Source organism: Dyadobacter luteus (genome assembly GCF_003383615.1).
Taxonomy (GTDB): Bacteria; Bacteroidota; Bacteroidia; order Cytophagales; family Spirosomataceae; genus Dyadobacter; species Dyadobacter luteus.
In genome coordinates this window covers 403,700-461,370 of sequence record NZ_QNUL01000001.1, presented here as the reverse complement: position 1 = coordinate 461,370, position 57,671 = coordinate 403,700, and the positions used below count along the sequence as shown (strand labels likewise).

The following is a 57,671-nucleotide window of genomic DNA, read 5'->3' as shown; positions in this document are numbered from 1 at the left end:
TCGATGGGAACTTATGACCTTTCTGTGAACCGTGCGTTGAATGTTTCGTTTATCAACTGTACCCAGACCAACGATATCAATGACAGCAAGTACTGGGGCATTCTTGGTTCGAACTTTTGCAAAAATATACTGTATGACAATTGTACATTATCCAGGTTTGATGCCCATCAGGGTGTTGCCAATGCAACAATCCGTAATTCAACGTTAGGTCACATGGGTATCAATGCTATTGGTAGCGGCATACTGATGATCGAAAATTCGACCATTCGGGGCAGGAGCATTGTGAATTTGCGCTCAGATTACGGGAGTACCTGGCAGGGAGAGGTGATCATTCGTAATTGCGTCTTCGTACCTGCCGATGGGAAACCAATGAGTGCATCCCTGATCAGCGGCTCTTACTCGGGTCAACATGACTTCGGTTATACCTGCTACATGCCGGAACGGATTACGATTGAAAACCTGGAGATTGATGACGCTTCACATCCCGATAATTACAAGGGACCCACCATCTTCAGTAACTTCAATCCGGAAATGAAAGACAATTCGTATCAGGAAAAATTCCCTTATGTAAAAACGAAACAGGTGATTCTTAAAAACGTGACTACTGCCAGCGGAAAGCCTGTAAGAGTAAGTGATAATACATTTATGTTCGGGGCTGTGAAAATCAAGGCTGATTGACAAGATACGCGAATCAGCCGGATTTTTCATTTTTTTTGTAAAATATCAAGTTTAAGTATAGGGATTTTGCTTTTTGTTTGTCTGACCTACATGTCACATTACTTAACGAAAAGCAATTTCTATGAAAAAACTATTCCGGACCATGGCCCTGTTCATCGTGTTGACAGGTGCTTTGCATTTTATCGCCAACGCACAGAGCTACAACTGGCGCCCTGTGAAAATGGGAGGGGGAGGCAACGTGACGAGTATCAAAGCGCATCCCAAAGTCCCTAACCTTTATTTCATTACAACTGACGTAGGTACACCTTACCGCTGGAACCACGCTGCCCAAAAATGGGAAGACCTGATGTGGTATGATAAAATCCCGACAACCTACTGGAACTGGGAAGTGGCCGCCAGGTGCGGAGATCTTGCCTTCGATCCGAATGACGCAACAGGAAACATTCTGTATGCAACGATTCAGACAGGTAAGGGGGCTAATCCTGGTGGTGGAACCGGGGTTGGCACGGTGATGAAGTCGATAGATAGGGGTGCAACCTGGACTGACTGCCAGCTTCCTATAACCGTACTCCCCAACAGCGACCAGACTTTCACTGACCGTCTGGTGGTTGATCCAAACAACAGCAATGTGGTATATGTGACAACACGTGCCAACGGAACATACAAAAGTACAGCAGCTGGGGCTGTCGGTTCATGGATCAAGGTCAATACTTCATTACCTGACGATCTGCCAGGTAGATTTATCGTTTTTGATAAAAGTGGTGGAGTACTTGGCGGTGTGACCAAAAATATTTTTCTCGGAAGCCGTGATGGCGTTTTTCGTAGTACAGATGGCGGTAATACATTTGTGTTGATGCCGGGAAGTCCGATTCGCCCGCGCCGGGCAAGTATTAGTAATGACGGAACGCTGTTTGTAACGCAAACACTTCGCGACTGGAATATAAAAGAGGAAGGTACTACTGTAAATAAATGGAATGGAAACAGCTGGATTGACATAACTCCTGCCAGCGGCAAGCAGTATAGCAGTGTTGGAGTTAATCCTGTTAACAGTAACGAAGTTATCATTGCAACGGCAGGGACATGGAATCATGATGTAGCTTACCGTAGTACAAATGGCGGAAATAGCGGCAGCTGGACGCCAATGGTACCAGCAACACGGGATGTTACAGAGGCACCTCATTCAAGTGGAAATGGAGCAAACGGCAACATCGGACATGATATCAACGGCTTTGTTTGGGATCCTTTCAACGAAGGTCAGGTGTGGTTCTCGGACATGCTCGACGTTGGGCAAACTACGAATGTCTGGGCAAGCCGCGTAACCTGGAAATTGCGCAATAACGGTTTGGAAGAAATAGTAGTAGCAGGACCGCTGGTAGCGCCTCCCTTCGGACCAAACTATCTGGTATCAACCACCGGCGATGTGGGCGGTTTTGACCACAAGACATTGGATATGCCACCTGCGAAGGGAATATCCAGCTTTTTTATCACCAATACCGGCTGTAATACCTCCGGCGGAGCTATCCAATATTCCGACCCGAATTTTATAGCCCGTGTCGGTAGTGATGGCTGGAATGGATCGGGTATAGGTGGTTACTCAACTGACGGAGGGACATCCTACACCAAGTTTGCATCATTGCCTGGAACGAGAGGCCGCATCGCGGTTTCTGCTACAAGCAGGAAAATGGTTTGGGTAACGCAGGGAGGCCTCACTTATCAATCCTCGAATTTAGGAACTACCTGGACACCTGCCAGCGGAGTACCCAATGCTGTTCTAAAACCTGGGGACATCTATCAAATCTGGGCAGGAATGAATCCGCTTGCAGCAGATAAGGTAAATGGTGATATGTTCTATATCTACGCTGCGGGGAAAATGTATGTCAGTACAAATGGTGGTGTAAGTTTCGCAGCTACGGCTGCTTCCAATTTGCCAAATGTGGGAAATGTAGCTCAAATGAACATAGAAACAACTCCAGGGAAAGAAGGTGATCTTTGGATTGCATTTGCAGCTAACAGTTCGCAGTATTCTAATGATGCAGGTCTGTATCATTCTACTGATGCAGGTCAGTCTTTCACAAAAGTGAACCCTACCGGTATCACAAAAGTGAAATGGGTTGCTGTTGGAAAAGCGGATACAACGGCTTCTTCCAATCCTGTTATCTATGTCACTTCGGAGAGCACGCCTATTAACGGAGTGACGCACGGAGTTTTCCGTTCCGACGACAATGGGGCTAGCTGGACAACTATCGCAAATCCTGTTCCGGGTATTGTGAGTAACATCGCTGCGGATCTGCACGGCAGAGTTTATCTTGGGATCGCCGGAAACGGAATCTTCGTTGGCGAACCTTCGGGTGGACCGGTTGTTTCTGTTGCAGTAACTCCTGCCGCGGACTCCGTGATAGTAGGTTTAACCAAACAACTGAAAGCAACACTTACTCCTGCCTATCCGTCCAACACTGCAGTAAGCTGGAGCTCTTCGGACGACAACATTGCCACAGTCAGCTCAACGGGATTGGTTACCGGTGTCAGTGCCGGTATCGCAAATATCACGGTAACTACACAAGATGGAGGCAAAACTGCCCAGAGCAGCATCAAAGTTACACCGGTAATCCATGTCACAAGCGTATTACTGGACTCAACCATCACCATTGGATTAAGTACAAGCAGAAATCTGACGGCAATCGTTCTGCCTGCCAATGCGCTTAACAAAAATGTGAGCTGGGCTTCGTCCGATACCACAGTGGCCAGGATCAATTCCAGCGGACTCGTGACCGGATTAAAACTGGGCACCACCACCATAACCGTAACCACGGAAGACGGAGCCAAAACGGCAACCGGTGTTTTGACGGTTGGAACTACAGTGATTGCAAACAACTGCGGCGGACCAACCATCGGTAATTTTGTAGCGGACAATCCGCAATCTTATAACATGTGGACCTCAACTGTTACCAATGCGATAGATATCAGCGGGGTAGTAAGACCTGCGCCAGCAGGCGCGTACAAAACGCAGCGTAACACTGGAGAACGGATGACCTACCTTTACGAAAATCTCATTCCCAACTCTAAGTATGTGGTACGCCTGCATTTTGCAGAGCTTTCAACGGTCATCACGGCTGGAAAAAGGAAATTTAACGTAACAGCAAACACGGTTGCCGATACTTTGCTTAAAAACTTTGACATTTTCACACAGGCAGGTGGGAGATACAAAGGAATCGTGCGCGAGTTTGAAGTGAAATCCACAGCGCAAGGACAGATTTCATTGGTTTTCAGGCCGATTGCAAACCTGAACTATCCTGCAATCAATGCCATTGAAATAGGTGTTACTCCACTTACTTCCGTCGCTGTAAATCCTTCCACTGCTATTGTGGGTGTGGGCGATACAACAAGACTGGCATCTGTAGTTTCACCGGCAAACGCCACCAATCAAAGAGTGACCTGGACTTCTTCCAACACTTCCGTTGTAAGTGTTGATGCCAACGGGCTGCTTAGAGGAATATCTCCTGGTTCTGTGGTAATTACTGCTACGACTGACGAAAGTAAGAAAACAGCTACATCAACTGTTACGGCAGCCAATATTGTTGTTACAGGTGTGAGTATTCCTGCAATCAGCGCTGTCGGGGTAAATAATTCAATAACTCTTGCAGCGACTGTACAACCGGCGAATGCGACAAATAAAGCAGTCGTTTGGTCTAGTTCGGATGCAGGTATCGTTTCAGTAAATCAAAGTGGTGTGGTTACAGGCGTTTCGCCAGGCAATGCAACCATTACGGTTACTACGCAGGACGGAGCAAAAACGGCAAGCAGTGCGATCACTTCTTCCAATGTTCTGCTGACCTCACTGGTTCTTAATAAAACAGCCGCTACCGTTGGTGTAGGTGACACTACTTCAATTAAAGCTACGGTCGCTCCGGCCATAGCAAGCAACAAAACGGTAATTTGGAGCTCATCCGATCCGTCTATTGCAACGGTAAGCAATAATGGATTGGTTACTGCGGTGGCTATCGGAACAGCCACCATCACAGCCACAGCGCAGGATGCAAGTGGCATTTCCTCATCTTCGGCAATAACTGTTGTAAGTGCGGGAGCGTGCGGCATTATGACCAACAATGGCTTTGAAAGCGGCTTTGTAAACTGGCTAAGAAACCCGAACGCGGCAGCGGCAAAAATAGGTACGTCTGCCAAAAGTGGATTAAAAAGTGCTGTAATCACTGCTGAACAGGGAGCAATTAATTATGGTAAAACAATCAACGTAACAGCCGGTTCGGAAATCAATTTTGAGGTTTGGGCAAAAGTTGAAGGAACGCCAAATCCTGCAAATGCCTCACAACTGATCTTCCCATGGTGGGCTGGAATCGGTCTGGATTTTTATGATGCACAGGGAGCCAAAGTTGATGCTGCAAAAATAGAATTACAGGTTTATCCTTCTACCCCAGGCGCTAACGGAACGGTATATTCTAAATATGCAGGAACCCGGACCGTACCCGCAAATGCTGTCAGGATTGGTATATGGGCTTCTAAGGCTGGTCCTTCCGGTCAGTTCGTATTAGATGATTTTTGCTTAACTATTGCTCCCCCACCTCAAACAGCACAAACGATTGCAATGGATACTATATCACCGAAAATTGTTGGTGCTGCTGGTTTTGATGCAGGTGCAGTAGCAAGCTCCGGTTTGCCTGTTAGCTATGCAAGCTCGGATACTACGGTGGCAATCATTTCTGATGGAAAAATTCAGGTTGTCGCGCCAGGATCTGCGGTGATAACCGCCTCTCAAATTGGCAACGAAACATACAGCGCTGCTCCTTCGTTGAGCCGTACGCTTTTTGTGTCATCCGGATTGAAGGTACTCTACAAAGACGGCGACAATGGTCAGGTAGACAATAACAATATCAAACCCTTCCTGACTATTTCAAATGAAAGTCCGGTCGCAGTTCCTTATAGCGAACTTACTGCACGCTACTGGATTACGGCGGAGAATTATGCGGGCATTAATAAATGGATTGACTACGCTGAAATGGGCAATAACAAGGTTTCCATGAATTACGTTGAGCTTGAAAAACCTCGTCAGGGTGCTTTGGGATATGTTGAATATCAGTTTAACTCGTCGGCAGGCAACTTGAATGCTGGTGGGAATTCTGGAGTAATACAGTCGCGGTTTGCTAATTTGAACTGGGAGAATCTTGCAGAAACGGATGACTATTCATTCAAAAACGGTTCGACTTTTGCAGAAAATAAGCATATAACTTTATACCGAAATGGTCAGCTGTGGTGGGGTACAGAACCTGATTCTATAACGGCAGTTGCAGATGTGAAGGTCTCTTCCGAGAATAAAAACACAAATTCGGCACCTTCTTCACTGAGCACCTGGCTAAAAATTGAGAACAAAGGAAATGTGCCGCTTGACTATGCTGATCTGTCTGTCCGTTACTGGTTTACTGCCGATGGGACAGCGAACCTGAATTACTGGATCGATTTTGCGAAGCTGGGAACTGCTAATATTTCAGGACAGTTTACATCCGGTCAGCAAAAAGCTGACGCCGATACGTACTTCGAAATAAAACCGGCAGCATCTCTTGGTAAACTCTATCCGCTGAGTAGCACTGGCAATATTCAGTACAGGATTGCCAAGTCGGACTGGTCAGTTTTTAATGAAGCGAACGACTACTCCTTCAAAGCAGCTGGCAACTTTGCTGAGAATAGCAAGATTACTGTTTACTACAAAGGCACGCTGGTATACGGCCAAGAGCCAGCCGGACAATCGGTGTCGCGAATGTATTTCCCGGTAGAAAATGGTGCTTCGTCCGGCATGACAGCTACAGTACTTGGTAATCCGGTACAGGGAGAGCATGCTGAAGTAGTGATTAAAGGAGCAACAGCCCCGGTGATTAACATTATCGTAACAGATAAAAATGGGCGTGCGTTATACCGTAAGTCAATTGAGAAGCCATCAGAGATTGAACAGCATTCTTTACCAGTTGGGAAAGGTTCAGGACTTTATCTGATTCGTGTAGAATCTGGCAGGGAAACATCTGTGATCAAGGTTATTAAACCGTAATAAATTCGTTTCTATCAGAGTGTTTTGTCCGGATCAACGTGAGTTGATCCGGATTTTTATTTGGTCGAAAGGGCGATTATCTCTGAATTTTTAAATTGAATTATTTACTGAAAAAAATTTATTATTTATAGTATAGGGATGCTACTTAACAACTTGTCTTTGTATTAAATTAAAAATGGTTTAATGAAACGCTATGACATTTGACTCTACCCAAAAACTTCCGTTACAATCACCTGAGATGGGGGATCTGTCTGCCCAGGATATACAGCCGGTGATGCTTAACGACGAATTTCTGATCAGAGAAACTTTCAGTCAAGATTCCCAAAAGGGTTGCGAACTGCTATTCCGAAAATACTACAGCAATTTATGCAACCATGCGATACGATTTGTGCATTCGCAGGAAGTGGCTGAGGATATTGTATCGGAGGTATTTGCTGCATTTTGGCAGAGCCGTACTTTCGAAATCATTACAACATCCTATCGAGCATATCTTTATAAAGCGGTTAGAAACCGGTCCTATAATTATGTCAAATGGGATCTGAACCGTACCTCGCCAATGGAAACGGTAACAACACCGTTCGCCACGCATGCGCTCAATCCCTGTGAAGCATTGCAGTACAATGAGCTTTCCCAACAGATTGAACGAATTGTACAGCAGCTGCCACCTCAGTGCAAAAGAGCATATCTGCTGAAACGTGTAGAAGGCAAAACACTCGAAGAAATAGCCTCGGAACTGCAGGTTACAACTAAAGCTGTGGAAGCGTTAATTACGCGTGCAATAAGCAGGCTCCGGGCAGGACTGAAAGACAGTTGGTTTATCTGCCTGATGCTCTATCTACAGTAATATTTTGAGTTAGTGCATGGGGTTATTGATACACTAATTGTCTGTATCCTGTATGTAAAGCTGCATAATGGTAGCCCTCAATGGCAGTTTTGCAATGATTTAGAGAAGGTAAAAGAAGCCTGTATAAGCTAAAAAATATAAAATGAAAGATTCCCTGTTTAAAGATGTTCTGTTCGATTTTTTTGATGGACGAACCACATCGATTCAGCGCAAGCTAATAGAAGACTGGCTGGCTGATCCGCAAAATGAAGAGCTCTACTACCAATATCTTGATGAGTGGGAGAGTCGCCACCCACAGTTTGCTCCGAAGTTGGACAACGCTCTGTCGGAATACATCGCTTTGGTTACAAATGGAAGTGCCACTACAAACACTCCATTATCAAATGTGCCAGCGGAGGTCGTGAGTTTATGGAGGCGCCCGTGGCTCTACGGCGCGACTGCTGCATGTTTTTTGATGGTGGCAGGATTCGTTTTCAGAGACGAGCTGATGTACAAATCATTAACATCAGGAAATGGACAGACGTCTTCTTACCAGCTTTCGGATGGAACCGACGTGGTATTAAATGCGAATTCGGTGCTCCGTGTGCCAAGGATGGGGTTCGGCGAGGGCAACCGGGAAGTGATGCTTGAAGGAGAGGCCGAATTTAAAGTCGTGCATACTGCACAGGACAGCCGGTTTGTAGTTAAGATGGAGAAAAATTACAGTATAGAAGTGCTCGGTACTGAGTTTGTCGCATTCTCCCGAAAACGGGGAACGAAGGTTTTCCTTACAAAAGGAAAGGTGAAACTAAGCCTTCCGCAAGGAAAACAGCTTTATATGAAGCCAGGTAATTTGTTTTCGACGGCGGATAACGGAACCTTCACGCTTACTTCACCGGCTACACCCGCCTCAATTGTCGCATGGAAGCAGGACATGTTTTATTTCGACAACACACTGCTTTCGGAGGCCGTCGAACAAATCAATGAACGCTTCAAAGTGAATGTGCGTATACTGGATCCCGTTCTTGGTAAACATCGTATAGGAGGTATTTATAAAGCGAAGCAGGCAGAAGACCTGCTGGCCATATTATCCGAGTTGCTTCATTTGGAAGTGATCAAACATAATGAATTCATTGAATTGAGAAAATCAGAAATAAACCCAGACCATGAGTAGCAGATTTCTACAAAAAACCCGTATCGTGCTGACCATGCTATCGGTCCAGCAGCTTTGTGTGGCGCAAGGTATTTCCTTGGCAAGCAGCCATACTGTTCCTGTGCAAACCCAGCATACGGAAACCCGCCACAGAGCCAAAAATCTTAAAGACCTTTTGGTCGACCTGGGTAAGCAACATCAGGTGAGTATCCTGTTTGAAGAAGAAACAGTTAAGAATATCACAGTTACCGGCGCCGACTTCCGGCAGGAAGGAAATAAGCTGGAAAAGCAGCTGGGCGATCTTCTCAGACCCTTCAACCTGCGTTTCAAAAAAGCTGGTAAGGAAGCTTATGTAATCGTATCAAAATTTGAGAAACGAGCTGAGCCAACAATCGCTACGTTGGAAAGTGCCAGTCTGTCACAGGGCTTACCCGGTGAATCCTCAGGCAGGCCCGAAATTTCGCTTTTGAGGAGCACAAAAAGCACTCCTGATGATTTAAATATCAAGGGTAAGGTTACAGATGAACGCGGAGATGGTCTTCCTGGTGTGAGCGTTGTGCTGAAAGGCTCTCAACGTGGTGTAAGCACCGACATTTCCGGTAACTACGAGATCACAGGAGCAAGTGCGGATGCAGTGCTGATCTTTTCGTTTGTAGGTTACATCCCTAAAGAGGAGATTGTGGGTAACCGCACATTTGTGGATGTTTCTCTTGCGGTTGATACAAAAGCATTGGAAGAAGTAGTAGTGATTGGCTATGGAACTGCCAAAAAGAAAGACCTGACGGGTTCGGTTGCGGTAGTAGGGCGCAAGGAGTTCGGAGATGTATCTGCTACTTCCGCTCAGCAGCTTCTGCAAGGAAAAATAGCTGGCGTACAGATTGTTAATACGAGTGGACTACCAGGTGCAAACGCTAAAATTATTATTCGTGGTGTAGGCTCTCTAACCAACTCAGATCCACTTTATGTAATCGATGGTATTCAGGGAGGTGATATAAATTCGGTGAGTCCTTATGATATTCAGGATATTACCGTGCTCAAAGATGCGGCATCGGTAGCCATTTACGGCGCATCAGCAGCTAACGGGGTTGTTTTGATTACAACCAAAAAAGGGAAAGCAGGGACACCAAGGGTAACCTACAACGGTTATGTAGGTGTATCTCAGCCCTGGAAAAAACTAGATATGCTTGACGCTGCGCAATACGTACAGCTTGTAAAGGATATCAACGAGACTCAGGGGAACAAAATGCCAGATAAGCTCAATACACCCGATGTACTGGTAACACGTACTGACTGGCAGAAGGAGATATTCAGAAATGCTAAAATTACTGAGCATCATGTAAACGTTACAGGAGGAAGCGAGAAAGCAACATATAACTTTTCGGCAGGATACACCAGCCAGGATGGTATTATGAAAGATATCGGCTATCAGCGTATCAACCTGAGAGCGCAGCTGGAAGAGCAGATTGGCAAAAGAATAAGACTCGGGCAAACGATTAATTTTAAATACAACCGAACTACAGGCAACGCGGCCAGTTTTGTGGAGGCACTCAGAATGCCCCCATATGCACCAACCATGGATCCGACGAATTTGGGTGGATATAGCAGAGTAACTACAATTCTGGATCAGAATGACGCCTTGAATCCGCTACCGGGTATTTACCTGAGCGAAAAACTATCCAGAGGGTTTTCTAATCTTTTTCAGCTCTGGGGTGAAGTTGATATTTTCAACGGACTTAAATTCAGGACCCAGGCTAACATCGGCTTGTCAAACAGCAACAGTTATAATTACACAGGAGAATACTTAAACGGCAATCTCAAAACCGATCGTAAAATTGACGAGAGCTACTCTTTCAGTGTTTCACCCATCGTCGAAAATATTCTGACTTACTCGAAAACACTGGGGCAGCATGATTTTTCCGTGATGGTTGGTAATACATACAACGAAGGTAACCGAAGCAGGGGCGTCAATCTGACGGGTTCCGGCTTCACAAATGACCTGATCAAACAAATCGGTGTTTCCAAATCTAACAGTATCACAAGCGCCAGTTCAAGTGTCTATGCTTCTCGCTCCTATTTTGGAAGAGTTACCTATGGCTTCCATGACCGGTATCTGATCAATGCATCAATACGCCAGGATATTAACCCGGCATTTGGTCAGGCCTACCGGAAAGGAAATTTCCCTTCTGTGGGAGTCGCATGGAAGCTGATCAACGAAGATTTTATGAAAAGTGTGACGGCTGTTTCTGATTTGAAACTACGGGCCAGCTGGGGTATCACAGGCAATGCAAATATCGGGCTGTTTCTGACAGACCCAACGGTTTACCGAGGTTACGGAAACAATAATATTGTCTATTCTTTTGGTGAGAGCAAAGCATTTCAGCAGGGAGCGACTGTTACCCGTGTTCCCAACCCGTTCCTGAAATGGGAAGAAACAACGCAGATTGATTTTGGCCTGGACTTAGGTTTGCTACGAAATAAACTTCAGGTGAGCGTCGATTATTACAAACGTGACAGTAAGGATTTACTATTGGATGTAAAGCTCCCGATTTCTACAGGTCTGGGTGATGTTTACAACGATGCAAGTATGGTTCAGAATGCAGCAAATGCAGTAAATAAAGGTTTTGAAGCTGCTGTTTCTTACACAGGTCAGGCGGGTGATTTCAGCTACAGTGTTTCTGCTAACACAGGTTACAACAAAAACAATGTGGTTTCCATGGGTAGCGGCTCACCTATTGTGAGTGGTGCAACCAACGGTGGTATCAACATGACCAAAACGGATGTGGGTGCAGCAATTGGTTCATTTTACGGATTTAAGGTTGATCACGTTGTAGCCAGTGCAGCTGATGTAGCCCGCTACAACGAGCAGGCCGTAGCCAAAGGTTTCAAATCCTATCAGGATGGATTGAAAGCAGGTGATATTGTTTATCAGGATTTGAATGGGGACGGACAAATCACAGATGCAGACCAGACATTTCTGGGATCAGCAATACCGGTATGGACCTACGGAGGTTCGGTGAACCTGGCCTATAAAGCATGGGATATGTCCATGGGGCTAGCGGGGATAGGTGATGTGAAAGTATATAATGCACTTCGTTACTGGACCGAAGGAACTACACGTCCTTTCAACTCATCCACGGCAGTTTTGGAAGCCTGGAAAAAAGACGGAGATGTAACAGATATGCCAAGATCCGGCCAGAACACACCTTCCAATCTTCGCGCTTCTGATCGTTTTCTTGAAAATGGTTCTTTCATGCGTCTTCGTAACCTGACAGTTGGTTTCTCGTTGCCCAAAACGTTGCTGAATGCTGGCAGTACAAAGATCTTTTCGAGCTTCCGTGTGTATGCAACAGCTATGAATCTTCTTACCGTGACCAACTACAAAGGGTATGATCCTGAAGTGAGTGCCAGCGTTAATGATGCCAAGTCCTTCATTTTTACAAAAGGGGTAGACACCGGTCAATATCCACAGCCAAGAACATTCCTTTTGGGCGTTCAGGTTGGTTTTTAATTTCTTCTATTCAAATATTCAGGCATTATGAAAAAGCATATATTTTCACTCGGAACAATAGCTTGCCTAGCCGTAGCCGGTTGTGACAATTCTCTGGAAAACGTTAAAAACCAATCCAGCTATAATGACGACACCTACTTTACCACACCAGCTACCATTTCGGAAGCGGTCACAGCCACTTATGGACTTATGCTCTACAAGGGCCTGTATTCCAGAGATTTTTATTATCTGATGGATCTTACAGGTAATGAAGCTGAAGCAGATGCACCTCTTTTGGGGGACGTACTGCAGTTGCACGATTATAGCTATGCTGCCAATCACGCTCAGATCAATGACCTGTGGTCTACAGCATATAAGGTCACATTCCGGGCGAATCTGGTGATTGATAAAGCGTCGAAAGTTATACCTGCTTCCGATGCAGAAAAAATCAAGCTGGCGCAGTATACTTCTGAAGCCTATTTTCTGAAAGCGTATGCCGAGTTTTTACTTGTAACGCTATGGGGAAGAGTGCCCATTCGTAAAGATTATGATGGCAACAGTGAGTTTTATCTCACTAGGGCAAATACAGAAGATGTCTGGAAACAGGTAGAGTCTGATCTGAACAATGCCATCGCTGGTTTGCCGGCAGTGTACACAAGCGGAGCTGACCTGGGTCGTGTTACCAAAGGAGCTGCGATTGCGCTACTTGGGAAATCGTATCTGTACCAGAAGAAGTACGCTGAGGCTGCTTCTCAGTTTGAACTACTTACCAAAGCACCATTTGCCTACGATCTGGTCCAAAATCTGGATGAATTGTTTACCAAATCGCCTGTAAAAAATGCTGAAACAGTATTCGATATTCCGCATAAATCCTGGGGTGGCTGGGCAGAGGGAAGTCCTTACTACATGTTCGGATCTCAGGAAGGTTCCGGAAGCGGAAAAAATACGCTGACTGGCCGGGCGATGGAGTATGGCTGGAACGATTGGCGGAATGTATTTATATCCGATGCCGCAGTAAATGCTTTTACTTACAAGGACGAAGCAGGGAAGGATTATGTAGATCCCAGAGCAAAAAATACCTTTTACGGAGATAAAGCCAGTGGGGGAGATGTTACCTTTTGCGATAACTGTGCTGGAGGAGCAAAACCTTATCCTTTTGCGGAAAACGGAAATGGGTACCGTTGGAGAAAGTACCAGCCTTACGAGTACAAAGAAAAAGCAGAACTACCGCAATCGGATATCAATTCTCAGGTGATCCGTTATGCCGACGTATTGCTGATGTACGCAGAGTCGCAGATCAATTCAGGTAAAGTTGCAGAAGCGCTGCCCTTGATCAATAAGGTACGGACGCGTTCAGGCGCATTTGCTTACACCACGCTTGGAAGCAAAGATGAGGCTTTGAAGAAACTGATGCTTGAAAGGCAGCTCGAATTGGCAGGTGAACAGGTGCGCTGGTTTGATCTGATCAGGTGGGGCGTTGCCAAACAGACCCTGAATGCTGAAAAGAAAGCGAAGTATCCTAACTCAAGTCAATCTTTTTTCCAGGATAAACATGTGTTGTTCCCTATTCCATTAGCAGAAAAAAATACCAATCCGCTGGTGGCCAAAGATGTGGCAGGCGACTGGAATTAACTCTTTAAATTCCGTATTGTAAGCTCAGACTTATCCCGGAAACCAGGGGTAAGTCTGATTGTTTTATCAGGAAGGCAGATCAGACGACCAGCGTTCGAAACTGTACGGTCATTGTACGCTTTCGGACACCGGGTTTAAGCGATATCTTTTGGAAACCAGTAAATTAGCTGCGTTCGGCCAGTAAGGGCATAATTTTCTTGTAGTGATCTTTTTATTTTGATCAGAAATCTCTTCTGTATGGTAAAGTCTAGCCAGAAAAGAGGTTTTATTCCTAAACCAAAAGCGTGTTATGTTTAAAAACTACATGAAAGTAGCACTTCGCAGTCTTCTCAAAAACAAAGTATTCAGTAGCATTAACATTGTGGGGCTCAGTCTGGGTCTTACAGCCGTAATGCTCATTTTGCTGTTTGTTCAGGACGAAGTGTCTTTTGACCGTTTTCATCAGAAGGGCGATCGTTTGTACCGCCTCACAGCAACTTACACTTCTCCGGAGGGCAATCAGCGCAATATGGGTATTACCGGAACACCGCATGGTCCTTCATTCGCTGCGGAGATACCAGGAATCGAAACTTTCTGCCGTTTGAAAGGCTGGGATATGCTTGTAAAGAAAGGCACAGACGCAATTAATGAGGAGGTGTTGTATGTAGATTCTTCCTTTTTTAGCTGCTTTAGTTTTCCATTAATTGAAGGTAATCCTGATAAAGCACTTACCGGGGCCTATTCAGCGGTGATTTCTGAGGATATGGCCAGCCGCCATTTCGGTACGTCCGATGTGCTGGGTAAAACGATCGAAGTGGACCTTGACGGGAAATTCGAACTTTTTACCATTACCGGCGTGGCCCAAACACCACCGACGAACTCTTCTGTACGGTTTGATGTATTGATACCTTTTAACAGATCCTTACCAACCGACGCAGCAGATAGGGAAAAGTCAGAGAGAGAGTGGCTGAGCTATCATTTGAATACACTTTTGTTACTGAGGGGGAATGCCGATCCTGCTCAGGTGCAGGCGCAATTCCAAGAGGTATTTCGTAAACACGCCGGAGCAGAATTCGACCGCAAGCAAAAGGAACGTAATTCTTCCGATAGACTTAGCTTCGGTATTCAGCCTTATACCTCCATACATCTGGATCCTGCTTACAGCATGGGTAACGGTGTGAATGACGGCTCAAATGCGACTTATTCGTATATACTTTTAGGAATTGCGGGTTTGATATTGTTTATAGCCTGCGTTAATTTTATAAATCTGACACTGGCCAGATCACTGCGCCGCAGCAAGGAAATAGGCGTTCGTAAAGTGACAGGTAGCTCACGCCGGGAGCTGATATTCCAGTTTCTGACTGAATCATTTTTCCTTAGTCTTTTGGCATTTCTGCCTGCTCTGGTATTGGTGAATCTTCTTTTACCCGAATTCTCTTCAATTACGGGAAAGGCACTTGATGTCAGTTATTTGCTGACTTTATCGAACATAACCTTGTTTGCGGGCCTGCTTTTGGTTGTTTCCCTTCTTGCGGGCGCGTATCCAGCTTTTGTATTGTCAGGGTTTCGCCCGGTAGAGACCCTGTACGGGAAATTCAGATTAGCCGGCAGAAATCTGGTCGGAAAATCGCTGATCGTTCTGCAGTTTTCGATTGCTGTATTTTTGCTGGTAGGTACATTTGTGTTTCAGAGTCAGTTTAATTTTATCGCCGATACGGATCCCGGTTACACCACCGACAGGGTACTCAGGCTCGAAGTGCCACAGGAACGACCGGGCTTGGCCAACCAGCTTAGAAATACCATAGCAGGAATTTCCGGTGTAGAGCAGGTATCTCTTCGTTCGTCGGGTTGGCGCGCCTCCTCAGATTTCTTTATAGATAATGAGCGTCCGAAAGAAGGAGTTTATTTTGAGCAGATTGATGCTAAACATCTGCCATTGCTGAAAGTGCCGGTGGTGAAAGGGCGCAACTTTATGGAAGGTAACTCTTCCGACCTGAAAAGTGGTATTCTTGTGAATGAATCTTTCGTGAAGGAATATATAAAAGCAGGTAATGACGCAGTCGGACAAACAATTGAGAAGGAAAAAGAACAGGTGAGAGTACCGTTTACTATTATTGGTGTTGTTAAAGATTATCAGTTGGGTTCATTTAAAGAAAAAATCCGGCCGATGATGTGGTACATGGGTACTGCGGAGGATATGGGTTGGATGTATGTAAAGCTGAAACCAGGTGCTTCTTCCACCATAGCTCAGATTGGCCGGGAGTTTCACAAGTCTGTTCCTTACTTTCCTTTCAATTACGAATTTCTGGAAGATGAACGTCTCAGCGCTTATGGTGATGACAAGCGCTGGAAGCAGGTAGTAACCTATGCTGCTGTGATGTCAGTTTTAATTTCGGCATTAGGATTATTCGGGCTGGCGACGCTTTCTATGGAGCAACGCACAAAAGAAATAGGTATCAGAAAAGTACTCGGGGCAAGCATTCTGCAAATATCAGGGGTGATGTCAATGGATTATCTGAAGCTGATCATCATTGCTTTTGCGGTTGCTATGCCTTTGGGGTACTATGTGAGTCAACAGTGGCTCGAAGGTTTTGTATACCGTGTCAATTTGGGATCGTGGATTTTCCTTGCCTCCGGAGGGCTCGTTTTGCTCATCGCGCTGTTGACAGTGGCCTCGCAAGCTGTTCGCGCGGCATGGGCAGATCCGGTGGAAAGTCTAAAGAACGAATAGAAATGTGATAATTGCCTGGCATGAGATTTTCAAGTGGATGGCAGTTAATTCACTTAAACAGGAAGTGTAATGAAAAAGCATCATGAAAATGAGAGACGGGGGATAGATAGTGTAGACGAGGTGTACAGTACCGATAGGGATGGAACCTATTCTCAAATGGGTGAGGAAGAGTCAGGTGCGCTACCCAACGATCCTGCCGAAAACGCGAAGAAAACTTCTCCCGAAGAGGATGCAGGTGAACCTGAAAATACGAAGTTATCAGCCGGCAATTCCAAACCTCAGAAGGAATCAGACGCTTAGGTAAATTCGGAGCGCTATTGTGTAAACCAGCACATAGCGCTCCTTTGCTTTTGAATATAGATTAGATCGACTATCTTTTCGCCAACAAGTTTATTTAATCCATCACACTTCGTATGAGCAGTTACCTGACCAGCGTGATCAAGCAGTTTGAATACTATAAAATGCTTGGCGAGAAGTCTTTCGCGCAGTTGCCTGATGAAGGACTTTTTTTACAGTTTGGAGAAGACAACAACAGCATAGCAATTATTGTAAGGCATTTATCCGGCAACATGCTGTCCCGGTTTACTGATTTCCTGACGACGGATGGCGAGAAACCCTGGCGTAACCGGGATGAGGAGTTTGAGCCGTGGACTGGTAGTCGTGAGGACCTATATGGTCTTTGGAATAAGGGGTGGAACTGCCTTCTTACGACACTTGCAGGGTTGCAGGAGACAGATTTGGAAAAGATCGTATACATCAGAAATGAAGGACATACTGTAACTGAAGCGATCAACAGACAACTTGCTCATTATGCATATCACGTAGGTCAGATCGTGTTTGCCGCTAAACTAATCCGGGGGCAAGACTGGCAAAGTTTATCTATTCCAAGGAACGGATCAGGTCTATATAATGAAAAGAAATTTAATACTGATCAGTCTGTCAGGCACTTTACGGATGAGTGGCTGGAGAAGGGTGTAAAGGATGAATAAATTTCGTGTAACCGAAAATATTGGTATTGTGAATGAGTCTGTTACACTTAGGTGATACAGACTTTTTTTTGTAGATATTTCTCTGCTTTTGTGATATTCCTTAAACCTCTGCGAATAATTGGGTATAAGAACAAAGGTATTACAGTTGTATTTTTCGTTACAGCTTTCTGGCTTTTAAGTATAGGCGCTTTATGATAATTAGTAACCCTTGGTTATTTGAAAGTTACTTAGTATTTTAGAAGGTATATTGATTCAATCTAAAATCTGTTCAACTTTAAAACAGGAATTATGAAGTCAACTATCTATATCTCATTGTTTATGGTTGTATTTCTGTTACTGTCTACTACAGGCTTTGGTCAGCGTAAATTTGCTTTATCTGCGACTGTTGCTCCGTCGTACACCAGGGGTAGTACAGCCTTGAACCTTTCACGTGGAGATGATCTTTTCCGCAGTAGCAGTACTGTTATACTTAACTCGGATGTTGCTGTAACAGGGTATTGGGCAGGTTTGAACGGAACCTATTCATTTACTCCTAAGTGGTCTGCATCAGCAGGTTTGTGGTTTAGTCATAGTCTTTCTAAAGCAGGCAATGTCAGAGTGCGCTCTCATGAGTTTTCTATTCCCGTGTTGATCAATTACAGGGTATTGAAGCACAAGATATCTCCGTATATTTCTGCAGGTCTATCCTATAATTTTGATGCGGCAACTCGTATAAGCATCTCCGATTATAGTATAGTAGAAACCAAGTCTCCAATCACTGCGACAGTATCACCAACCCTCGCTGCAGGTGTTATATTTGATCTGAGTCCGCAGATATCTCTTATAGCCCAGCCAACGGCAATCTTCTTTTCAGCTCCCGAGAACCTTACTGTAAGTGATTATTTACTCGGTTTTCAGGCACAATTCATGTTTAGATTATAGATCAGATTTTAATCAGCTGTCGTCATTACATCAGTTATACATAGCGAAAAACGGCATAGGTAATGGGTAAATCATTGATAGGCAAGTTGATAATGCATCTTTTAACTCCTGCCAGCCGGATTGATATCCGGTGAAATTGTGCAACTATTGAGCTGTAAATTCGGGCAGGGCTATTAAATACTGAATCATCAAAGTTTTTTTACTTAAAAGTGAGAGAATCATGAAAACAATCATCCCTACTTCACTGATGTTCACCAGTTTTTTGTTTATAGCTACTTTGGCGCATGCACAAAACAAGTTTGCAATATCTGCTACAGCAGCTCCATTTTACGGACATAGCAGAGCGTGGGGAACTCTTGTGTTGCCTGCTGAGGACGGCAGCGGAACACTTGTTTCGCAGGATTGGAGTTCTGAGGCGTCTACGCTGGGCTATTCAGTTGGTCTGAATGGTCGGTATTCAATTAATCCGAAGTGGTCTTTGGCAACAGGTTTCTGGTTTAACCAAAGCAGACCCAAGGACGGGAACTACAAGGGGCGAAGTAATAACTTTGCCATTCCCCTCTTCGTAAATTTCCAGAGTTCCGAAAGGAAGTTGTCTCCGTATTTTTCTGCAGGTACCTTATGGAATTTCAGAACAACCAGTCGTGTCAACGTTCCTGATGTTGGCACCGTCATTTTTAAATCTGATCGTGGGACGAGAAGAATTGCTCCATCTGTAGGCGCAGGTATGATTTATAATTTTGATTCAAGATTATCCCTTGTAGCCCAGCCAACATTCACCTATTTTATTCCTCCTGCAGATATCAATATAAGGTCGTATCAAATTGGTTTGCAAATGCAGGTGATGCTAAGGTTGTAGAAATTTCCGAAATAGGTCTTTACAGAACCAGATGACAAAATAATTCTTGAACCCGCCATAACTGGCTACATTTCTTCTCTCATACGTAAAAACTTCAGCTCCTTATTTGATTGCTTTTTTAGTGGAGTGTTGTTAAGAATGGAGGCTGCCACGGACTCGTCGTTTCATGGTGTATCTTTTCGAATTGTTCCTAAAGGCGTATGTTGTTGGCGGATTCTAATATTGTAAATTTCCTTTCCATTTATCAAAATTAGAATCGTTTTTGTAAAGCGGCCTGGTTTCAATTACGATTTGTTGAGCTGCAAATATTCAATAACCTTTCCGTCATTCTGTTCCACAATAAATCTCTTTCCGGTGCTAACCTGGCTGTAGGGAACGATGACTTTTACAATGTCATTTTGAATGAGCTCCCAAAAGTATTCCAGATCTTCCACCAGAAAAATGGCATTCACCATGCGGGGTATGTCCAGAGCGCGGGGATCGTCCAGAGCTGCCAGAACCACAAAATGACCGATGAGATTTAACTTGTAGCCATCGTGTGATGCAGAGAGGGTTACCTCTTTGCCAGTGATTTTTTGATAGAATGCAACTGTAGTTTCGAATGAATCTGTAACGACAGGCGTTAGTATTGCGGAGATGTACATAGCTTGGATATGGATTTTTTTACAAAGCTATTTTCTACGTCACGTTGCTGCTATAACTCATTTTTTTATTAGCCGATGTCTCAAATATTGAAAACAAACTCAACCAATCAGGCCAACAAAAAGGAGTTGGGGGTAATGTGTCGCGTTAACGATGTATTGGCTTTGGCAGGCAAGAGGTGGCTCATGACTGTGCTCTATCAGATATCTCAGGGTAAGAATCAATTCTCGATTTTAAGAAGGGAAATTTCCGGCATTTCAGACCATATTCTGGCAAGTCGGCTTAATGAGTTGGTGACTCAGGGATTGGCAACAAGAACAGAAGTAGCTGGTACCAATCCACCGCAAATCGTGTATGCTGTGACTGCGAAAGGAGAGCAGCTTCTGGTTATTATCGATCAATTGAATAAATGGAGCGGTAGTTGGGAGTCTGGTCGGTAATTTTTCGCAGGATATATTGATGGATTATAGAATTACGTGAATAGTTTTGAGCCGATTAGAATGATTAATCGGCTTACTATGTATAATTGGCAACATTCAGACTGGCCCAACTTCACTTATTCCATTGAAAAAGTGGCTGCTGTGTCCATCGCTTTCGCACGCGAATCAGGTATAGCAAATGGCATCCTAGTGTAATGATTTTTAAGTAAATTAACTAACTGATATTAGATTTCCGGTGTATGTCCATGCGAATGGCCTGGCCCTTGTCTGATTGTAAGTTTTAATATATTCGATTAGTTGTGCTGATAGCTGTTCAACTGATTTCCAGACACCTCCTTTTAGTACGTCTTTTGATAGCATGTTGAAAAATATCTCGACCTGGTTAAGCCACGAGCAGTAGGTTGGCGTGAAGTGTAGTTTTATCTTTCTTTTGCCAGCTATGACGTTGCTACATTTGTTTGGAGGCAGATATAGGCAGATTTAATATTTCAACTAAATTTGACTATGAGAAAACGACGAGTATTCGACGAATCCTTCAAGAGAATGGCAGTTGAGCTATCGGAAGCTAAAGGCTCCGTTGCTGAAGCTGCAGCTGAGCTCGGCCTTGATGCAGGGCGCATTAGTAAGTGGCGTAAAAGCTTCAATAAGCCAGATTTTCGAGAAAAAGTTGAAGGTTTGACTGAGGAGCAAAAACGGATCCGACAATTAGAAAGGGAGCTGCGGGAAGTAAAACTTGAACACGAGATATTAAAAAAGGCGGCCGCCGGGGCCCGGTACGCATCTTTTCCAGGGGCGAACGGAACGGTTCCGATTTATAGAAGCTAATCAAGGAATCTATCCGGTGGCAAAGATGTGTAAGGTGCTCAACGAAAGCGTCAGTAGCTTTTACTATTGGCTGAAACAGCCAGTTGGTAAACGTCACCGAGAGCACAACGAACTATCCAATCATATCCGGGAAGTTTATAATGAAAATAAAGGATGCTACGGTAGTCCGCGAGTGACGGTGGAACTTCAGGGCAAGGGTTTTCATGTATCGCGCCCACGAGTAGCCAGACTGATGAGAAAAATTGGTTTGAAAAGTATTATCCGGAAGAAATACCGAGTCAAAACTACTGATAGCAATCATACTTATTATGTGTCTGAAAATCATCTAAATAGAGATTTTGAAGCAAAATGTATGGGTGAAAAATGGGTGTCAGATTTAACGTATATCAGGACCGGAGAGGGCTGGATTTATCTTACAATAGTACTCGATCTTGCAAATCGTAAGGTGGTGGGTTGGGCACTAAGTGAAACAATGAAAGCAGAAGATACCAGCGTGGCAGCTTTCAAAATGGCCTTAAAGTGCTATCCCGTAGATAAACCATTACTATTTCACTCAGACAGGGGCGTCCAATACGCGTGCAGTGAGTTTCGTAAGCAATTGATTGGCTTACCTATTACGCAGAGTATGAGCAGAAAAGGAGATTGCTGGGACAATGCACCAGCTGAGAGTTTTTTTAAAACGCTAAAAACAGAAATGGTTTATCACCAAGAATTTAAAAATAAACACGAGGCAAAACTGGCAATTTTTGAATTTATTGAGGTGTGGTACAACAGAAAGAGAAGACATTCATCTCTAGGTTATTTGAGTCCTATGGCTTTTGAAGAAAAACTGACTACCGGAAAAAATGCCGCTTAACAGCTCAAAACAATGAATTACAATGAAGCCCTACCTATAATTATGGTGCCAAAAGCACCACAATTATAGGTAGGTTCCAAGGGGTTTGGGGAATGGAAGATTCCCCATATCAAGTAAAATTCTTTTGCCTTATAAATTCCTCCAATAAAAGGTTGCAATTCCACTAACCATTCTTTAACTTTTTTATATTTATGGATCGCCAGGTTATCCACAATCACATTTTCCGGTGGATTCATGTATAGCCCCACGATATTAAACATCTTCTGTTCAAATTCAGGATCAGGACTTTTGCCACAGCAGTATTCTGTTTTGTGCGGTTTCAGGTCTGCTTTCTTCAGAATCTGGTGCACCTTGGTTTGGCTGATACCTACCTGCTGTCCGATTCGTCTCTGCGACCAGTTGGTGTAGCCGCCATCAGGCTTCTCACAGGCTTTTTGAATTACCATCGCTTTTTGGCTGGCTGTTACCGTGGCAGGTTTACCGCTCCTGGCAGCGTCTTTCAAACCGGCAAGGCCCAATCTGCGAAACCGTTGCCGCCATTTATTCACAATAGGGTGGGTCAAACCCGTGCTGATAATGATCTCATCAATCCTTTTCCTTCCAGACTCAAAAGGATTACTTCTGCCGTTTGGCTGTATCGTTTCTCTATTTTAAAAGAGCGGCTCATTACAAGAAGTTCCAGACGGTCTTCTTCACTCGCTAGGATGGGTTGTGCTATCCTGGCCATACCACAGAGATAATAATTTTAGTTTATTATCTCTGAAATCATTACACTAGCTTGGCACTGTCACTTGCAGTTTAGGTATGCCGGAACGCTTTCAATTTCATACAAAATCTGTCCCTTAATGCTGGTAGAGTGTTTTTATTGTAAGATGATTGTAATCAATCAATAACGGGTAGCGCTTTGTGCATCTTCTTTCAATTTAATCCAATAAGTGGAGGCAGCCGAGTTTTATAAAATTAAAAATATTGTTTTTAAAAATAAACTTTTTGGTATATTTGTGAGCGGATATTTAACCTATAACATACTATGCTTACCAAAGCTGAAAAAACAAAACAATTTATACTGGAAACTGCCGGCCCGCTTTATAACGAGAAGGGAATTTCGGGTGTGAGTGTAGATGATGTGCTTGCAGCTACGCGGTTGACAAAAGGCTGTTTGTACGGGCATTTTGAAAATAAAGAGGATCTTTCAGTTCAGGTTGTCGATTTACTTTTGAAGAAAATATCAGACAAAATTCATCTGGCAGTAGCCGATAAGAAAACGGCAAAGGGAAAGATATTCGCATTTCTGGATTTTTACAAAAATCCTATTGATACTTATATATCAGGAGGTTGTCCAATTTTTAACACCGCAGTGGAGGCGGACGATAATTATCCGGTTATCAAGCAAAAGATAGCAAGTGTATTCCGTGCCGGCCAGCAGGATCTTATCAATGTGCTTTCAGAAGGGATCAATAACGGAGAATTTTCTTCAAATCTTGATGCTTCGGTTTTTGCTTTTAAATTGATGGCCTCTATTGAAGGTGGTATCGTGATGTGCAGAACGATGGAAACTGCCAAGCCGATGCAATCGCTTATCAAAAGCCTTAAAGCCGAACTGGAACAATACGTCATCTAATTTTTTTTGACACAAAATAGACCAAAAAGTATATTTTATAATTTCGAAAATAACAAAAACAGACATGCGCAACGAAACATTATTTGACACTTACCACCTCAACGGAGCATCATTACAGAACCGCATGGTGATGGCACCCATGACCCGTTCGAGGTCGGATAACGCTGGAAACGCAGCTACACAACTAACGGCAAGGTATTATCAGCAACGCGCCTCAGCCGGCCTGCTTATTACGGAGGGTACTTTCATCAGTAAAGACGCTGTCGGAGTGATTAATGTACCGGGCATATACACTGCCGAACAGATCGATGGCTGGAAACTAACAACAAAAGCAGTTCATCAGGCAGGCGGAACCATTTTCGCTCAGCTGTGGCATACAGGAGCGTACTCCCATCCTGACCTGCACGATGGCGTCAGGCCGCTGGCGCCATCTGATGTCAATCCGAACCAGCAGGTGTTCACTGCCGAAGGACTTAAACCCTCTGAGGCTCCGCAGCCAATGAGCATTGAAGATATCAAAACAACGGTTGCCGATTTCAAACAAGCGGCTATCAATGCTTTCAAGGCCGGATTCGATGGTGTGGAATTGCACGGTGCCAACGGATACCTGCTGCAGCAGTTTTTCTCAAAAAACAGCAATCTGAGAACGGACGAGTACGGTGGCACAGTCGAGAACCGTGCCCGCATCCTATTTGATATACTGGATGAATTAAAAGAAGTAGTGAACATCAATCGTGTAGGAGTACGCCTGAATCCATCACTGAATGGAATTATGGGTATTCTGGTGGACGATGAAACTATTGCATTGTATGATTACATCGTAAACAGACTCAATAGCTACGGTTTGGCTTATATCCACTTGATTGAACCGTTCACAGATGTAACAGGCAATGCCGACGCAATTCAGCAGGTTGCCAAACACTTCCGTAAAATATACAACGGCACAATCATCATTAACAGGGCATTTAACAAAGAATCGGCAAATCTGGTATTGGATGCAGGTGACGCAGACCTGGTATCCTTCGGCGTTCCTTTCCTGGCCAATCCGGATCTGGTAGAACGTTTCAAAACCGATGCTCCGCTCAACCAACCGGATCAAGCCACCTTTTACACACCAGGAGAAAAAGGATATACCGATTACCCAACATTGAATAATTAACACAATAACATTTTTAAAAATCATAGTATGAAAACATCATCGAACACCGTATTCATCAGTGGCGGAAGTGCGGGAATTGGATTGGCTATTGCCAAAAAACTAAGCGCAGCGGGCAACAAAGTTATTATCAACGGACGTAATGAAGAGCGCCTTCAAAATGCGTTGAAAGAACTGGATAATGTCGTTGCGATTCAGGGTGATCTTTCCATTGAAGCAGAGCGTATACGAATAGCCGGTGAATTGGCAACCGGGCATCCAGAGCTGAATATGATCATCAACAATGCCGGCGCAGCGTTTTTAAACGATCTGAGCGACAGCAATAACAATGCTGCGGAAAAAGCTTATCAGGAAATGAATACCAATTACATTAGCGTTATTCACTTTACATCGTTGGTGTTGCCGCAACTTTTGCAACAACAGGAGGCTGCTGTTGTCAATATTTCATCCATAGCCGCGTATCGCTCCAATAAATATCTGCCTACCTACTCAGCCAGCAAAGCGGCGCTTCATAGCTATACCCAAGGTTTAAGGGACACTTTCGCGGAAAACGAAAAGTTGAATATTTATGAAGTGTATCCGCCTTTGGTCAATACCGAATTTTCAGCAGAGATTGGTGGCGCCAACGGCATTCCAGCATCGCAAGTAGCAGATGATTTTTTGGCAGCATTGGAGCTCAACCAGTTTGAAGTCCCCGTGGGAGACACTAAAAAAATCCATGCTATGCTTCACCCGATTTTCGAGCAAGCCCCTCACTAATCATCGTGTACTTTTTAAAACAAAATGTTATGAACATAAAAGGTAAAACAATCCTGATCACCGGTGGAGGATCAGGAATTGGTCTGGAAGCTGCAAAGCAGTTTCTGGATCTTGGAGCGAGGGTGATTATTACCGGCAGAAATCAGCAGAAACTGGATGCAGCTAAAAAGCTGTATCCAAAGCTGACTGCCATCAAAAGTGATGTAGGCAATGCCGCAGATGCCGAATCACTTTTTGAACAGGTCAATGCGTCAGGAGGCATTGACATTCTGTACAACAATGCAGCTGTGCTTGTTGCCCCGTCAAATCTGGGTATAGCAAATGACAAGCATGCAGAGCGTGCTGCCTACGAAATGGAAGTCAATTACGTGGGGGTGATCAGGTTGAATAATCTTTTTTTGGGCACGTTACAATCAAGAAAAGAAGCGGCAATTATTAATACAACATCAATATTGAGCGAAGCTCCGTCGCTGATTGAAGCTACCTATTCATCGTCGAAAACCGCACTGGCCTTCTACACGGTGTCGCTTCGTGAACACCTAAAGATCATCGGAAGCAATGTCAAAGTATTTGAACTGATCCCGCCGCTTGTCGCCACGGAAATGACGGCAGATCGGAACGACAAAAAAATATCTGTGGAAGATATGGTAAAAGGTCTTATCAATGGTTTACAGAAAGACCAGCAAACGATCCGTGTGGGTGATGCGAAAATATTCAATGTGATCAACAGATTATTCCCCAAAATTGGTTTTAGCATACTCAATCCGAAGAAAAGCCATGAGCTTTTGAGGAGTTAATGTTCTTACCTAAGCAGATTACAGGAACTGTATCTCATGAACAAATAGAAAAAAATGAAAGCATTTCAAATCAAAAAATACGATAAAGAAGCAGGGCTTATACTTGCTGAGGTCCCCAAGCCATCGATCAAAGACGATGAAGTATTAGTGGAGGTGCATGCAAGTGGTTTAAATCTCCTGGACTCAAAGATCAAGTCGGGTGAATTCAAAATGATCCTGCCTTATCAGTTTCCGTTGACGCTGGGGCACGATGCTGCCGGGGTCATCACACAGGTTGGAAAAAATGTCAAACACCTCAAAGTCGGTGATCAGGTTTACGCGCGTGTTGCCGATTTTAGCATCGGAACATTTGCCGAGTACATCGCTATCAATGAAAAAGATGTCGCTTTAAAACCAAAGAATATTTCGATGGAAGAAGCTGCATCAATTCCCCTGGTAGCATTAACTGCCTGGCAGGCCCTTGTTGAAATCGGTAATATACAAAAAGGTCAGAAAGTTTTTATACAGGCTGGTTCCGGAGGCGTGGGCACCATCGCTATTCAACTGGCAAAATACCTTGGGGCAACCGTCGCCACGACAGCTAGCGAAAAGAGTTTTGATACCCTTAAAAGTCTTGGTGCCGATGTTCTGATCGATTATAAAAAAGAGGATTTTGAGAACGTGCTGAAAGATTACGATCTGGTGCTCAACAGCCAGGACACAGCTACACTGAAAAAATCGCTGAATGTACTCAAACCGGGCGGAAAGCTCATTTCCATATCCGGCCCGCCAACGCCAGCATTTGCAAGCGAGATAGGTGCTCGCTGGTATATCAAAACAATCCTGTCGCTGATCAGTTCAGGCATACGAAAGAAGGCAGAAAAACTAGGCGTGCAGTATTCTTTCCTGTTTATGAGAGCAGATGGGAAACAGCTTCAGCAGATTACCAAACTGATTGAGTCAGCAGATATCAGGCCCGTTGTTGACAAGGTATTTCCATTTTTACAGACCAATGAGGCGTTGCAGTATGTTGAAAGTGGCCGTGCGAAGGGCAAGGTTGTGGTTAAAGTCAGGTAAAACGCTATCTGGTTTGTCCGCCCAATTGTTACCTTGTATTGTAGTCAAGACCCGTCGCGACAGCCCTATTTGATATTGAGCTTTCTGGCATTCTATTCATAGTTGGCCATAAAGTTAAATTCGGCACCTACGAACCCGGAGTTTCTTCAAAGTCGCTGAAAAGCCCCCCTGGGTAAGATGTTTGAGAAATGACTTGGCTAACAGAATCAGAAATCTGACGTTCTGATGGGGCGCATCAGACACCTGTACTACCTCTCTGTTACAGTACCGGCCGAGTAGTATAGCTGTGCTATGGTTTTCTGATAGCTGGTCAGCAGTTCGGCCAGTTTTATTTTCATGTCAATCAGTTTGGTTTCACGGCTATTGATCAAAAAAAGAGTGCTTTCCCCCAGATCGAATTTAGCCAACTCGCCGGTTAGCAAAACCTGTTGATTCTCGATGCTTGTGGTTTGAATCGCGATCTGTGACTCATAGGCAACCAACTCGTTGAATGCATTGAGTATGTTGGTGTTAATTTCACGGCCTGTTTGCGCGGCATCATATCTGATTGCGAGTTGTTTAGCTTTGACCTCATTGAGTTTGCCGCGCTCGGCCCTTAGAAGCAGTGGAAAGGCGAAGTCGACACCAAGTTTGTAATTACTCCACCTCAGATCGTAATAATCCGGTACGAAAGAGGAAAAGTCAGTGCGGCTGGTGATCAGAGAAGCACTTACACTGAGTTTGGGTTTGAGCATTTCCAGTCGATAGTTTCTTTCTATCTGAAGCTGCAGATCCTTGTTTTTCAGCATCAGAAGCTCTGGGTGCGAAGCTGCTGCGGTTCCAAGCAGCGACTGTAGTTTGCTTTTGTAGAAGTCAGAGCCAGGTGGCCGCGTGTTTTCAGGATACAGACTGTCCGCCAGTTCCAATGGCTGCTCGCGCTCATCCCAGATATGGTTGGACATTAGTAAACGTGAATTATTCAGCTCCACTTTCGCTTTCTGAAACTGGATACTTCGCTCCTGAAAAGTGATGGCGGCTTCTACTGAATCAATGGTGGGTTTATCGCCGAGCAGTGCCTGGTTTTTTACTGCCACAAATCTTTGGTAAGCAAGATCGGCACCCTCACCGATCAGCTCATATTGCCGGTGGGCATTGTACCAGTTCCAGTAATCTTTCATAGCTGAAAGCCAAATCTGATTGATCTGTTTGATCTTTTCTGCTTCAGCATAATTTACCATTACCCTGGCCTGCCGAAGCACATTTCTGCGTGCATCAATCAGAAGGCCCTGTCCTATAGGTATACTGAGTCCGAGCCCTGTAAGGCCGGGCACGCCCGTACGGGTTTCGGGGTTGGTGTTCTCGCCCACAAAGCGGTCATAACCAATTTTCAGATCTGCACCTGCAAGCCATAACGGCACTTTGAGCTCATTTGACCAGTTATTATAGTATTCGGTGCCGCCAAATGTTTTTCTTCCGAAATGACTTTTAATATTGGGGTCAAAAGCGCCCCAGGCTTGCTGAAGCTGTGCCCGGGCCTGCTCACTTAGCAGCTCAGCCTGCTTGACGATAGGGTGGTGCATCAGAACAATCCGCTCAAAATCCTGCAGTGCGAATATCCTGCGGTTAACCTGATTTGAGTCAGATTGGGCATAGCTTCCAGCTACATTAAACACAACTGGAAAAAGCAGGATTATTACTGACTTGATAATCTTAAAATACCTGGTCGACGACATAACGTCAAAATTTGAATTGTTTATTTTGCACCCACCTGCACAGCCGGTTCAGCTTCCAGACTCGGAGGGAAGCCGTTCAGCTGCCGCCATATCTCATACCATACCGGAACAGACCGCAAAATCACACGGCCATATACACCCGATCCCTGCCTGAGCTGTTTGGGCCATGGCTGGTCTTTCACAGGTACCGGATCTGTAGGTTTTATCAGCAGACGGTATTTGCCTGTGGTACTGCTGACAAGGTCTATTACTGAAACTTTCCCGGCAAAAGTGCCCACAGCGACTGACGGCCAACCGGAAAACTGAACAGAGGGCCAGCCTTCAAACTGAAGCCGAACGTCGCTGTTCATCAGAATCAGCGGAACATCCATCGCGTCCACATATATTTCAGCGGCGATTAAAGGCGCTTCGGGCTGAAGGGTGGCAATTGACTCTCCTTCCTTGATATTCTCTCCGATCCCCGCTTTCAGGGTTTTGACTACAAAACCGGTCTGAGGAGCCCGCACTACGTAAAGTCCCCGCCTTATATCTGTGTTAGAAATTTCATTTCTGAGTTTGGCAATTTCTCCCTGCGCACTTACCTTACTGGAAAGCGCAGAGCTCATCTCAGATTGTGCCTTGGCCAGGGCCTGATCATACTCCGCCCTGATATTATCAAGTTCAATACGCGCGTTGAGCAGTGACTGAATAGAATTGCTGAGCTTATTTTGCTGGCTGACCACTTTGGCATTGTCCTCCTGCAGTTTTAGCCGGCGTGATTCAATGTCGGTCAGCGAAAAAAGCCCGTTCAGATATCCGGCTTCATACCTGGCAAGCCTGGACTTACTAATCTCAAAAAAACGCTTTACTGCAATCAGATCAGCACTGTCAATACTTACAACGTTTTCTGCCTGGGTCACTTTGTTTTGCGCCGCACTTAGCTGAATGCGAAGCCCTTTGGTTAATGCACGCATTTGGGCCGCAGTTGCTTCCATTTTCTGAGATGCAGCACCCTCGTTTCCTTCCTTGGCAGTAAGCTGCTCTCTGAGCCGAAGCGGGAGCTCGGGATCAAAGTAGGATTGACTCGTTTCAGAAATAATTAGTATCGTATCGCCTTTTTCTACCTTTTCACCCTCTCGTACTGCCCAGTGCTCTATGCGACCGCCAATCTGGTTCTGTACCGTCTGCGGACGATCTTCGGGTCTGAGCGCTGTCACTGTTCCCCTTCCAGGTATCGTCTGTCTCCACGGTAAAAACAACACAATGATAAATACACCCAATAGCGCGAGCATAACCCTACCAAGCATTCTGGTGCCCCTGGTGGCCAGGATCTGCTGTTTGGAGAGCACACCGATGTGCTGCCATTTTGGTTTCTGCGATGATTTGCTAGCCATTTTCCACCTCACTTTCTTCCAGTTGCAGATCTGTGACTGCTGCTATTTTCTCACTACCTGTCACCATATCGAAAATGGTGCTCAGACTGGTCATGAATTTTTCGACTGCGTAGCTGATCTGGACAATGATTACTTCTGCCGCCACAAATTGTCCCAGTGTCATCTGGCGCTCTATAACATAGTAGGACCCTACCAAAAGCAGCCCGCCCATCAGCAGTGTACGCAGTACGACAGAGCTGGCGTAAAACTTTCTTAGGATTTTAAAGTGGTCATTTCTGGCCCTGAGGTACTTCGCCGTAATTCTGTCCGTATCTGAAAGTACCTTATCAAGCTGATCTTTACGGTTGCGGTAATCATCGAGGTTTTCTGCCACTTTTTCCAGGTAAGCAACCACCTCATATTTATATGCAGATTCTTCTATGCTGGTAGAAACCCCGCTCTTGTAGAAAAGGCTGAGCATCAGAAAAATGACCAGTACAGTTAGAATCCCGAAGACAATGTAAACAGGGTGATAAAACGACAGAAGAATGGCAGTGAAGGAGATCTGGACTGCTGATGCGACCACATCCACAAGTAATTTTGTCAACCCCTTTTGTATAGTGAGTACATCAAAAAAACGGTTGACAAGCTCGGGAGGATATTCGCCAGATAGTTCCTGCTTTTTTATACGTGGGAAACGGTAGGCAAATTCAACGGTTGCCCTGGCGAAAATTTTCTGCTCTACCAGCTCGACGAGTGTGAGCTGACCGATGAGCAGAAGGCCACCTACTGCGATTCCAAGCAATACAATGCCTATCAAAATATACGTAGAGCTGTATAAAACGCCGTTTGAAAGGAAGTTAAAAACGGCAGTAGTTCCCAAAGGCAGCGTAAGTCCCAAAAGACCTATAAGAATCGCATAAAGAAGTATGTAGTTGATTGTCGTTCTCTCTACATACAGCATGCCTACCAGTCTTTCCCAGGGGGTAGGGGCCTGGGCAGGGTATTCTTTCTTCATTTATGATTTTGTTAACATTTAGTACAATATCTATTTCGTATCCCCAGGCAGCTTACAATGCAATGATGACGGCAAACGTTTTGGCTACAAGGCCGGGATGCAACTAGTACGTCAGCATAAACGGTTTTCTCTCAGAACCATACAGCCATGAGTGTAAAGTCATATGAGTTTCATAGAACTGTGATCAATGGGTTAGCAGTTAGTTTCTTAACTTTCGTTTTGTGGTGTTGCAGGATTTATTTTCCACCGCTTCATAAGGATCTTGCCCGAGAATCTTTTTAGATGATACTGTTCGGGTTCGCCTATCAAAAAGCCAAACGCTTTCATGGACGGCACTGCGTCGAAGACTACTTTCAAAACCGCTATCATCGGTATGGCCAGTATAAGTCCTGCAAGACCAAAGAGCATACCTCCCAGAAGTAGTCCAACCAAAGCCATCAGCGGATTAATGCTTACTTTGCCGCCGACAATATTGGGCGTCAGAAAATTGCCTTCCAGAAACTGGACGACCTGAAACCATCCGATCACACCCAAGGCGTACCAGGCGCTGTCCTTGGTTGCCAGTGCAAAAACGGCAGGTAGGATCGACCCGATTGCAATGCCGATGTAAGGAAGTAGCATTAGAAGGGACGCGAGTATGCCAAAGAACCATGCATAGGGAATTCCCAGCACCAGCAGTCCTACTGTGTTTAAGATAGCAACAATGCCCATTACGGTTACAAGACCTACAAGGTAACTCTGCACAACATAGTAGATCCTGTCAAGGACTTCGCTGACAATCTCTTTGGGCGTTGATATAAATGCATGAAAGAAAAATTCCCTGAAAAAATCGCGGTAGTACAAAAGAAAGAAGGTAAAAAGCGGCACAATCACAACGCCTGCCAATATACTTCCCACCGAACCAAATGCGGTGCCGACAATGACGCCTGCATTGGAAATGGCCCTGTTTGTGAATGTGGTGATCTGCTGGGTAAGTTGCCCCTGCTCAATTCCGAAGCGCATGGTTACCCACTGCTGAATGGTTTGAAGAATGTGCATGAAACGGGACTGCCACTCACTTCCACTTGACCCTATGATCAGTACCTGGTGTACAATAAACCAGACAAGACCGCCGATCAGAATGATGGCAATAAGCACCGAAATCAAGGAAGCGGTAACTCTGTTTACTTTGTACTTCTCAATAAAACGCGTAACCGGATAAAGCGAAATGGCCAGCAGTATTGAAAACATCAGCGGTACGAGCACACTTTGCAGCGCATACAAAAGGCCAATGATAATGATAAGAGACAGCAGAGACGCTGCCAGTCCTATACTTTTCTGATTTTGATAAAGTTTAAGCATATAAAAGTTGATGATCTGACGGGATGCTATGTAAAGTGCATAAACCACGTTTGAACGTGGATATTAAAATATCACGCCTTGATCTTCCAAGGCGTGATGTTATAAAAACTGACAAGGGAATGGTGGCGGTAAAGGTAGACGTCAGTCTGTAGGCAGCATCTTTAATTAGAAGATATTAGACGCGAAATAGGGCCAGAACAATGAGTGCGGGTAGGAAATGATAATACTCTTTGGGTGATCTATGTAGTTTATAGTCAATGGTTTTGTGATTAGAATCGAGCTGATTTGACAGAGAGTTCTGGGGTGACCACCTTTGAAGTTGTCTGATTAAATAATCCTTAATTAAGCTGATTGATAACCGGATTAGAGACAATGCTGTCACTGGTAGTTTACTCTCAGAGAGCATTCATAGCTGTGTAAAATACCCGGATCCCTGCGTGTAGAATAATCCCCAATGGTTATCTGCAGATTTACTCTCAACATGAACCTGATACAGCAGTGGAAAAGATTTTGTTAGTGGTATAAAGGAAATGGTTTAATGCAAAGGTGCATAATCAGGTGTCACTCAATATTCTGTTCATTCATTTCATCTCTAAATAGAGTTTGTTGAGGTCTATGTCGATCAGGTTTTTGAATCGCTTTTTCAACATATACAAATCCTATTATGAAGTTTGGAATTGCAACCTTTTGTTGGAGGAATTTAATAGGCAATATTTTCTTACATCTTTCTGGGGAATCTTCTATTCCCCAAACCCCTTGGAACCTTTATCTAATTGCGGGGCTTATGGCCCCGCAATTAGATAAAGGGCTTGATTTCACGTCTTCGATTCATGCGATCAAGCTGCTTTTTGCTCGTTTAGTAGCTTTTCTTCAAAGGCCTGAGGGCTTAAATAACCTAGCGATGAATGTCTTCTTTTTCTATTATACCGCAGCGGCGGCCGCCAAACCTCAATAAATTCAAAAATTACCAGTTTTGCCTCTTGTTTACTTTTAAATTCACGATGATAAACCATTTCTGTTTTCAGCGTCTTAAAAAAGCTTTCAGCTGGTGCATTGTCCCAACAGTCTCCTTTTCGGCCCCGTCTCTCCGAGCATTTTACACATCTTTGCCACCGGATAGATTCCTTGATTAGCTTCTATAAATCGGAACCGTTCCGTTCGCCCCTGGAAAAGATGCGGACCGGGCCCCGGCGGCCGCCTTTTTTAATATCTCGTGTTCAAGTTTTACCTCCCGGAGCTCTCTTTCTAATTGCCGGATCCGTTTTGCTCCTCCGTCAAACCTTCAACTTTTTCTCGAAAATCAGGCTTATTAAAACTTGCGCGCCATTTACTGATACGCCCTGCATCAAGCCCGAGCTCAGCCGCTGCTACACTCACCGAGCCTTTAGCTTCTTACAGTTCTACTGCCATCTTTTTGAAAGATTCGTCGAATACTCACGGTCCGCCGCGGTCGTTTTCTCATACTCAAATTTAGTTGAAATATTAAATCTGCCTATTTCTGCCTCTAAACAAATGTGACAACGTCAATAGTATAATTCCTGCTCGTGTTACGTGTTAGATGGTATTTAACTCTTGAATAGGACGATGATAAAACGTAAAGAATTTGTACTTTTACTATAATAAGGAACTGTCGCATTAACTTCCCGTTGCTTCTCAGTCTTGAATTTGGCCGGACAATATATTTTCTTTTTCTCTACTGAATTCTCAGACGGGTTCCACGCTCCAAACTCAACGTACCAACGTTTGGAAAGGTCGCCTTGTCGTTTGTAGAGCTTAGCTTCTATGTAAGGGTTTACCATAGCACTAGGGCTTAAAAAGTAGCAATTAGAGTAGTAGAAAACATAAAACCCCCTTGCAAGTAAATGCAAGGGGGTTTTGCAGAGAGGAAGAGATTCGAACTCTCGATACAGTTACCCATATACTACCTTTCCAGGGTAGCTCCTTCAACCACTCGGACACCTCTCTGGGTGGTTAATCAGGGTGCAAATATAGCGGAAGTAATTAAATAAACAAATCAAACACTCATTTCTCCCCTTAAAGGTTTTCCAAGAAGCGCTGCGCACTTTTCGATTTCGTTTTCCTTGCTGAATACGTACATCATTTTGGTAATGGCTGCTTCCGCAGTAATGTCAGAGCCACTTACTACACCTACCTGCTTAAGAAATTTGCTGGTTTGATAGTGTCCCTGGATTACCTTGCCTCCTTCGCACTGAGAAACATTAAAAATCACAATACCGGATTCAATTGCAGTTTTAATTGCATCCAGAAACCACCTGTCTGTCGTGGCATTGCCTGCCCCATAGGTTTCAAGCACTACACCGCGCAAACCTTCGATACCTAAAATCGACTCTACAACTTTCTGGTTAATACCCGGAAACATTTTAATGAAAGCAACATTGGTGTCCATTTGTGTGTGAACTTTCAACTGTGCATTTTCCTCCCGCGGTTTCAGATATGGATAATTGTATTCAATCTGCACACCCGCGTTGGCCAGATACGGATAATTCTCAGAATGAAATGCGTTAAAATCAGAGCTTTCCTGTTTTTTTGAACGGTTTCCGCGTAATAACTGAGAATTGAAATAAATACAAACCTCCGATAATATGGGTTTGCGGTCATCGTCCATGGCTGCAGCCAGCTCCAGCGCAGTGATAAAGTTTTCACGTGCATCCGATCGAGCAACTCCGATAGGAAGTTGAGCGCCAGTAAGGATCACGGGTTTATCCAAATTTTCTAACAGATAGCTCAACGCTGATGCCGTATAGGCCATCGTATCGGTTCCGTGCAGAATTACAAAACTGTCATAGTACGTGTAGTTGGTTTCAATAATCTGAGCAAGCTCTATCCAGATAGCAGGATTGACGTTTGACGAATCAATAGGTTCTTTCAGAGATAAGAATGTAATTCCAAAGCTCAGTCTGCTGATTTCTGGCACTTTTTCAATGATCTGATCGAAATTAAAGGGGACAAGTTGCTTTCCCTTGCTCTCATATACCATTCCCAAAGTACCTCCGGTGTAAATAACAAGCACTGAACCCTGAACAGGATCAGGAGATATGGGATTGATATGAATTGTGTTATATGACATTGTTAATCTTAATTCAGTTATACCGAAAGCATGGCTAATGCATTTTCCGTTGTTGCTACAATTACTTCTTCTTTGCTGATTTGCTTAAGATCACCAATTCGCTGCGCAACTATTTCAATATAAGAAACTTCATTCCTTTTTCCGCGATACGGAACAGGTGCCAGATACGGACTGTCCGTCTCCAAAACCAGATGTTTAAGATCTACGTAGGGTATTACTTTGTCCAGTCCGCCATTTTTGAATGTGGCTACACCTCCGATACCCAGTTTAAATCCAAGCTCAATTGCCTTTTCGGCATCAGCCAACGAACCTGTAAAACAATGAAAAATGCCAGTCAAAGCAGGCTCAGCCAATTTTTCAATCAGTGCAACTGTTTCCTGAAAAGCATCTCTGCTATGAATATCTATCCAAATGTTATGCTTAACAGCCAGCTTACATTGGTATAAAAAAGCTTCTTCTTGTTGCGTACGGTAGGTTTTATCCCAAAACAGATCCATCCCTATCTCTCCGATAGCGATAAACTTTCTTTTCGAAAGCCACTGTTCAACGACGGCAAGCTCTTTTTCAAAATCCTCTTTGACATAACATGGGTGCAGGCCGATCATAGGCAAACATTGATCAGGATACTGGTCTGCCAGTGCCATCATTGGCTCAATAGTGGCATGATCACAGTTTGGCATCCAAATTTGGCTGATACCTGCATTCCAGGCTCTTTCCAGCATTGTCTCGCGATCTTCATTGTAGTCCTCACTGTAGATGTGAGCATGTGTTTCAATCATATACTTTATTAATCAGGAACTTTGACTTGTCCTGCTATTTTTAGTTTGTCATGGGTATTGCTGCAAATTCAAATCCCTTTTCAGCAAAATGAGAAAGGAATCCGGGTAGTGCAAACTGCATATTTTTCGATGCCTTAATACTATCGTGAAACAATATTATCGACCCTGGCCGCGTATGTTTTATGCTTTTCCTGAGACAGGTTTCACTAGTCATATCTGCAGAAAAATCACCACTCAATACATCCCACATTACGATCTTACGATCTGCCGGTAACAGCCGCGCCTGGGCTCTGCTGATACGGCCATAGGGAGGACGGAATAATGAAGTCTGCATATTGAGTTGCACGTCGCATTTGCTGATATTATCCAGATACAAGTCATCCTGTGTCTTCCATCCGTTCATGTGATTGAAGGTGTGGTTACCAATTGAATGTCCCTGCTGAGCTAATTTTGCGAAGACATCCGGATGTTTACGCACATTGTCTCCAATACAAAAAAAAGTGGCTTTTGCGTTAAATTTCGCCAGTTCTTCCAGTACAAATTCAGTAATGTCGGGTATGGGGCCATCATCAAAAGTAAGGAAAATCTTTTTTTCACTAACCGGTATATGCCAGATATACCGGGGATACAAAGCCTTTAACCAAAACGGGGAATAGTGCAAAAACATATTGACGCGATTTCTTGATTTCTCCGCCTATCGGCAGAAGTCACATGCAAATATACAGATCATTGACTAAATGGTGGGCTTGCTGTTTAAAATGAGAAAAACCGCACGGATCACGTACGGTTTTTCAATATTGTTAATAAAACTAAGCTCAGTTCTCTACACGTGAGCAAAAGATGGATTGAACATTGAAATAGCTTTTGCTTCCAGGAATGATTCTCCCATCAGGTATTCGTCAACTGCTCTTGCCGCCTCGCGACCTTCGCTGATTGCCCATACTACCAAAGACTGACCTCTGCGACAGTCACCTGCGGCAAAGATTTTTTCATTCGATGTAGATTGGTAACCATTTGTTTTGATGTTTCCTCTGTCATCGAAGTCAAGTCCAAGATCATTCAGAAGACCTTCCTGTTGTGGATGAAGGAAACCCGCGGCAAAAAGCGCAAGCTCACAGTCGATTGTACGTTCGCTTCCTGCCACTTCTTTCATTTGAAGACGACCAGTTTCAGCATCTTTCTGCCAATCCAGATCCACGATTTTAATCGCTTTCAGATTGCCATTTTCGTCACCGACAAATTCTTTTGTATTGATAGACCAATGTCTGTCGCAACCTTCGTCGTGAGATGTAGACGTACGAAGCATCATCGGCCAGTTGGGCCATGGAGTACTTGCATCACGCTCCTTCGGAGGAATTGGCATCAGCTCAATTTGAGTCACAGATTTCGCTCCGTGGCGGTTAGATGTACCTACGCAGTCAGAACCTGTATCACCACCACCAATTACAACCACATTTTTACCGGTAGCAAGCAGCTGTCCATCTTTGTATTTCACACCACGGTGATCTACGATTGGTTCAATTCCTGCAACACGTTTGTTTTGCTGGCTCAGGAACTCCATAGCAAAGTGAATTCCTTTCAAATGGCGACCTTCAATTTTCACATCACGAGGCACAGTAGAACCCATTGTAAGCACTACTGCGTCGAAATCGTTTTCAAGTTCATCCACCTTGATATCAACACCTACGTTTACGTTGGTGCGGAATTCGATGCCTTCTTGTTGCATTACCTCAAGACGGCGATCTATTACTTTTTTATCAAGCTTGAAATCCGGAATACCATACCGAAGCAATCCACCCATACGGTCGGCTCTCTCGATCAGTACAACCGAATGCCCGGCTTGGTTCAACTGGCTTGCAGCAGCAAGACCTGCAGGACCAGAACCGATAACAGCGACCTTCTTACCTGTGCGACGTTTTGGAATACGTGGTTTTACCAGATTCAACTCAAATGCCTTCTCTATAATTGCCTTCTCAATATACTCGATGGCAACAGGCGGTTTATTGATACCTAACACACATGCCGATTCGCAGGGTGCAGGGCAAATTCTTCCTGTAAATTCAGGGAAGTTGTTGGTTGAGGACAAGATTTCATAAGCCAGTTTCCAGTTTCCGTCGTAAACGGCATCGTTGAATTCCGGAATGATATTACCCAGCGGACAACCATTATGGCAAAAAGGGATCCCGCAATCCATGCAGCGGGCCGATTGTTGTTTGGAGTTTGAATCCGTTGGCGCTGTTTCGATTTCCTTGTAATCCTGAAGACGCTCGTCTACAGCTCTTTTTTTTGCCAATTCCCTTTCAAACTCTAAAAATCCGGTTGGTTTTCCCATTATTTTTCTTTCAAATTAATCGTGATTGAATCGGGCCGTTTAAAAGTTTTAACCCGGTGGAGCTAACAGCCAATTGCTACCGGGCCAAAAGATATTACAGGTGATCTACGTCTACAACGATGTCCTGATACACCACATTTTTATCAGCGATCTGCTGCGCAAGTGTAATGCCACGTCCTTCAAGTGCTTTCTTGAAATCGGTCGGTAACACTTTTACAAAACGCTTCACAGATTCTTCCCAATTCTGTATTAGCTGGAAGGCAACGTTACTCGTTGTGTACTGGAAATGTTTGTCGAGGAATTCTCTGAGTATACCCTGATCTTCCTCGTTGAGCTCGTTCAGAGTGACCATTTCCATGTTCACTTTTTCCTTGAAGTCGCCCGCCTTGTCAAGAACATAAGCTACACCACCTGACATACCTGCAGCAAAGTTTCTTCCGGTTTCACCAAGAATTACGGCCAAACCACCTGTCATGTATTCGCAACCGTGGTCTCCCAAACCTTCAACAACAACTTTGGCACCGGAGTTACGTACGCAGAAACGCTCACCAGCAGTCCCCCGAATGTATGCCTCACCAGAAGTAGCTCCGTAGAATGCTACGTTACCCACGATGATATTCTGTTCCGGTTTGAACTTTGAATCTCTGTCCGGATATACAATTAGTTCAGCACCGCAAAGACCTTTTCCGAAGTAATCATTTGCATCTCCTTCCAATTCAAGGCGAACACCAGCCGTGTTAAACGCTCCGAAACTTTGTCCGGCCGTCCCACGGAATTTGTAATGAATTGATCCCTTCGGCAGTCCTTGTCCTCCGTATTTCTTGGAGATTTCATTGGAAAGCATTGTACCAACCGCGCGGTTCAGGTTGTTAATAGGGAACTCTTTATATACTTCCTCCTTCTTATCGATTGAAAGTTTTGCGGCTTCAATCAATTCAAGGTCAATAATACTATCTATACCGTGATCTTGCTCTTCCTGTTTGAATTGAGCTACGCTAATGCCAGCCTCTTTGTACAGAATAGCATCAAAGTTCAGGTTCTTGTATTTCCAGTGTTTAATATCATGGCGAAGTTCAAGGTACTGAGCCTGACCTACCATTTCATTCACTGTACGGAAACCAAGCTGAGCCATAATCTCGCGCAATTCTTCTGCCATGAAAGTGAACATATTCACTACGTGTTCCGGCTTACCGGAGAATAACGCACGCAGTTCCTTACGTTGTGTAGCCACACCAACAGGGCATGTATTCAGATGGCACTTACGCATCATGATACATCCAGCTGCTACAAGTGCAGCAGTTGCCACACCCCATTCTTCAGCACCCAGTAAAGCTGCCACTGCAAGATCTTTACCTGTACGAAGTTGTCCATCTGCCTGAACAGTTACACGGCCACGCAATTTGTTGCGAACAAGCGTCTGATGGGTTTCTGCCAGACCAAGCTCCCATGGAAGACCTGCATGGCGGATTGAGCTCAATGGAGAAGCACCTGTTCCTCCGTCATAACCAGAGATCAGAATGTGGTCAGCATGTGCTTTCGCAACACCTGATGCTACAGTTCCAACGCCTGCTTCCGATACAAGTTTAACACTGATTCTTGCTTCTTTATTGGCATTCTTTAAGTCAAAAATAAGCTGCGCCAAATCCTCAATAGAATAAATATCGTGGTGAGGAGGAGGCGAGATAAGTCCTACGCCCGGCGTTGAGTGACGCGTACGTCCGATCCAGTCGTCTACCTTAAATCCAGGCAGCTGTCCACCTTCACCAGGCTTGGCTCCCTGAGCTGTTTTAATCTGAAGCTCACCAGCATTGCTCAAATAATGACTGGTTACACCAAAACGTCCGGAAGCAACCTGCTTGATCTGCGAGTTCATACTATCTCCGTTCGGAAGATTAGTATAGCGCAATTCATCTTCACCACCTTCACCTGAATTGGACTTGCCGCCGATACGGTTCATGGCAATGGCAAGCGTTGTATGCGCTTCCCATGATATAGATCCGAATGACATCGCACCTGTAGCGAAGCGTTTGAATATATTTTCAACCGGTTCAACTTCTTCCAAAGGAATAGGATTTCCTTTTTTGAAACGAAGTAATCCGCGCAAGGTCAGCGCTTTATGGCTCTGATCGTCGATAAGACGAGAGAACTTCTTAAATTGCTCGTAACTGTTATTCTTCGTTGACTGCTGCAGCAAGTGAACAGACTGAGGATTGAATATATGCGCCTCTCCACGCTGCTTCCACTGATAGAAACCACCTACTTCCAATTTTGGATGTTCTTCCGGCGTTTCGTGGTAAGCAACTTTGTGACGGACCAATATTTCTCGCGCAATCTCAGAGATACCCATACCACTAATGCGGGAGATGGTACCTGTGAAATAACGATCCACTACATCTTTGTTCAGACCAACGCATTCGAAAATTTGCGCTCCCTGATAAGACTGCAAGGTAGAAATACCCATTTTAGAGAAGATTTTAAGCAACTCCTTATTAACAGCCTTGATATAGTTGTAATGTAATTTTTCGTCTTTGAAACCTTCTTCGATCATCCCTTTTCTGTTCATATAAGAAAGGGTTTCGAAAGCCATGTAAGGACAAACACCTGCTGCGCCGTAACCGATCAGGGTCGCAAAGTGGTGTGTCTCCCATACGTCTCCAGCTTCAACCAGAAGACCCACTTTACCTCTTAATCCCTCGCGGATCAAATGGTGATGGATGGTAGCTGTAGCAAGCAGAGAAGGAATCGGTGCATGGTCAGAGTCGATCGCACGGTCAGATAGGATAATGATTTCAAAACCATCCTCGATCGCATCTACCGCGTAACGGCAGATTCTTTCCAATGCTCTTTCCAAAGCCTTCCCGCCCTGGTCAGCACGGAAATAGGTATTGATTGTTTTTGCCTGAAAACCTGCTTTATCAACAAAACGAAGCTTGTCGAACTCATGTACCGTAAGTACAGGATGTTGCAGCGCAATCTGGCGGCAATGTATAGGACTTTCAGTAAGAATATTTTCTGTTGCTCCCACGAATGAGATCAAAGACATGATCGCACGCTCACGGATTGAGTCAATCGGCGGGTTGGTTACCTGTGCAAACAACTGCTTAAAGTAGTTTGACATGTGTTGACTCTGCTCTGAAAGCACTGCCAACGGAACGTCCGTACCCATTGATCCAATCGCCTCGAGACCTGTCTGCCCCATTGGAGCCAGAATCATACGCAAATCTTCGGAAGTATAACCAAACGCTACCTGACGTTTCAGAAGCGCGTTCTCCTCGTACGGACGATACGTTCTGATCGGCGCATCAAGCTGATCTACGTGTAATTTGTATTCGTCAAGCCATTGCTGGTAAGGTTGTGCAGAACATACGCTTGCTTTTACCTCTTCATCAGGAATAATGCGCCCCTGCTCCATGTCCACAACGAACATACGGCCAGGTTGCAAACGTCCTTTTGTAACAACCTTTGCCTGGTCCACTTCAAGTACGCCGGCTTCAGAAGCCATAATGATGGTATCATCGTCGAGTACCCAGTAGCGTGAAGGGCGAAGTCCGTTACGGTCAAGTGTAGCACCTACCATTTTTCCATCAGTAAAGGAAATAGAAGCAGGTCCGTCCCAAGGCTCCATAATCGCAGCGTGGTATTCGTAGAATGCCTTACGTTCCGGATCCATTTGCTCGTTGCCGTCCCATGCCTCAGGCACAAGCATCATCATCACGTGCGGTAATGAGCGGCCTGAAAGGTGAAGCAATTCAATGGCGTTATCCAGGTTACCGGAGTCAGACTGGTTTCTGTCGCATATCGGCAGAATCATATCCATTTCTTCTTTTGAAAAGAATTCAGAAGAGAAAGATTTTTCTCCGGCTCTGATCCAGTTCACGTTTCCTTTCACGGTATTGATCTCACCATTATGCGCTATATAGCGGAAAGGCTGAGCCAATTCCCATGCAGGGAATGTATTGGTAGCAAAACGTGAGTGTACTACAGCAAGTGCAGATACAACTGCTTCGTTTTCCAGATCAGGGAAATAATATTTCAACTGGGCAGTAGTAAGCTGTCCTTTATATGAAATGGTACGGCAGGATAAAGAAGAATAATAGAATTTACCCTTAGAACCTTTTACTGTATCAGTAATAAGTCTGGCTGAAACCTGACGAAGTATGTAAAGCTTGCGTTCAAAAGCAAGATCATCCGTAATTTCATCCGGACGTTTGATGAACATTTGCTCTACATGCGGCTCTACTGAGAGAGAACCTTCACCGAGTGTATTATTCAGTGTAGGCACTTTGCGGTAACCCAGTAAATGCAAGCCAAGTTTTTTAATTTTCCTGTTGAGGATATCACGGCATTCCTCACGCATAGTGGCATCATTTGGGAAAAATATCATCCCAACCCCATATTCTCCAGCCGGCGGAAGCTGAAAGCCAAGTTGAAGACATTCATCCACAAAATACTCATGCGGGATTTGGATAAGGATACCAGCTCCATCACCTGTGTTAGGGTCAAAACCTGTGGCGCCCCTGTGTTCCATACGTTCAAGCATATGGATAGCATCGGCTACTATCTGGTGTGACTTGCGGCCTTTGATGTTAGCCCGGAAACCTATTCCACATGCATCATGCTCAAATTCCGGACGGTAAAGTCCCTGATTTTCTACCATTGGTTCAGACATTTGCGACATATATCGAAGAGTGTAGAGAAATTAACAAATTCGTATATAGAATTTTTATAAATAAGCGCTTGAAAAAAATTGCCAAACTTGCTTTGCCTTACGATTAGGGTAAAGCCTCGCAATATAATCACAAAAAATATTTGGCGGAATAGCCGAATGACAAAATTTTCTTTCTGTCTATCATTTTTGTTGTTTTATTACAATTAATCTAAAAATATTGCTAGGGTGGTAACGAAAGTGCCTAAACATTCAAAATTTACGAATCATTAGTATACGTCAGATACAAAAAAATCTCACCCTTTTCAAAGGTGAGATTTTGAAGAAAAAACATATATTAATGTTCAATCAAGGCTCTTTGGACTCGCTTACTCCTTCGTAGTCTTCATCATCATAATCATCGTCTCCTGCCCCAAATTCATTTTCCAGATTATTCATAAACACTGCGTCTATTGCTTCTTCTTTTGTCGGCAGTATGGTCAGATCCGGAATTTTCAAAGCCTCCAGCGTATCTATAAAGTCGTCATCCCTTGTTATGAGAACCAGAAGTCCCAGATCATTCGCACAAAGCCAGTTTATTTTTTTGAGCACAGCAGTTCCCTGGGCATCTATTGATTTTGTCTGTTGTACATTGACGATCAGACTGTGGTAATCCTCACGGAACAGCGAGCGAGCCGTTTCTTCAAATGCCGCAGGCACTTCTCCTGCGAAGGCTGCTTCTTCAAGTTCTATAAATACGTATTGTTCTTTTTTTTCAAGCTTGTGATTCATGGCAAGTTTGTTTAAAAAAAATGGTCTTCTCTTTATAATTAAAATGTTTCCGTAGCTCTGGCAATTGCTTTTTCAATACGCTCTACAGGATTTTCTACGTGTGCCTTCTGGAATTTATTTCCAGTTACTTTCTCGTAAAGTTCAATATAACGTTCAGTAATCAGCGCTACACGTTCGTCGTCCATGACAGGTATTTGCTGTCCGTCTTTTCCCTGGAAGCCGTTTTGAATGAGCCATTCCCTTACGAACTCTTTGGATAGCTGCTTTTGCGGCAATTTTTGTTCCTGGTTTTGCTGGTAAACATCTTTATAGAAGTACCGTGACGAATCAGGAGTGTGAATTTCATCGATCAGATAAATAACTCCATCCTTTTTACCGAATTCATATTTTGTGTCTACCAGAATTAACCCCTGGTCTGCGGCCATCTCAGCACCTCTGTTGTAAAGCGCAAGGGTATATCTTTCCAGATGTTCGTAATCATCCTCACTAACCAGTCCCTGGCTCAGAATCTCTTCACGTGAAATATCTTCATCATGACCTTCATGCGCCTTTGTAGTTGGTGTGATGATCGGTTGAGGCAATTTGTCGTTCTCATTCAAGCCGTCCGGCAAAGCCACTCCGCAAACAGCTCTTTTTCCCGCACTATATTCTCTCCAGGCATGGCCTGCAAGGTATCCGCGCACAACCATTTCAACCGGAAAGGTTTCACACTTGATACCTATAGCTACGTTAGGATCCGGAACCTCTTCAAGCCAGTTAGGTACAATATCCGAAGTTGCATTCAGGAAATAGGCTGCAATCTGATTCAGAACTTGTCCTTTGAAAGGAATAGCGCGTGGCAGGATTACATCGAAAGCAGATATGCGGTCGGTTGCAACCATCACAAGATGTTTCTCAAAAGAATACACATCGCGTACTTTTCCCTTGTAAAAGGCTGTTTGATTAGGAAACTGGAAATTTGTTTCGGATATACTGTTCATTGGTTTTTGATAAAAATTACCATTCAATTTGCTCACTCTGCTCAGCTTTCTTCGCATACTGTTTTCTGCGTAGCTGATAAATATATTGGGATTCTCCCGACTTCATTGCATCCAATATTGCCCTTGCCTGATCTTCAGACATATTCATGGCCTTAAGACTGGTCAATAACTGCTCTCTTTTTGCATTCTCCTCTACCTCCTGCTGGTTAGGCTTTGGGGGTGGGGCCGGTTGGTTGTTTGCTTCAGGCTGCGATTGTTTCTTTTCAGTTTTAGATGCAGGCATTTGCTCCATTCCTGAAAACGCGTCCTTTAAAATAACAAAGTTATGCCTGGCAATCTCATTATTAGGATCTATACGTAAAGCTTCTTTCAAACTGCTCAATGCAGCAGCCGTATCTTCCTGTTGTGCTTTAATCAAGCCTACCTGCAAATTGGCCACAGAAGAAATCATTCTGTTATTCACACGCCTTAAAAGCTGATAATGCTGAAGCGCTTTCCGGTATTTTCCAGCCAGAAAATAAGCATGGGCCATATTCAGCCTGGCTCCTGGTTCGGAAAATGTTGATCCATAAGTTATCTGCTGGTAAAGATCTGCCGCTTCCACGAACTGCTTGTTTTCAAAAAATCGCTCAGCGCTCAGTTTCCGCTCATTAGCCTTGGTAATGGAATCGAAATTTCGATTGTCCATAAGCCAGAGAAGCAGATAGAGAATGATTGATGTCATGAAAAAACGGTTGTTACCCTGCAAAAATAGGAAGAGATCATCAGAGACGGAAGGTTCCGATCGTAATTAACACATCAAGCAGCAACAATATTAACGCTGCACCAAGAAAATAGTAGTACTTGTTACTCGCCACTGTCACCGTTCTCGAGTCTATTAAGGTACCATCGGCATTTGTTACATCGCCGATAAGTTTGTTAATATCATTTTTGGCATTGTTCAGTTCGTAATAGTTACCCTTGGTGTTTCCTGCGAAAGATTTAAGAAATCCTGTACCCAATTTACTAACTACAATGTTGCCGTTTTCATCCAGAAGAGGCTTACCCTGATTCCGGATGCTTATTCCATTCGGTGTTCCCACTGCAACTATATAATTACCTACCCCAAAACGGCGAAGATTGTTATACAGACTTCGGCTGCAATCATTCCCATTTTCGCCATCGGTGAAGGTAATTATCATTTTGGAACGGCTGGTAGGATCTGTAGTACTCATCAGTTTGGTATAGGCAAGCTCCACAGCGCCACAAATATTAGTGCCGCTTGTAGGTAAAAGATCTGTTTGCAGGGATTGTATGAAGAGCTCCAGTGCAGCGGCATCATATGTGAGAGGTACCTGAACGAAAGCATCATTTGAGAAAATAATAATCCCAATCTTGTTCGCACGCTGGTTTTGTATAAAATGGTTCAATTCAAACTTAACCTTTTCGAGTCTGGACGGATTTACGTCCGCTGCATCCATGGATCTGGAAAGGTCGACCACAAGATAAATGTCTTTCCCTTTTGCAGAAATCTGTCTTTCCGCCTCTCCAAATGAGGGACCCAATAAACTTATGATCAGCAGACCAAGCGTAATACTTCTTAAAAACAACTTGATGATGATTGTTCTGGCCGTAGTTTTAAGTTGTCTGGCAACGCGGATTGTGCGTATTATGTAGGTTGTGTAGACGAAAACGAAAAAAAATATAAAAAAATATTCTGTGCTCCCAAAGGGGTAATTCCAGTTCATACTGAACGTTTTGTGTAATTTAAAGTTTTTCAAAAATAGGGCTTTTAACGCTTCTGATAAAGTTTTTTTATTTAAAAGTTTGCTTTTCTGATTTACAACCAGCTATATTTGCAACCCAGAACGGAACAACGGAGGGATGGGTGAGTGGCTGAAACCAGTAGTTTGCTAAACTGCCGTACTCGCAAGGGTACCGCGGGTTCGAATCCCGCTTCCTCTACACTGTTTTAAATGGCCTTTGATTTTATCTGCAAGGTAAAGTCAAACTCGGGGAGTGGCGCAGCCCGGTAGCGCATCTGGTTTGGGACCAGAGGGTCGCAGGTTCGAATCCTGTCTCCCCGACAAATAAACAGGCAGTAGGCCGTATGCAGCTTGATCTGCGAACTGCTCACTGCCTGTTTCATTAACCGAAGAGCAACTGCCTTCTAAGCAGTAGGTCTTTTAAAAGTTTCGGTTCCGTAGCTCAGCTGGATAGAGCAACTGCCTTCTAAGCAGTAGGTCTTGTGTTCGAATCACAACGGAATCACAAAAAAAGCGTTTAGCAGCAATGTTAAACGCTTTTTTCTTTAATATATGTCCCGTCCTGAAATAGGGGATCAATTCCGAATATTGCTCAAAATGACAGTTGTAAGGGCCGCATAATCATCGTTGTAATGGTGGCCTCCGGGTAGGATTATGGTTTTAATTCCTTCTTTTTTTAATTTGTCTTTGACCTGACTATCTTCCCGGCCCCCGAATATACAAGCTGGTTTCAGATCCTTAATTTTAATCATTTCCGCCAGCACATTGTACTGACCATTGTTTTGCCCCAGGTTGAGCATGTCGGTAATATGTATTTCAAAATCAGCGTTTTCGTCGGGAGACAGTGAGATTACACCTTTTATATTTTTCTGGATATCTGAGGAAAGTCTGTCGGCAATAAACGGCACAACAGATGCTCCAAATGAAAAGCCCATCAATACAAATTCCCTTTTACTCCATTGCTGCATATAATGCACAATGGCCTTACTAACGTCAGCAGCTGATTGTCCGGGCGATTTTTCCTTCCAGAAATACTTCTGTGCGTCCATACCCACAACGGGCATTCCGCTCTTTGCCAGGTTCTCGGCCAGAGACTGATCGAAACTGGTCCAGCCTCCATCTCCGGAAATAAAAAACACAAGGGGCATGTCGTTTTTCTGAGCGGAAGGAATCAGTGTTAATGGTAAGGATCCTGGCAGCAGCGCTGTTTTTTGTGTTTGAAGTAAAGCGTTCTGAGCAGACTTCTGTTCTGTAAATGACTGTGTACGAAGTATTTGTTTGTAAGCGATATTGAACTGAGGCAACCAGTTAGTGTTCACCGAAAAGCCATGGCCGACCTTTGGAAGAGTGACCAGTTCTGCCATAGGCATCTTTTCAAGAAACTGTTTTGTCGATGCGTACGGACAGTTTAAATCCTTCAAGCCATTCAGGGCGATAAATGGCGCGGTAAGTCGGGATGTTTTTTCTAACCAATACGTTTTTTTATCTGCTGTAAGATGCGAACTGAGCGCTGTTCCCTTGCACAGCGGTTTCGCGATTTCAATATCAGGACAGAAGCCCAGAGCCAACGCTCCTTTGAAAGTATTGGCAGGGGCCTGGGCGAGTATTCCGTAAATGAGCGTAGCCCCATAAGAATAGCCAACCAGCACCGGTTTTAGGTATTGAGGAAACTGGTATTTTTTCTGAATCATCAGACTCAGATTTTCAAAATCGGCTGCCGGATATAAACAACCTTCTGTTTGGCGGTTGAGTGATTTTTTATAATTCCGGGCATCAATGCCCAGCACCAGCGCTCCCTGCGCCGCTATGTTTTTAGCCATCTCTATTACGCCTGACTCCCAGCCACCATCACCCGACACAAACAGCGCTACAGAGGTAGGCTGAATTGAGGGATGGTAAAGTATGATTTTTCCAAAAGAACCATACACAATGGAATCGATTGTACCGGCATGAGCTATCTGACATGCAAGCAGAAAAACAAGAAAGAGGGCAAGTGGCTTTTTCATTTTCAGATATTGATGATGTGTGTTTAAAGGATGAATTCGAACCTGCTTTTATGGTTTGATTACATTCGTCAGTGCTGCTGGAACTTTGAATAAATCATAATCCTGATCGTAAATCAGGTATTTGTTGTACCAGACCGGCGAGAACTTTTCCTTAAAGTCGCGCAGCCCTTTGTAATGCGAAAAGCTACTGATCTTCTCATAAGCGAATTTCATAGAACGTTCCGGGAAATTCTTCGGGTCGGCAATGCCGGAAAGTGGAGCAAACCCCAGGTTACAGGTTTTAAAACCGTCATTTTTTAATTGATTAAAAAGCGCCACCGTGATAAAATCGATGACTCCGTTCGGGGCATCTTTGGTTTTACGTATCAGGTCGTAGGTGCCTTCGCCGGGAGCATAATCCGGGATGATATTTACAAAAGCAACAATCTTTCCATCAGGATCTTCGAGGGTAATGACAGTCTGCTCTTTCAATTCTCCCCGCAAAAACATTCCCTGAGAAAACACGATTTCCGACCTTTGTGTGTCTTGTAGCCATTCTTGGGAGACATCATTCAATTTATCGAGCAAGTCCTCATCAATGGGTGCGGTGTACGTTTTTGTGTAAAAACCTTTTTCGGAAACCTTCTTCAATGCATTCCTGATTGATTTTCTCGAACCTCCATCCAGTGAAAAACCAGTCAAATCAAGCACACCTTCCTGGCCCAGAAATAATTTCTTTTTATCAGGGAAATAGGCAAGATTCTCCTCAGGAACGCGGTAATAAATACTTTTCAATCCGCTGTCAAAGCAGTATTTTTCAAAAGCTGTAATACAAGATCTCCAAGTATCTCTGGGCCCGACCGGACACTCCAGCGCTACGGCAAAGTTGCCCGTGAGCCGGTAAGCTATAAAGGCTTCACTGTTTTCCGGCCGGAAAATGAGTTTATCAGGATAAGCTTTGAAATAATCCATACCTGAACTTCCGTAGGAAACCAGCTGCTTTTTCGCCCATTGCAAATCATCTGTTTCTACGGTTGCTTTTAGAATGTAGGGCCGAACCAGCGTGTATACCAGAAAGGAAATGCAAATAAAACCGCTGATATTGAGTGAATAAAGAAAGTCACTTGCGAAAATATCCTGAGGAATTAAATTTTGGCTTCCTATCAGCAGAAAATTCTGAACGGTATATCTGATCGAATCCGACCAGCTGAAATCGATGTTAAAATGCTTTTGATCCAGAAAATAAAATCCGACACAACCATAAAGCATTACCGCTAGGCAGGAAAGCAAAGTGGTTTGAATTCCAATGATGCCAAGCCTGCGGTTGTTACGGATGTAATATTCTTTTCTTGACAAGATTAAAATGGCCAGTACGAATAGTGCAAAACTAGCTTCCTCATAATCAATGGCTTTGGTAAGGTTTCCTACAAAGGAAAGCAGACAAAAGAAAACGGAGAAGTACCAGGCCATGCGAAGACCTTTGAGCATAAACGCAGCGGTAACCAGTAAAAGCAAGCCGGTGATCAGTACAAAATAATTGGAAACTGTGATCGCGCCGAGTGGGAGAAAGTCTTTGAGGAAGATCAGCCGCTGGCTAATTGCAGGTGTGAGAACCGAAATAATATTGACTATACCAAGTAAGAGTAGTAAAAGAGCCGGGAAAACCCGCATCAATAGTCTGTTGATTTTCAAAAGAAAACTCATGGCTCCGGCAAACAAGGGTAGCCAGAATTCAAGGAAACGGTAGAAAAAAGTGATGGAAATGGCGGCTGCATCTGTGAAGCCAAACCGGATCAGAATATAGGTCATCGATACCTCAATTGCTCCCAGGCCGCGTAAAAACGGAGATGCGATCAGAAATATGACTGCAACAATGTAGCTGATGATGGCTGCAAAAAGTGATGCTTGCAGCCCCAGCGCGAGCATGGCGATATACACGTGAGCGATCCCTGTCAGCTCAATCAAAACACTATAAAAAACAACCCATAAAAAGTGAATTTTATCGATTTTATTACTTTGCAGATCTTCCAGGTACACTTCCACCGGGGGAGCATAACGGATCACTTTTTGGTAGAGCAATCCCTGATTTAATATGGATCGGTAGAGTAGATATATACAGCAAGTTAAAATCAGCAGTGATGCCAGTGCTGTCCACTCGCCGGCTCCCACATTTCCCTGCACAACGGCCAACAAAAAAGCAGGGATTGCGACAATCACCACCGACACAATACCCACGAACGCGTAAATGGAGGATGCGAAGTGAATCTGGGATTTTGAAATTCCTTTGTCCGCAATTGGTCCGGTGAAGAAAGCGAGGGAAGAAAGACCACCTGCAGGAAGGAAAACGCTGATGAAATTTCGCTTTAGGAAAAGTGTTACCGAGTCTTTAAATGAAACGCTGCTGCCAATGGCGGCGAAAGATTCAATATACATCAATCCTTGCAGTGCAATGTACACGCCGGCGAGCAGAACACCTGCCAGTAACCATTCCCAGCGGGACGTGAGAAGGATGTGTCTGACCTGATGCAGCTCTGTTTGTTCGTGGCGGATAAACCAGATACCAAGACCGATGAAAAACACTGTGAAAATATATTGCCCGACTATCTTTCCGTTTTCACGGACGTAGGGAATGCCTTTTTGTCTAAGAAAATGTATTGGATTCATACTTTTCCGGGTTGAAATAGCTTCTTACTTGCCTTTAAGAGGGTAATCTTTTAGTTGTGCAAAGGTGTAACCCCGGGCTTTCAAAACCGGAATTATCTTCGAAAGCGACTCATAAGTATTCCATTCAGGATGGTTGAAATGCATGATGATCAGTGCGCCGGGTTTCACATTTTGAAGTACACTTTCCTGTATTGTTTTGACTGGCGTGAAAGGCACTGCATCCCCGGAGAGTACATCAAAACTGATCATGGTCACGTCGAGCACACGGGCTATTTTTGCGCACGCCTCGTCGGTATAAGCGGTAGAGGAACGGAAAAATAAAGGTCTCCGCCCCGTGATTGTTTCTATTTTGCGCTCATTAGCTTCAATTTCGTCGAAGGCGTCGGGGACATCCGCGGTGCCTTTTATGCCGTATTCACTTTCCCCGTCCACAGAGCAGGGTTTGTGATTCAGCCCGTGATTTTCAATCTCGAATAAATTATCTTTACTAAGTGCAAGGAATGTATCATAATTAGTGTCAATCCATTTTCCTGAACAAAAGAGTGTTGCCGGTATTTGCTCTTTACGCAGGTAGTCGATCAATTCTGAGTCGTAGCCACTTCCGTGCGGACCGCCACAGGCATCGAAAGTGAGTGCCAGAATTTTTTTGTTCGTTACAATATCCTCATCGACGCCTTTCACAAATTCGCCCCAATTACCCGGTTTTGTGTGTGCAAAAGCTTTGTCAACCTGGTTTTTCTTTTCCAGGTAGTCAGGATTTTTGTAAAGTTGCCGAATGAAATTTTCGTTTTGAATATCGAGAGGCTGCGCCCAACAGAGCCGGGTTATGAACAGCAGAGTCAGCCCGGGTAGGAGAGGTTTCATCAGGTGTGATTCTTGAAGTGAATTAAATTGATTGTAAAATGTTTTTGCTTCAATCAGGGCTTGTTGACAGATGGAGGTAACGTGATCAACTTTTTGCTGTATCTCACTTTCACTTAGCTCACCATTCTCTAAATCATCCAGATCCTCATCCAGCAGGCTGACCAAACCCATAATCGATACGCTCGTTTTCATGCTGTGTGCGGTGCGTTTGAGCTCTGTGAAGTTTTTGTTTGTAGTCGCTGATTCCAAGGCGTTCAACTCAGCAGGTATCAAATCTAAGAATTGCTCCGTAACCATTTTTTCGTACTGCGCATCACCGCCGCTAATCTCTTTCATATAAGTGAGATTGATTACCCGAAAGTTAAATTCCTCTGATGTAATGAGCTCATTGTCAGTAGTTAAAAAAGTGCTGTTATGTAAAAAGGTTGTTAATATTCTGGTTAACTCACTCTCTCTGATTGGTTTTGAAATGTGGTCGTTCATGCCGAAACTGATACACTTTTCGCGTTCTCCAGCCATCGCATGCGCAGTCATAGCAATGATGGGCGTGGTAAGACCAAGTGTCTGCCTGATCTCGCGGGATGTAGTATATCCATCCATCTCCGGCATTTGAATATCCATAAAAATTATGTCGAAATCCTCCGACTGCAACGCTTCCAATGCCTGCTTGCCATTTCCGGCGATTTTAACTTTTATTCCACGTTCTTTCAGCAAATGAACCATCAGCCCCTGATTGATCACATTGTCCTCTACAACCAATATGTGCGGTTCATTTAAAATGTTATCTGCCTGCGATAGTTGTTTATTTTGCTCTGGAACGGGTGCCCCTTTGTAGAGCTGATAAGGAATAAAGAAGCTGATCTCAGTACCAGACCCCACTTTACTTTTTACTTGGATGCTACCATTTTGCAGATGAACGAGATCGCGGACAATAGATAATCCCAGACCTGTTCCTCCAAATTTTCTTGTCGTAGAATCTTCTGCCTGACGAAATCTTTCGAAGATCGTATCCAGTTTTTCTTCTTCTATGCCAATACCTGAATCTTTGACCTTGAATTCTAGCTCAATGTTATCCTGGCTGGTATTTTTAATATTTACACTCAGTTCGATTTTTCCCTTCATGGTGAATTTCACCGCATTTCCAATCAGATTGACTAGTATCTGAGTGAGTCGAGTGGCATCACCAACGAGGGTATCGGGCAAATCAGGTCCTGTATTGATATGAATCGTGAGTCCTTTTTCTTCAATTTTCTGATGGAACATCATGCTTACCGAGTGGATCAATTCTGAAAGAATGAAGGGCGAATGCTCAATGCGCATCATTCCCGACTCGATTTTTGACAGATCCAGAATGTCATTGACGATGGAAAGAAGTGTTTCAGACGACTGGTGCACCGTTGCCACGTGCAGTGCCGCGTCATCATCTAGTTTTTTCCGTTGTAAAAGGTTTGTATAACCCAGAATCGCGTTCAGAGGAGTTCTGATCTCATGACTCATATTGGCCAGGAAATTCTCTTTTATTAATGCGGCTTCTTTTAATTTTCTCTCGCTGGTATTGAGCTGTCCAATTAGTTTTGCCTGCTTTTTCATCCTGCTGATAATAATCAGGAAAACAGCTATGAGAAGAACCAGTACCAGTAGTGTAAGGAATATATTCCATCGGAGTACCCTCTGTCCGCTTTGATCGACGAGCTTTACCTTTGCTGCCAGAGCAGTCCGGCCACTGGTATCTATTTGATGTGTCAGTCTTGTGATTTGATCTGTAAGCCTGATTGCCTTGTATTCTGAAAGTGCTTGCTGACTTGCGGCTTGCGGAGAGACCTGTAAGCTACCAACGAGCTCACGGCTAAGTTCTATTTTGGTATTGACCAGGCTTCGAAGCTGATTCATATAGGCTCGGGAAGCTACCGAATCACCTGCATTATCCAGCCCGTGATTATCTTCTATGACTTTATCAACAGCCTTTTCGAATTCGGAAACTTTGTTAAAATCCGGTGTGGCGACAGCCGCCTTGGTTTTATTATCAAGCACTAAAAGATCCTTTTGCAGGCGTACAAGCTCATTACTAAGCCTATACTCGGCTAAAAGACTTTCATTACCACTGATCAGTTCACGAACATTGCCCGCAGTGAAATATTGGGCCAGCAACAGCATGATTATTCCTGCGATGAAACCCGCCGAGATATAAAAGATGAGTGTTCTGATCCGCATGACGTATGTGCTTTGGCCAACAGGCTGTTTGTCGCCGGCTGAGCTGTGACTTTGATTGATTGAAAATAATACAGAGCAATTCTCAGAACAATATCAGGTAGTCAGAAAGGTATAAACTATCGGCAGATGGCCCACAGTAATCGTTTAAAATTAAAGTATTTTAAGCCTTTGGTTTAGCGCCGCACGGTAGCTGTCTGCAACGGGAACCATTTTCTTATTAATGATCAGCGTGCCACCTTCAATGGTATCAATCTTGCCGACCTGAATGATAAAAGATCTGTGAACGCGAAGAAATCTTGAATCGGGCAGTTTGCTTTCAACTTCCTTCAGCGAAGAATGAACAGAATAGAATTTCTCGGCTGTATACAACTTCACATAATCGCCCATAGCTTCAGCATAGAGAATATCCTCGATTTTTAAGCGGCGCACGATGTTTGAGTCGCGGATGAAAAGAAATGCATCGTCCTGAGCCTTAACTTCCCGGGTTTTGCTTTTGAATATCTCTTTGGCCTTTTCTACAGCTTGTAAAAACCTTACTGTTGTGACAGGTTTGGTAATATAATCTGCTACGTTTAGCTCAAAAGCCTCCGCAGCGTACTCCTTTTTCGAGGTTGTAAAAATGATGATCGGATTTTTAGTGCCAAGGCTTTTGACAAGTTCAATGCCACTCATATCTTCCATTTCGATATCAAGCAGCAGCAAATCCACTTGATCGGACATAATCTTTTGATAGGCATCTATCGCGTCTGCACATTCGCCAACCAGATTCAGCGAGCCCTCCTTTTTAACAAGCTGTTTAAGCGTTGTTCTGGCAATGATATTATCGTCGATGATCAGGCAATTCATAAGGGTACAAGGCAGAGATAAATTCCTTACAAAGAAAAGAATTATAGCGAGATTTTATGACTGTTTACCGACAGCTTTTGCCTTTGCGTCTATTGTCTGTTTCCATGCCGTGTTTCCCGACTTAGTTTTGGTCAATCATTCTTTAATCACTTAAAAACAAGCTATCATGAAAAAGTTAATCGCATCCGCAATCATCGCTTTTGTAGCCATCGCAGCAGTTCAGGTACAAGCCCAAACCACCACAAAAGAAGTGAAGAAAGAACTTAAATCAGAGAAAAAGGCAGCGCATAAACAGCTACAAAAACTGGAAGGAAATAAGGTAAGTTCCAGATCGAAAGATCAGTTTAATTCCGATTTTGATGGCGTGAGTGATATAAGCTGGCAGAGAGGTGCACAGTTTGACGAAGCTACTTTTACGAAAGACGGCGCGAAAATGACTGCCTATTACGATTATGACTCTAAGCTGGTGGGTACTACTACCAACAAAAAATTTGCTGATTTGCCGGCCAGCGCACAAAAGGATATTAAAAACCGCTACAAAGGATACACTACCGGCGCTGTTGTGATGTATGATGACAATGAGGGCAATGAAACAGATATGCTCTATTATGGCACCCAGTTTGACGATGCGGATCACTTTTTTGTAACTGTTTCCAAAGGTGGTAAAGAAACAATACTGATGGTCTCAATGGGAGGTGAAGTTTCAATTTTTAAAGAAGTGTAAACAGAGGAGGTTGCCGCATAGTGGTTTGCTTTTTTTACCACAGGTTGGTTTCAAGCATTAATTAAGGCCGCCGGAATGGGCGGCTTTTGTTTTTTCCAGAGAAAACTTGTCAATGCTTTTTTGCCTGATCTGGCGCGTAGACCGAATTTGATTTAGTTACACTGATATGAGCTTTAGTGATTACTCCACAGGTTAGCAAAACCCGGAAGCGCTTTTGTCGGCGAAGGGCAAGAAATTACCTTTTGTCTTTAAAGTGGGCTTTTGTTTCAGCAGTGGCTCTGGCTAATGAAAATTCCTGAAATACCAATCAGGTCATTTATAAGTTTAATTATTTTACAAAATGCAATTAGCTCATAATTAGTATTTTGTGATTGTTTGTTTCGTTTTATTTATTTCTACTGCAATCAGGAATAAAATAATCTCCCTATATTAACTGCAATTACGAACAATAGATAGCTATGAAGAAAACTAAACTGGGAGAGTTTGAAGAGCTTGTACTGCTTACAGTAGCAGCTTTACAGCACGATGCTTACGGAGTTGAGATAAAACGTGAGTTGGAAACACGGTTGAATGAAAGGCTGAGTGTGGGGTCCATTCAATCGGCTTTGAAACGAATGGAAGAAAAGGGTTTTCTCACTTCCGCATTTGGGGAAGCGACTTTGAAAAGAGGAGGAAAACGCAAACGAATCTACTATACTACTTCTCATGCGCTTAAGGTGCTGGAAGAAATGAGAGCAATACGCGCGGATTTATGGAAATCAATTCCTTTGATAGTCTCTGAATTGAAAATGATATGAGTCTGCCAGAGAATATTCAGCCGCCCAAGTGGCCCCTGCGCTTAATGAGACGTGTTCTTCGGACAGAATATCTGGAAGAAATTGAAGGCGACATGGAAGAGGTTTTTCAGGATAATCTTCATCAGTACTCTGTCCGGAAAGCCAAGCGGATTTATACATGGGAAATGTTAAAGCTGCTTCGTCCAAGCCTGTTAAGAAACCTGAAATCATCTTACACCCTTACGCCTTTTGCCATGTATAAAAACTATTTCCTGATTGCCTGGAGAAACCTGGCTAAAAAGAAAGCTTATTCAGCGATTAATATTCTGGGTTTGGGTGTAGGGATTGCCTGCTGCTTCCTGAT

Annotated in this window: 45 protein-coding genes, 4 tRNA genes and 1 pseudogene (2 of these 50 running past the window's edge); 27 read left to right on the top strand and 23 right to left on the bottom strand. The window is 44.0% G+C overall.

Annotated elements, in window-relative coordinates; all coding sequences use genetic code 11:
* The 11 genes from DSL64_RS01820 to DSL64_RS01770 all read left to right on the top strand — a co-directional run.
* Positions 1-678, top strand: partial view of a hypothetical protein gene (locus tag DSL64_RS01820; RefSeq protein WP_115828918.1) — the final stretch only. 990 nt of this gene lie to the left of the window's left edge; 678 of the gene's 1,668 nt are visible here — the last part of the coding sequence; its start codon lies beyond the left edge, outside the window; it ends in the stop codon at positions 676-678.
* Between the two features lie 121 nt (positions 679-799).
* Positions 800-6,727 carry a cellulose binding domain-containing protein gene (locus tag DSL64_RS01815; protein ID WP_115828917.1) on the top strand — a complete coding sequence of 1,976 codons (5,928 nt, stop codon included), beginning with the start codon at positions 800-802 and terminating at the stop codon, positions 6,725-6,727.
* 193 nt (positions 6,728-6,920) lie between these two features.
* Positions 6,921-7,571 (top strand): RNA polymerase sigma-70 factor, encoded by a 651-nt coding sequence (locus tag DSL64_RS01810; protein ID WP_115828916.1) that lies wholly within the window; start codon positions 6,921-6,923, stop codon positions 7,569-7,571.
* 142 nt (positions 7,572-7,713) lie between these two features.
* On the top strand, positions 7,714-8,724 hold the full coding sequence (locus DSL64_RS01805; RefSeq protein WP_115828915.1) for a FecR family protein: 1,011 nt from the start codon (positions 7,714-7,716) through the stop codon (positions 8,722-8,724).
* On the top strand, positions 8,717-12,211 hold the full coding sequence (locus DSL64_RS01800; protein WP_115828914.1) for a SusC/RagA family TonB-linked outer membrane protein: 3,495 nt from the start codon (positions 8,717-8,719) through the stop codon (positions 12,209-12,211). The genes DSL64_RS01805 and DSL64_RS01800 overlap by 8 nt, the downstream gene beginning before the upstream one ends.
* A gap of 27 nt (positions 12,212-12,238) precedes the next feature.
* Positions 12,239-13,822 (top strand): RagB/SusD family nutrient uptake outer membrane protein, encoded by a 1,584-nt coding sequence (locus DSL64_RS01795; protein WP_115828913.1) that lies wholly within the window; start codon positions 12,239-12,241, stop codon positions 13,820-13,822.
* A gap of 289 nt (positions 13,823-14,111) precedes the next feature.
* The gene (locus DSL64_RS01790; RefSeq protein WP_115828912.1) at positions 14,112-16,532 is read left to right on the top strand and encodes an ABC transporter permease; all 2,421 of its coding nucleotides are present in this window, start codon (positions 14,112-14,114) and stop codon (positions 16,530-16,532) included.
* Positions 16,533-16,601: 69 nt separating this feature from the next.
* Positions 16,602-16,832: a hypothetical protein gene (locus DSL64_RS01785; protein WP_115828911.1), complete on the top strand. Its 231-nt coding sequence runs from the start codon at positions 16,602-16,604 to the stop codon at positions 16,830-16,832.
* Positions 16,833-16,945: 113 nt separating this feature from the next.
* Complete coding sequence (locus tag DSL64_RS01780) at positions 16,946-17,521, top strand: DUF1572 family protein (RefSeq protein ID WP_115828910.1); 576 nt, start codon at positions 16,946-16,948, stop codon at positions 17,519-17,521.
* 288 nt (positions 17,522-17,809) lie between these two features.
* On the top strand, positions 17,810-18,442 hold the full coding sequence (locus tag DSL64_RS01775; RefSeq protein WP_115828909.1) for a porin family protein: 633 nt from the start codon (positions 17,810-17,812) through the stop codon (positions 18,440-18,442).
* Between the two features lie 220 nt (positions 18,443-18,662).
* Entirely contained in the window at positions 18,663-19,301 is a 639-nt protein-coding gene (locus tag DSL64_RS01770; protein WP_115828908.1) for an outer membrane beta-barrel protein, read from the top strand.
* 284 nt (positions 19,302-19,585) lie between these two features.
* Here DSL64_RS01770 and DSL64_RS01765 read toward each other — a convergent pair whose 3' ends face one another.
* Positions 19,586-19,945: a hypothetical protein gene (locus DSL64_RS01765; protein WP_115828907.1), complete on the bottom strand. Its 360-nt coding sequence runs from the start codon at positions 19,943-19,945 to the stop codon at positions 19,586-19,588.
* Between the two features lie 87 nt (positions 19,946-20,032).
* Between DSL64_RS01765 and DSL64_RS01760 the strand changes: the two genes are divergently transcribed.
* Entirely contained in the window at positions 20,033-20,383 is a 351-nt protein-coding gene (locus DSL64_RS01760; protein WP_158547842.1) for a winged helix-turn-helix transcriptional regulator, read from the top strand.
* Between the two features lie 60 nt (positions 20,384-20,443).
* On the top strand, positions 20,444-20,578 hold the full coding sequence (locus tag DSL64_RS29465; protein ID WP_115828905.1) for a DUF4172 domain-containing protein: 135 nt from the start codon (positions 20,444-20,446) through the stop codon (positions 20,576-20,578).
* Between the two features lie 15 nt (positions 20,579-20,593).
* On the opposite strand, the gene DSL64_RS01750 is transcribed toward DSL64_RS29465, so the two are convergent.
* Positions 20,594-20,824, bottom strand: coding sequence for a transposase (locus tag DSL64_RS01750; protein ID WP_374755816.1), 231 nt, complete (start codon positions 20,822-20,824; stop codon positions 20,594-20,596).
* Positions 20,825-20,887: 63 nt separating this feature from the next.
* Between DSL64_RS01750 and DSL64_RS01745 the strand changes: the two genes are divergently transcribed.
* Together DSL64_RS01745 and DSL64_RS01740 are read left to right on the top strand one after the other, a co-directional pair.
* Positions 20,888-21,208 carry a transposase gene (locus DSL64_RS01745; RefSeq protein WP_115828903.1) on the top strand — a complete coding sequence of 107 codons (321 nt, stop codon included), beginning with the start codon at positions 20,888-20,890 and terminating at the stop codon, positions 21,206-21,208.
* Between the two features lie 25 nt (positions 21,209-21,233).
* The gene (locus DSL64_RS01740; RefSeq protein ID WP_229216918.1) at positions 21,234-22,064 is read left to right on the top strand and encodes an IS3 family transposase; all 831 of its coding nucleotides are present in this window, start codon (positions 21,234-21,236) and stop codon (positions 22,062-22,064) included.
* Positions 22,065-22,081: 17 nt separating this feature from the next.
* Here the strand turns inward: DSL64_RS01740 and DSL64_RS01735 are convergent, their stop codons facing one another.
* Both DSL64_RS01735 and DSL64_RS28880 read right to left on the bottom strand, forming a co-directional pair.
* Positions 22,082-22,627 (bottom strand): helix-turn-helix domain-containing protein, encoded by a 546-nt coding sequence (locus DSL64_RS01735; protein WP_158547840.1) that lies wholly within the window; start codon positions 22,625-22,627, stop codon positions 22,082-22,084.
* Positions 22,624-22,791 (bottom strand): hypothetical protein, encoded by a 168-nt coding sequence (locus tag DSL64_RS28880; RefSeq protein ID WP_158547839.1) that lies wholly within the window; start codon positions 22,789-22,791, stop codon positions 22,624-22,626. The genes DSL64_RS01735 and DSL64_RS28880 overlap by 4 nt, the downstream gene beginning before the upstream one ends.
* A 303-nt stretch (positions 22,792-23,094) precedes the next feature.
* Between DSL64_RS28880 and DSL64_RS01730 the strand changes: the two genes are divergently transcribed.
* From DSL64_RS01730 to DSL64_RS01710, 5 genes are all read left to right on the top strand, one after another.
* The gene (locus tag DSL64_RS01730; RefSeq protein WP_115828900.1) at positions 23,095-23,685 is read left to right on the top strand and encodes a TetR/AcrR family transcriptional regulator; all 591 of its coding nucleotides are present in this window, start codon (positions 23,095-23,097) and stop codon (positions 23,683-23,685) included.
* Between the two features lie 64 nt (positions 23,686-23,749).
* Complete coding sequence (locus tag DSL64_RS01725; RefSeq protein WP_115828899.1) at positions 23,750-24,844, top strand: alkene reductase; 1,095 nt, start codon at positions 23,750-23,752, stop codon at positions 24,842-24,844.
* Positions 24,845-24,871: 27 nt separating this feature from the next.
* Positions 24,872-25,600 (top strand): SDR family NAD(P)-dependent oxidoreductase, encoded by a 729-nt coding sequence (locus DSL64_RS01720; protein ID WP_115828898.1) that lies wholly within the window; start codon positions 24,872-24,874, stop codon positions 25,598-25,600.
* 29 nt (positions 25,601-25,629) lie between these two features.
* A complete protein-coding gene (locus DSL64_RS01715) occupies positions 25,630-26,397 on the top strand; it encodes an SDR family oxidoreductase (protein ID WP_115828897.1) in 768 nt (255 codons plus the stop codon).
* A 54-nt stretch (positions 26,398-26,451) separates the two neighbouring features.
* Entirely contained in the window at positions 26,452-27,453 is a 1,002-nt protein-coding gene (locus tag DSL64_RS01710; RefSeq protein ID WP_115828896.1) for an NADP-dependent oxidoreductase, read from the top strand.
* A 248-nt stretch (positions 27,454-27,701) separates the two neighbouring features.
* Here DSL64_RS01710 and DSL64_RS01705 read toward each other — a convergent pair whose 3' ends face one another.
* The 4 genes from DSL64_RS01705 to DSL64_RS01690 all read right to left on the bottom strand — a co-directional run bounded on the left by DSL64_RS01705 (position 27,702) and on the right by DSL64_RS01690 (position 32,876).
* Complete coding sequence (locus tag DSL64_RS01705) at positions 27,702-29,165, bottom strand: TolC family protein (protein WP_115828895.1); 1,464 nt, start codon at positions 29,163-29,165, stop codon at positions 27,702-27,704.
* A 20-nt stretch (positions 29,166-29,185) separates the two neighbouring features.
* A complete protein-coding gene (locus tag DSL64_RS01700) occupies positions 29,186-30,538 on the bottom strand; it encodes an HlyD family secretion protein (protein WP_115828894.1) in 1,353 nt (450 codons plus the stop codon).
* Positions 30,531-31,535 carry an ATP-binding cassette domain-containing protein gene (locus DSL64_RS01695; RefSeq protein WP_115828893.1) on the bottom strand — a complete coding sequence of 335 codons (1,005 nt, stop codon included), beginning with the start codon at positions 31,533-31,535 and terminating at the stop codon, positions 30,531-30,533. The genes DSL64_RS01700 and DSL64_RS01695 overlap by 8 nt, the downstream gene beginning before the upstream one ends.
* A gap of 207 nt (positions 31,536-31,742) precedes the next feature.
* Entirely contained in the window at positions 31,743-32,876 is a 1,134-nt protein-coding gene (locus tag DSL64_RS01690) for an AI-2E family transporter (protein WP_115829143.1), read from the bottom strand.
* 664 nt (positions 32,877-33,540) lie between these two features.
* Between DSL64_RS01690 and DSL64_RS28785 the strand changes: the two genes are divergently transcribed.
* Entirely contained in the window at positions 33,541-33,831 is a 291-nt protein-coding gene (locus DSL64_RS28785) for a hypothetical protein (protein WP_147300313.1), read from the top strand.
* On the opposite strand, the pseudogene DSL64_RS01685 reads toward DSL64_RS28785, so the two are convergent.
* The 11 genes and pseudogenes from DSL64_RS01685 to DSL64_RS01630 form a co-directional block, all read right to left on the bottom strand.
* Positions 33,713-33,952, bottom strand: a pseudogene (locus tag DSL64_RS01685) (transposase); the annotation flags it as partial. The gene DSL64_RS28785 and the pseudogene DSL64_RS01685 sit on opposite strands and share 119 nt — an antisense overlap.
* Before the next feature lie 802 nt (positions 33,953-34,754).
* Positions 34,755-34,841: transfer RNA gene (locus DSL64_RS01675), tRNA-Ser, on the bottom strand.
* A gap of 49 nt (positions 34,842-34,890) precedes the next feature.
* On the bottom strand, positions 34,891-35,964 hold the full coding sequence (locus DSL64_RS01670) for an asparaginase (protein ID WP_115828890.1): 1,074 nt from the start codon (positions 35,962-35,964) through the stop codon (positions 34,891-34,893).
* A 17-nt stretch (positions 35,965-35,981) separates the two neighbouring features.
* A complete protein-coding gene (locus DSL64_RS01665) occupies positions 35,982-36,743 on the bottom strand; it encodes a TatD family hydrolase (RefSeq protein ID WP_115828889.1) in 762 nt (253 codons plus the stop codon).
* A gap of 40 nt (positions 36,744-36,783) precedes the next feature.
* On the bottom strand, positions 36,784-37,410 hold the full coding sequence (locus DSL64_RS01660) for a polysaccharide deacetylase family protein (RefSeq protein ID WP_115828888.1): 627 nt from the start codon (positions 37,408-37,410) through the stop codon (positions 36,784-36,786).
* Positions 37,411-37,566: 156 nt separating this feature from the next.
* Complete coding sequence (locus tag DSL64_RS01655) at positions 37,567-39,075, bottom strand: glutamate synthase subunit beta (protein WP_115828887.1); 1,509 nt, start codon at positions 39,073-39,075, stop codon at positions 37,567-37,569.
* Positions 39,076-39,169: 94 nt separating this feature from the next.
* Positions 39,170-43,753, bottom strand: coding sequence for a glutamate synthase large subunit (gene gltB / locus DSL64_RS01650; protein ID WP_115828886.1), 4,584 nt, complete (start codon positions 43,751-43,753; stop codon positions 39,170-39,172).
* 336 nt (positions 43,754-44,089) lie between these two features.
* On the bottom strand, positions 44,090-44,512 hold the full coding sequence (locus DSL64_RS01645) for an STAS domain-containing protein (protein WP_115828885.1): 423 nt from the start codon (positions 44,510-44,512) through the stop codon (positions 44,090-44,092).
* Between the two features lie 38 nt (positions 44,513-44,550).
* Positions 44,551-45,492 carry a phosphoribosylaminoimidazolesuccinocarboxamide synthase gene (locus DSL64_RS01640; RefSeq protein ID WP_115828884.1) on the bottom strand — a complete coding sequence of 314 codons (942 nt, stop codon included), beginning with the start codon at positions 45,490-45,492 and terminating at the stop codon, positions 44,551-44,553.
* Between the two features lie 16 nt (positions 45,493-45,508).
* On the bottom strand, positions 45,509-46,216 hold the full coding sequence (locus DSL64_RS01635) for a tetratricopeptide repeat protein (protein WP_115828883.1): 708 nt from the start codon (positions 46,214-46,216) through the stop codon (positions 45,509-45,511).
* Positions 46,217-46,256: 40 nt separating this feature from the next.
* The gene (locus DSL64_RS01630; protein WP_115828882.1) at positions 46,257-47,219 is read right to left on the bottom strand and encodes a vWA domain-containing protein; all 963 of its coding nucleotides are present in this window, start codon (positions 47,217-47,219) and stop codon (positions 46,257-46,259) included.
* A 130-nt stretch (positions 47,220-47,349) separates the two neighbouring features.
* Here DSL64_RS01630 and DSL64_RS01625 point away from each other — a divergent pair.
* The 3 genes from DSL64_RS01625 to DSL64_RS01615 all read left to right on the top strand — a co-directional run bounded on the left by DSL64_RS01625 (position 47,350) and on the right by DSL64_RS01615 (position 47,742).
* A tRNA-Ser gene (locus DSL64_RS01625) sits at positions 47,350-47,436 on the top strand.
* A 48-nt stretch (positions 47,437-47,484) separates the two neighbouring features.
* Positions 47,485-47,558 (top strand) — tRNA-Pro (locus tag DSL64_RS01620).
* A 110-nt stretch (positions 47,559-47,668) separates the two neighbouring features.
* A tRNA-Arg gene (locus tag DSL64_RS01615) sits at positions 47,669-47,742 on the top strand.
* 70 nt (positions 47,743-47,812) lie between these two features.
* On the opposite strand, the gene DSL64_RS01610 is transcribed toward DSL64_RS01615, so the two are convergent.
* From DSL64_RS01610 to DSL64_RS01595, 4 genes are all read right to left on the bottom strand, one after another.
* A complete protein-coding gene (locus tag DSL64_RS01610; protein WP_115828881.1) occupies positions 47,813-49,243 on the bottom strand; it encodes an AcvB/VirJ family lysyl-phosphatidylglycerol hydrolase in 1,431 nt (476 codons plus the stop codon).
* A 48-nt stretch (positions 49,244-49,291) separates the two neighbouring features.
* A complete protein-coding gene (locus DSL64_RS01605; protein ID WP_115828880.1) occupies positions 49,292-51,886 on the bottom strand; it encodes a phosphatidylglycerol lysyltransferase domain-containing protein in 2,595 nt (864 codons plus the stop codon).
* Between the two features lie 24 nt (positions 51,887-51,910).
* Positions 51,911-54,961, bottom strand: coding sequence for a response regulator (locus DSL64_RS01600; RefSeq protein WP_115828879.1), 3,051 nt, complete (start codon positions 54,959-54,961; stop codon positions 51,911-51,913).
* A gap of 150 nt (positions 54,962-55,111) precedes the next feature.
* On the bottom strand, positions 55,112-55,807 hold the full coding sequence (locus DSL64_RS01595) for a LytR/AlgR family response regulator transcription factor (RefSeq protein WP_115828878.1): 696 nt from the start codon (positions 55,805-55,807) through the stop codon (positions 55,112-55,114).
* 166 nt (positions 55,808-55,973) lie between these two features.
* Here DSL64_RS01595 and DSL64_RS01590 point away from each other — a divergent pair, with 166 nt between their 5' ends.
* The 3 genes from DSL64_RS01590 to DSL64_RS01580 all read left to right on the top strand — a co-directional run.
* A complete protein-coding gene (locus DSL64_RS01590; RefSeq protein WP_115828877.1) occupies positions 55,974-56,531 on the top strand; it encodes a hypothetical protein in 558 nt (185 codons plus the stop codon).
* Between the two features lie 458 nt (positions 56,532-56,989).
* Positions 56,990-57,328 carry a PadR family transcriptional regulator gene (locus tag DSL64_RS01585; RefSeq protein WP_115828876.1) on the top strand — a complete coding sequence of 113 codons (339 nt, stop codon included), beginning with the start codon at positions 56,990-56,992 and terminating at the stop codon, positions 57,326-57,328.
* Positions 57,325-57,671, top strand: partial view of an ABC transporter permease gene (locus DSL64_RS01580; protein WP_262512400.1) — the start only. Its footprint extends 2,311 nt past the window's final position; only the first 347 of its 2,658 coding nucleotides appear in the window; it begins with the start codon at positions 57,325-57,327; its stop codon lies beyond the right edge, outside the window. The genes DSL64_RS01585 and DSL64_RS01580 overlap by 4 nt, the downstream gene beginning before the upstream one ends.

What these genes read in the sequence shown, in the direction of transcription:
- DSL64_RS01815 (WP_115828917.1), top strand. Translation starts at nt 800, where the DNA reads ATGAAAAAACTATTCCGGACCATGGCCCTGTTCATCGTGTTGACAGGT.
- DSL64_RS01810 (WP_115828916.1), top strand. Translation starts at nt 6,921, where the DNA reads ATGACATTTGACTCTACCCAAAAACTTCCGTTACAATCACCTGAGATG.
- DSL64_RS01805 (WP_115828915.1), top strand. Translation starts at nt 7,714, where the DNA reads ATGAAAGATTCCCTGTTTAAAGATGTTCTGTTCGATTTTTTTGATGGA.
- DSL64_RS01800 (WP_115828914.1), top strand. Translation starts at nt 8,717, where the DNA reads ATGAGTAGCAGATTTCTACAAAAAACCCGTATCGTGCTGACCATGCTA.
- DSL64_RS01795 (WP_115828913.1), top strand. Translation starts at nt 12,239, where the DNA reads ATGAAAAAGCATATATTTTCACTCGGAACAATAGCTTGCCTAGCCGTA.
- DSL64_RS01790 (WP_115828912.1), top strand. Translation starts at nt 14,112, where the DNA reads ATGTTTAAAAACTACATGAAAGTAGCACTTCGCAGTCTTCTCAAAAAC.
- DSL64_RS01785 (WP_115828911.1), top strand. Translation starts at nt 16,602, where the DNA reads ATGAAAAAGCATCATGAAAATGAGAGACGGGGGATAGATAGTGTAGAC.
- DSL64_RS01780 (WP_115828910.1), top strand. Translation starts at nt 16,946, where the DNA reads ATGAGCAGTTACCTGACCAGCGTGATCAAGCAGTTTGAATACTATAAA.
- DSL64_RS01775 (WP_115828909.1), top strand. Translation starts at nt 17,810, where the DNA reads ATGAAGTCAACTATCTATATCTCATTGTTTATGGTTGTATTTCTGTTA.
- DSL64_RS01770 (WP_115828908.1), top strand. Translation starts at nt 18,663, where the DNA reads ATGAAAACAATCATCCCTACTTCACTGATGTTCACCAGTTTTTTGTTT.
- DSL64_RS01765 (WP_115828907.1), bottom strand. Translation starts at nt 19,945, where the DNA reads ATGTACATCTCCGCAATACTAACGCCTGTCGTTACAGATTCATTCGAA.
- DSL64_RS29465 (WP_115828905.1), top strand. Translation starts at nt 20,444, where the DNA reads ATGATTAATCGGCTTACTATGTATAATTGGCAACATTCAGACTGGCCC.
- DSL64_RS01745 (WP_115828903.1), top strand. Translation starts at nt 20,888, where the DNA reads ATGAGAAAACGACGAGTATTCGACGAATCCTTCAAGAGAATGGCAGTT.
- DSL64_RS01740 (WP_229216918.1), top strand. Translation starts at nt 21,234, where the DNA reads ATGTGTAAGGTGCTCAACGAAAGCGTCAGTAGCTTTTACTATTGGCTG.
- DSL64_RS28880 (WP_158547839.1), bottom strand. Translation starts at nt 22,791, where the DNA reads ATGGCCAGGATAGCACAACCCATCCTAGCGAGTGAAGAAGACCGTCTG.
- DSL64_RS01730 (WP_115828900.1), top strand. Translation starts at nt 23,095, where the DNA reads ATGCTTACCAAAGCTGAAAAAACAAAACAATTTATACTGGAAACTGCC.
- DSL64_RS01725 (WP_115828899.1), top strand. Translation starts at nt 23,750, where the DNA reads ATGCGCAACGAAACATTATTTGACACTTACCACCTCAACGGAGCATCA.
- DSL64_RS01720 (WP_115828898.1), top strand. Translation starts at nt 24,872, where the DNA reads ATGAAAACATCATCGAACACCGTATTCATCAGTGGCGGAAGTGCGGGA.
- DSL64_RS01715 (WP_115828897.1), top strand. Translation starts at nt 25,630, where the DNA reads ATGAACATAAAAGGTAAAACAATCCTGATCACCGGTGGAGGATCAGGA.
- DSL64_RS01710 (WP_115828896.1), top strand. Translation starts at nt 26,452, where the DNA reads ATGAAAGCATTTCAAATCAAAAAATACGATAAAGAAGCAGGGCTTATA.
- DSL64_RS01705 (WP_115828895.1), bottom strand. Translation starts at nt 29,165, where the DNA reads ATGTCGTCGACCAGGTATTTTAAGATTATCAAGTCAGTAATAATCCTG.
- DSL64_RS01700 (WP_115828894.1), bottom strand. Translation starts at nt 30,538, where the DNA reads ATGGCTAGCAAATCATCGCAGAAACCAAAATGGCAGCACATCGGTGTG.
- DSL64_RS01695 (WP_115828893.1), bottom strand. Translation starts at nt 31,535, where the DNA reads ATGAAGAAAGAATACCCTGCCCAGGCCCCTACCCCCTGGGAAAGACTG.
- DSL64_RS01690 (WP_115829143.1), bottom strand. Translation starts at nt 32,876, where the DNA reads ATGCTTAAACTTTATCAAAATCAGAAAAGTATAGGACTGGCAGCGTCT.
- DSL64_RS28785 (WP_147300313.1), top strand. Translation starts at nt 33,541, where the DNA reads ATGAAGTTTGGAATTGCAACCTTTTGTTGGAGGAATTTAATAGGCAAT.
- DSL64_RS01670 (WP_115828890.1), bottom strand. Translation starts at nt 35,964, where the DNA reads ATGTCATATAACACAATTCATATCAATCCCATATCTCCTGATCCTGTT.
- DSL64_RS01665 (WP_115828889.1), bottom strand. Translation starts at nt 36,743, where the DNA reads ATGATTGAAACACATGCTCACATCTACAGTGAGGACTACAATGAAGAT.
- DSL64_RS01660 (WP_115828888.1), bottom strand. Translation starts at nt 37,410, where the DNA reads ATGTTTTTGCACTATTCCCCGTTTTGGTTAAAGGCTTTGTATCCCCGG.
- DSL64_RS01655 (WP_115828887.1), bottom strand. Translation starts at nt 39,075, where the DNA reads ATGGGAAAACCAACCGGATTTTTAGAGTTTGAAAGGGAATTGGCAAAA.
- gltB (WP_115828886.1), bottom strand. Translation starts at nt 43,753, where the DNA reads ATGTCGCAAATGTCTGAACCAATGGTAGAAAATCAGGGACTTTACCGT.
- DSL64_RS01645 (WP_115828885.1), bottom strand. Translation starts at nt 44,512, where the DNA reads ATGAATCACAAGCTTGAAAAAAAAGAACAATACGTATTTATAGAACTT.
- DSL64_RS01640 (WP_115828884.1), bottom strand. Translation starts at nt 45,492, where the DNA reads ATGAACAGTATATCCGAAACAAATTTCCAGTTTCCTAATCAAACAGCC.
- DSL64_RS01635 (WP_115828883.1), bottom strand. Translation starts at nt 46,216, where the DNA reads ATGACATCAATCATTCTCTATCTGCTTCTCTGGCTTATGGACAATCGA.
- DSL64_RS01630 (WP_115828882.1), bottom strand. Translation starts at nt 47,219, where the DNA reads ATGAACTGGAATTACCCCTTTGGGAGCACAGAATATTTTTTTATATTT.
- DSL64_RS01610 (WP_115828881.1), bottom strand. Translation starts at nt 49,243, where the DNA reads ATGAAAAAGCCACTTGCCCTCTTTCTTGTTTTTCTGCTTGCATGTCAG.
- DSL64_RS01605 (WP_115828880.1), bottom strand. Translation starts at nt 51,886, where the DNA reads ATGAATCCAATACATTTTCTTAGACAAAAAGGCATTCCCTACGTCCGT.
- DSL64_RS01600 (WP_115828879.1), bottom strand. Translation starts at nt 54,961, where the DNA reads ATGCGGATCAGAACACTCATCTTTTATATCTCGGCGGGTTTCATCGCA.
- DSL64_RS01595 (WP_115828878.1), bottom strand. Translation starts at nt 55,807, where the DNA reads ATGAATTGCCTGATCATCGACGATAATATCATTGCCAGAACAACGCTT.
- DSL64_RS01590 (WP_115828877.1), top strand. Translation starts at nt 55,974, where the DNA reads ATGAAAAAGTTAATCGCATCCGCAATCATCGCTTTTGTAGCCATCGCA.
- DSL64_RS01585 (WP_115828876.1), top strand. Translation starts at nt 56,990, where the DNA reads ATGAAGAAAACTAAACTGGGAGAGTTTGAAGAGCTTGTACTGCTTACA.